Genomic DNA, 50,957 nt, shown 5'->3' on the forward strand with positions numbered 1-50,957 from the left:
TGGGCCTGGATGACAAGTGGGCATACAACATCATCAAGACCATCGGCAACTACGGCGAGAGCTTTGAACGCAACCTGGGCCCCAGCAGCCCGCTGAAGCTGTCGCGCGGCCTGAACGCCTCTTACCGCGACGGCGGCCTGATGTACGGCTGGCCGGTGCGGTAAGCGAGCGGCGCGCGCAACGGCCCAAGTGGCCGATTGACGGGCGGAACACCTAGGAATACCTGTTCCCACTTGTATTGAAGGGATACGTAATAGTCATCAGCGGACTCACGGGCGCAGGTTACCCTAGCGGTCACAGCGCCCGTCCGCTGAATGCGTTACTCTCCCCCTCCCCTTATCAAGTCAGCTAGGAGCCCTACATGGCACAAGCCTCCGCCCGTCACATCCTCGTCTCCACCGAAGCCAAGGCTAACGAACTCAAGACCGCCATCGAAAACGGCGCCGACTTCGCCCAGCTGGCCAAGGAAAACTCCAGCTGCCCGTCCAGCCGCGACGGCGGCAACCTGGGCACGTTCGGCCCGGGCCAGATGGTCAAGGAATTCGACACCGTGGTGTTCAGCGCCCCGGTCGGCGTGGTCCAGGGCCCGGTGAAGACCCAGTTCGGTTACCACCTGGTCGAAGTGACCAACCGCCAGGACTAAACCTCCTCGCGATACGCAAAAAAAGGCCGCCGCCGGGCATTCCCCGGCGGCGGCCTTTTCATGGCGGAAATGAGGGCCCGGCGGCCTTATTCCTTGCCCGTCATGACCATATGCGCCAACGCGTCGGCATCCAGCCCGGCCACGTCGCGCTCGATCACCTTCACGCCGCTCTTCAGGACCGCCACGCGGTCGGCCAGGGCGACCACGTCCGCCATGTTGTGGCTGATGAGGATGACGGTACGGCCTTCGTCGCGCAACTTGCGCACCAGGTTCAGCACCAGGGCCGTTTCCTTGACGCCGAGCGCGGCGGTGGGTTCGTCCATGATGACGACGCGCGCGTCCCAGCGCAGCGCGCGGGCGATGGCGACGGCCTGGCGCTGCCCGCCGGACATGCGCTCGACGGGGCGCTCCATATCGTCGATGGGCACGGACAGCCGCTGCAGGTAGCCGCGCGCATCCTGCGCCATGCGGCGCTTGTCCAGCAGGCTGAACACCGCCACGCGGCGCACCAGCTCGGCGCCCATGAAGATGTTTTCCCAGATGGACAGGCGCGGCGCCAGCGCCAGGTCCTGGTAGATGGTGGCGATGCCCTGCGCCAGCGCGTCGTGGGGCGAGGCGAACACCACCTTCTTGCCGTTCAGGCTGAGTTCGCCGCCGCTGGGCGCCTGCGCGCCGGAGATGATGCGGATCAGCGTGGACTTGCCCGCGCCGTTGTCGCCGCAGATGGCCATGACCTTGCCTTGCGGCACGTCCAGGTCTATGCCTTTCAGGGCCTCGACGGCGCCATACGATTTCTTGATCTGGCGTAGCGACAACGCGGCGGTCATGGCTGCTGGCTCTTACTTGGCGGGTTGCAGGAATTTCTGGACGTTGCTGGCGTCGACCAATACCGAGTCCATGAAGAGATAAGGGCCGGCAACGACGGTTTCCTTGGGCTCCTTCTTGACGACGATGCGGTCGATGGAGTCGATGGCCTTGGCGCCCATCTGCTCGAAGGGAATCATCATGGTGGCAGTGACGAGGCTGTCGGGATCGGCGATGCGGCGGTACGTTTCCGGACTGCCGTCGACGGACACCAGCGTGATGTCGCCCTTCTTCATGCCCTGGGCCTGGAGCAGGTCATCGATGACGTAGGCCTGGCCGTCGAACGAGGCCCAGACGCCCGTGAACTGGCCCTGGTGGCGCAGGAACAGGGCTTGCATGCCATTGCGCACGTCGTCGCGCCAGCTCTGCGTGCGAGCCATGCTGAATTTGGCCAGGTCCTTGACGGCGGTATTCTCGGTCAGCACGGCGTCCAGCATCTTGCCGCGGATGCGGGTGCCGGAATTGCCGTCGAAGCGGGCGGAAAGGATGTTGCCCTGGTAGCCCATCTTGCCGAGCAGGTACAGCACCGACTGCGCGCCCGTGGCGTATTCGTTGACTTCGACATCGAACAGCATGTGGGGGCTGGCGCCGGACATCACGCCCACCACGGGGATGCCCTTCTCCTTGGCGCCCTGGAGTTGGGCGTCGGTCTCTACCGGCTTGCCCATGGCGATGACGATGGCGTCGACCTTCTTGTTGACCAGCGTGTCCAGCTGTTCGGCCAGCTTGGGCAGCGACCCTTCGGCGTTCAGCTGGGTGACGGTCCAGCCCTTCTCGCGGGCGGCGCCGGCAGCGGCATTGGCCACGCGGGCGTGGGTCTCCGAAGACATCTGGAACGCAACGATACCCACGTCGAAGGCATGGGCGGCGGTGCTGGCCGCCAGCGCCTGCGCCGTGAACGCGGCAAGCGCCAGGGTGCGCGTCAAGGATTTACGCATGGTGGTTTCCCCTTTCGGTCAGAATTTGAAGGCCGCTTTCTTCAGCACGGCCGATGACACCGCGACGGACGCGATGATGATGAAGCCCAGCACGATGTCCTGCACGTAGTACGGTGCGCCCATCAACACCAGGCCGTTGCCCAGCACCTTCAGGATCAGCGCCGCGACGAGCGTGCCCGGGATATTGGCGTGGCCGGGATTGAACATGGTCATGCCCAGCAGGACGGCGGCGATCGCATACAGGAAGTAGTCGCCGGCCATGTTGGGCGCGGCGGACGACAAGCTGGACGTGAGCAGCACGGCGGCCAGCCCCGCGCAGACGCCGGACAGGGCCAGGCCGATACTTTTCATGGCGCGAATGTCGATGCCGGCCAGGCGGGCGGACTCGCCGGCTTCGCCGGTGGCTGTCATGCGGGCGCCGGTGCGGGTCCATTTGACGAGGAAGAAGGCGAAGAGCACTGCGCCGAGCATCCACAGCACCAGGGCGGGGATGCCGAAAGGCTTGCCGCGGGCGAGGTCGGTGAACGCCGCGGGCCAGCGGCCCACGTAGGACACGCCGTCGGTCAGCATGAAGGCGAAGCCGCGCGCCATGGCGGCCATGCCCAGCGTGGCGATCAGCGAGGGAACCCGCAGCCGGGTGACGGCGATCCCGTTGACCAGGCCGCAGAGCAGCCCCACGCCAAGCCCCGCGCCGACCGCAAGCAGCACGGGCTGGCCGGTGTGGACCAGCGCGCCGGTCACGACGGCGGCCAGGCTGGCCACGTCGGCCACCGACAGGTCCAGCTCGGCCGTGACCAGCGCAAGGGTGAAGCCCAGCGCGATGATGGCGAGGAAACTGGTTTCCTTGGCGATGTTCAAAAGGTTGTTGGGCGCCGCGAAATTCGGCGCGGCCAATGCGAAGAAACCGACCAGAACCAGTCCCGCTATCGCCGTGCCGTACTTTTCCAGGATGCCGCGCATCGACTCAACCCTTGCTGCGTTTGATTATTGTGCGGATGCCGTCGCCGGCATGCGGATGCACGGGCCCATGGCCCGTGCTGATGGCGTCGTAGTTTATACCCCGGTGCGCCGGGCCGGGGCCGCCCGCACTACATGCTGATGCCGGCAAGCGCCCGCGACACCGGCGCCAGCGCGGCTTCGGCCGCGCGGAACTGCGCATACATGCGGCGATAGGCGCGCGACCGGTCGGCCTGGGGCTCGTAGCGCTGCGCCACGCGCACCAGCCGCTCCTGCGCGGCCGCAAAGCTGTCGTAACGCCCCACTCCCGTCCAGGCGGCCACCGCCGCGCCCAGCACGCCGGGCTGTTCGGCCTGCCCGATGACGAGGGCGCGTTCGCAGATGTCCGCCTTGACCTGGCACCACTGCGCGTTGGACGCCGCCCCACCGCCGAAACGGATTTCTCCGACCGGGCCGCCCAGGGCCGCCTCGGCGCGTTCCAGCACGATGCGGTTCAGGAAGGCCACGCCCTCCAGCACGGCCCAGGCCAGGTCGCCCGGGCCATGGCGCCGGTTCAATCCCAGGAAGGCCCCGCGCAAGTGCGGATCCCAATACGGCACGCGCTCGCCCTGCAGGTAGGGCAGGAACAGCGCCGGCTGCGGATCGCGCGGCGCGTCCAGCAAGGCGTCCATGGCCTCGCCGACGCCGGCCATGCCTTCGTCGCCCAGGCGGCCCAGCAAGGGCAGCAACCAGGCGACCGTGTCTGCGCCGTTCTGGCCCGGCCCGCCGATCTGGTGATGTCCGCCGCCCCAGTCCACCGTCATCAGGCCTTGCGCCTGCACCGGCTCGGCGCCGACCGCGCCGAACACCTCGGTGGTGCCCGAGATGTTGTAGGCGTAGCCCGGCCGCAAGGCGCCCAGGCCCGCTACCGCCGCCCAGGTATCGTTGGCGCAGGCCACGACGGGGCGCCCCGCCAGCCGGGCCAGGGAACCCGGCAGACCGGCCTGCACGGGCCCGACGACGGCCAACGGATCCAGCAGGGGCGGCACCCAGGCCGGATCGGCCCCTACGGCGGTCAGCAGGTCCGGCCCCTCTGCGCACGCGGCAGCGGCGGCGGCCAGCCGGGCCATCGACACCGTGTCGCTGGCGGCGCGGCCGGTCAGGCGGAAATTCAGGTAATCCTTGGGTTCCAGCACCACGCGCACGCGGGCCGCGTGCCGCGGCTCGGCGCGCAGCAACCATGCCACGCGGGCCCAGGGATGGAAGGCGTTGATCTGGCCGTGCTCGGGATGGGACGCCGGCATGGACGCCCGCCACGCGCCCACGTCCCCCGCCGCGCGCGTGTCGCGCCAGGTGATCGCGGGCCGTATGGGCGTGCCCTGGGCATCGAGGAATACCTGCGTGCGCGTCACGCCGCAGATCGCAACGGCCTCGACCGCGCCGAACGCGGCGCCCGCCTGGGAGGCCAGCCTATCGGACAGGGAGCGCAGGCCGGTCCACCACGCATTGGGGTCGATCTCGTCCCAGCCCGGCTGGTCCGAGGCGCCCGCCGGGCTGTCGATGAAGCAGGCATGGGCGATGCCTCCGCTGCCGTCCACCAGCGCGGCGCGGAAACGCGTGCCGCCCAGATCCACTGCCAGTACGTAGCTCATGATGGCGTCCTGGCGCGGAAAATCTGGCCGCACGTGGGCGGCATGGCCCGCAAAGCGCGGGGAGTCGGACGATCAGGCATGTGAGGCGCGTTCCGCGTAATCCGGTCAGGTCGTCGAAACCGCGTTTCGACCTTGGAAAGATTGTATTGCAGCCGTGCCGGGCCGGCGGCGCCGATCGGCCGCGGCCGGCCGTTTCTCGCTGCACCGCAGCACCGGAAACCCTATCAATTGATTATTTCTGTTCAGGTGACAGGAGCCGAAGGCCTGCGACAGAATGAGCCACGCCCGGAGGAGACAACCGGGGCCACGAAAACCCATGAACCGCGTGCGCGGCGCGCACGCCCAAGCCCCATGAAAAAATCCAGGAACAAGGTCATCATCACCTGCGCGATCACCGGCTCGGTCCATACGCCGTCGATGTCGCCCCATCTTCCCGTAACGCCCGACGAGATCGCCCAGTCCGCGCTGGATGCCGCGGCGGCGGGCGCGGCCATCGTGCATCTGCATGCACGCAAGCCCGACACCGGGCAGCCCACGCAGGATCCGGCGCTGTACGCGCAATTCCTGCCGCGCATCAAGCAGGCCTCGGATGTGGTGATCAACATCACGACGGGCGGCTCGCCGGTGCTGCCCCTGGCCGACCGCATGGCGCCAGCCCTGCAGTTCAAGCCCGAAGTGGCGTCCCTGAATATGGGCTCCATGAATTTCGGCATGTACGAGCTGCTGGAACGCTTCAAGGAATTCAAGCACGCCTGGGAACGCCCCTATCTCGAAGGCAGCAGCGACCTGATCTTCAAGAACACGTTCAAGGACATCGAGAACATCCTGACCTCGTGCAGCGACAACGGCACGCGCTTCGAGATCGAGTGCTACGACATCGGCCACCTGTACACGGCGGCGCACTTCGTGGACCGCAAGCTGCTTAAGCCGCCTTTCCTGATCCAGTCGGTATTCGGCATACGCGGCGGGATCGGCACGCACCCCGAAGACGTGATGATGATGAAGCGCACGGCGGACCGGCTGTTCGGAGACGACTATATCTGGTCGGTGCTGGCCGCCGGCCGCAAGCAGACGCCGCTGGCGACGATGGCAGCTACCCTGGGCGGCAACGTGCGCGTGGGGCTGGAGGATTCGCTGTGGGACGGCCCGGGCGAGCTGGCGCGGTCGAACGCCGACCAGGTTCGGCGGATACGGCGGATCCTGGAGGACCTGTCGCTGCAGGTCGCCACGCCCGACGACGCGCGCGAAACGCTGCAACTCAAGGGTCGCGACAACGTCGCGTTCTGACGAAAAACATCATCCAGTGGGGAGACCAAACATGAAAAAGACACTATGCGCGACCGCATTGGCCGCTCTGTTCGGAATCGCGGGGCCCGCGCAGGCCGACGACGGCGTCATCCGGATCGGCTTCATCACTGACATGTCGGGGCTGTCGGCGGACGCGGACGGCCCCGGCGGCGCCGAGGCGATCAAGATGGCCGTGGCGGACCTGGGCGGCGTGGTGGCGGGCAAGAAGGTGGAAGTGCTGGTGGCCGACCACCAGAACCGCGCCGACATCGCTTCTTCGCGCGCGCGGGAATGGCTGGACCAGAAAGGCGTGAACATGCTGATCGCCGGCGCGAACTCCGCGGCCGCGCTCGCAATGGCCAAAGTGGCCGAAGAGAAGAAAACGCCGTTCTTCGTCGTCAGCGCCGGTGCCTCCGAGCTGACCAACGCGCAGTGCACGCCGTATACCGTGCATTACGTTTACGACACGGTGTCGCTCGCCCGGGGCACGGCGCGGGCCATGATGAAGGAAGGCAACAAGGACTGGTATTTCCTGACGGTGGACCATGCATTCGGCCACGCGCTGGAGCGCGACGCGTCGGCGGTGGTGCAGGCTGACGGCGGCAATGTGAAGGGCCGGGTCCGGCACCCGCTGAACGCCGCGGATTTCTCCTCGTTCATCCTGCAGGCGCAGGCTTCGGGCGCGTCGGTACTGGGCCTGGCAAATTCCGCCAGCGATACCAGCAACGCGGTGAAGGCGGCCGCCGAGTTCGGCCTGACGCCGGCGATGAAGATCGCGGGCCTGCTGGTGATCATCACGGACGTCCATGCGCTGGGCTTGCAGGCCGCCCAGGACATGTACCTGACGACGGCCTGGTACTGGGACCAGGACGTACCCTCGCGGCAGTGGGCGGCGCGCTTCGAAGAGCGCATGAAGAAAAAGCCGTCGATGCTGCAGGCCGGGGACTATTCCGCAACGTCGACCTACCTGAAGGCGGTCGCGGCCACCAACAGCACCGACGGCGACACGATCATGAAATGGCTCAAGGCCAATCCGGTGAACGACTTCTTCGCCAAGGACGGCAAGATACGCGCCGACGGCCTGATGGTGCACGACATGTTCCTGATGCAGGTCAAGAAGCCGTCGGAATCCAAGGGGCCTTGGGACTACTACAAGCTGGTGGCCCGCGTGCCGGGCGACCAGATCTACACCTCGCCGCAGGAATCGACCTGCGGCCTGATGAAACCCTGATCCGGCAAGACCAGAAGGAATCGGCATGACAATGAAGAGCCATGTCCTGGGCGAAATTTCCGCGCTGCCCGTGGACCTCTCCGGCAAACGCGTGATCGTGACCGCGGGCGCGGCGGGCATCGGCGCGGCGATCGCCGCCGCCTTCGCCGAACGCGGCGCCCGCGTGCATATCTGCGACGTGGACGAACAAGCCCTGGCGGCCAGCCCGCACCCGCGGTCGCGGGCCGACGTGAGCCGGCGCGAGGAAGTCGACCGCTACATGCAGGAAGCGCTGGCGCACCTGGGCGGCCTGGACGTGCTGGTGAACAACGCCGGAATCGCCGGTCCGACCGCGGGCATCGCCGACATCGCGCCGCAGGAGCTGGACGCGACACTGGACATCAACCTCGCCTCGCAGTTCCATACGGTGCGGCACGCGCTGCCGGCGCTGCGCGCGGCCGGCGGCGGCAGCATCATCAATATCAGCTCGGTGGCGGGCCGCATGGGCGTGCCGATGCGCACCCCCTATGCGGCGACCAAATGGGGCGTGGTGGGGCTAACGCGTTCGCTGGCGGTGGAACTGGGCGGCTACGGCATTCGCGTCAACGCGCTGTTGCCGGGCTTGGTGGCGGGCCCTCGGATCGACCGGGTGATCGAAGCCCGAGCGAAGAACATGGGGCTGACGGTCGAGGAAGAGACGCAGCTCGAGCTGTCCGGCGTCAGCCTGCGGCAGTTCGTGCGCGCCGCGGACATCGCCAATATGGCGCTGTTCCTGGCCAGCCCGTTCGGGGCGATGGTCAGCGGCCAGGCGATCAGCATCGACGGCGATCTGCAGTCCCTGCCCTGGCAGCCGCCGGCTGACTGACCCAGGCCCGGCATCAGCCCAGCAACTCAATGGTTTGCGCGTAGACGCCGCTGCGGCGCTCCTCGGCGGTGGCGCGCAAGGCATCCAGCAGCCGCTCGGCCAGATCCTGGTTCTGCGCCTCGCGGCGGGTGATGAGCAGGAAGTCGAACCACTGCCGGGAAGCCAGCGGCCGCACCACCAGGTCGGGATAGGCGGCCGCGATGTCCCACGCGGACAGCGCGTTCACGAGGCTGATGCCTCGCACGGCCCGGACGGTGCCGGGCACGAGCGACATGTGGGCACGCATGCCGGAACGCAATATGAGCGAATCCGCGATATCGCCCTGCGCGACGACGTAGTCCGACCACAGCGGCTTGACGTAGGTTTCGGGCGGAATATCGCCCACGGCGATCACGTCCCGGCCCGCGAGGGGATGGTCTCGGTGCGCGATGGCCATGACGTCGGCGCGCAGGAACGGCGTGAAGTTCAGGCGCGTGCTGTCACGGCTCACGGCGCCCAGGCCGAAGTCCGCCCGCATGGTCTCGACGGCGCTGATCGCCTGGACGGACGATTCGATGTCGATGGAAAACGGCCGCGTGCCGTTCGCATCCAGATAGCGCCGCACGGCATCGGGCGCGTAGCCCAGCGCCAGCGCGGGCGACGAAGCGATCCGCAGGCCGCGGCCGCCGAACTGTTCGATGCTGTGCAGCGCTTCGTCGATGCGGACCAGTTCGTCCAGCACGAACTTCGCCTCGCTATAGAGGTACTGCCCGGCCTCCGTCGGCCGCAAGGTCTTGTGGGATCGATCGAACAGCTGGACGCCGGTGGCGTTCTCAAGGCGCGAGATCGCGTGGCTGATCGCTGGCTGCGTCAGGTGCATGACCTGCGCGGCCTGCCGGGTCGACCCGGTCATGACCACCGTATAGAAAATACGCAGGTCGTGGATATTGAAATTACGCTTCATGCCGCTATCTTGCCACCCGCTTGATCTCCGGCGGCGCCCACTTGCCATTCAGCATGGCGGGCTTCGGCCAGTAGTACCGCGTTGTCACCATGAACGGGCCACGCGGGGCGGGCAGCCAATTGGATTGCCTGGACTTGCCCGGCGACTCCGGCTGGATGTAGATCGTCACCCCGCCGTCCGCGTCCCGCTTCAGCGACGGCAGCATGGAAGAATTGATCAGGTAGCGCTTGATGGAATTCGGCGCCAGCTGCTGATCGGGCAGCCGGTACATCGTCATGGACCAGAACGCCCTGACGGGCGGCAGGCCGCGCGGAGCGAAACGCAAAATGTACTTGTTCCTGCCGTCCAGCATCTGGCCGTTGGCGTCCTTCTCCAGCACGAGGGACAGGGCCTCTTCGCGGCTGTTGCCGCCCAGGCCGGCCTGCGTGCCGGTGGCGCGCGCCAGGTAGTCGTTCTTCAGCGTGCCGCGGTCGCCGTACAGCGCATCGGTCTTGCCGTCGAGCGCCTCGCGGTTCTTATCGATGTCGTTCTGGCCGTCGTGCATGCCTTCCTGCAAGGCGCGGCGCAACGCGGGGTTGATGTTCTCGGTCTGGAAGGGCTCGCCCGGCCGCAGGCCGATGCTGGCGAAGCGTTCGCGCAGCGACCGCTCGGAAGGATGCCCGGGCGCGAACTGCAGCAGGAACGCCAGCTGGTTGTAGAACTCGAGCGAGCTGCGCAGCTGCGCCGGCGGCTCGGCGGGAATCCAGTCCACCTCGGCCGCCGGCGCGGGCGAGCGCTGCTTGCGGAAGGCGGACAGCGTCTGGATCTTGTAGCGCGACTGGATGCGTTTGACGTTGTTCAGGTCGGTCGCGTTGAAGAGCTGGGTCCGGCCCACCATATTCACCAGCTCGGTTTCCGATCTGAATACCTTGGTGATGCCGGAGGGCGTCTTGCCGTTCCAGCGCGGGCCCGCGATGAGGAACCTGCCGCCGCCGTTGCCGGTGTTGCGGCTGCCGATGTAGGCGAAGTTGTATGTGTACAGATCCATCAGCTGCAGCGCGAAGTAGCGCCGCCTCTCCATCGGAGGCACGGTGATGACGACGGGTTCCGCGCGCAAGTCCAGCACCGCGAACGAGTACGGGGTGTCGGAATTGGGGGTGGCCGCGCCGGTGTCCTCGGGCGTGAAAACGCGCGCGACGCTGTTGACGGTATTGAACGGGCCCTTGTATTGCGGGTTCTTCTTGTCGATGCTGAACGCGTACAGGGTTTGGTAGCTGGCGACCATGGGCGTACCGTACAGATACGCTTCGCGGGCGATGCTGCGCGCCTGTTGCGCCGTGACGCCCTGGATTCCGACCGATTGGGAGCCGCTTGCGGCATCGGGCGAATTGAAGCTGCATCCCGCCAGGCCGCCCGCCAGCAGGGCCGCGGCAGCCAGCCGGACACCCCCCGCGAAACGATGGCGACAAGCCGCAAGGAAAAAGCCGGTGCTGATCTGACGGTCGCGCATTCGAGGCTCCAACACTTGAAGTGGACGGCGCCCGAGCGGCGGCGTCCCGTGCACAGCGTGAATTCCCGGGGGATTCTGTCATATTTCCGGAAGATGTAGAAGAATAGACGCCTCGCATACACGAACGGCAATCAGCCCATGGAAACGCAGCACAGCGGCACAAACGACGCGGGCCTTCCGCAGATGAACGTGCGCGCCTCCTCTTATTTCCTGCTACGGGCCGCGCATCCGTGCGCCGCCTGCGACAGATCCACGACGGTGTTCGCCCTGGCCGTTCCCGCGGGCCACGAGTGCACCGAGGCGGATGCCGTGCTGGACGACGAGGACGCGGACAGCCCCGGGATGACCCCTGGCGCGTTCCACGAATGGCTTTACCGCCCGGTGCAGTGGCAGCGGATTCCGGGGCCTGCGCTGGTCTCGCAGGTCCGGCTGTTGGATCCCCCGGTGGCACAGGCGCTGCAAGCGCTGGCACCCCATTACCGGCCGGATGCCGAACGCGACCGGCAATGGACGAATTTTTGCGAACATTGCGGCAAGGCCATCAGGGAAGGAACGCTATACGCCTCGGCGGGCCAGACGTTCAGCCCGAAGGACGCCCAGGCCGCCGCCGCGATCCAGGTACGCGAACAGCACGCTCCCTTCGAAGCGTTCTGCGCCATGTTCTGGACGGACAGCTACCGCAACAAGTGGCCGCTGTTCGCGCGGATGGGCTACGAATGCAGCGAGGCTGACTGACCGGACGCCACCAGGCGGCGCCGCTGGAATGCGGCCCCTAAGCCGCCTGGACCATGCCTTCCAGCCGCTGCACGGGGATGGACTCGATCGCGCTTTCGCTGGCGGCGGCGTCCGTGCTCAGGTGCTGGATCAGGTCCAGCGTAGTCGAGCGGCGGGTCAGCATCAGGCAGGTGACTTCCGCCCCGGCGACCCGCGTGGCGTGCCAGCACCCCGGCCGCATGCAGACGCCTTGCCCCTGCGGCACCCGGAAGGCCGCCAGGGTGGACAGGTCGGGGCTGCCGTCCGCCGCGCTGCGCGCCACGACCTGGATGATCTCGCCCGTCAGCGGAACGATGGCCTGCTGGGTCAGCAAGTGCTTTTCGAGGCTGGCGATTTCCACGGACTGGCTGCGGTAATTGACCCACAGCAGTTCGGCATCGCCGCCCGCGCCGGTATTGAACAGGTGTTCCTGCCAAAAATCGGTGGCCGGGTTGGAGAACAGCGGCACGCCGTTGCCGTCCGGCATAGGTTTGCCCAGCATCCAGCCGTAGGTCCGGAAGGCCTCGGGCGTCAGGTCATTGATTTCCAGCTGTTCGTTGCTCGTCATGCGGAACCCTGTGATGGCTTGGCCGCGCGGCCGCGCTTCGGAAATTCGGCATCGTAATCGAACTCGCCCCGCGCGATGGCCTCGAGGATGGCGGCCCGCCGTTCGGCGGCGCGCTTGAGATTGGCGGCGGTGGGTTTGGCCCGGATGCGTTCGACGCAATGCCGGCCGTCATGGAAGAAGCCGATCTCGATGGAAGACTCGGACGCGGGCCTGACCCCGTCGAATCCCTGGCTCATCGCCCTCTCCTTTCTTTGCCGATGACCGACATGATATCGCTTTACACTGGCCCGACGCCCCTCACCCAAGGAAGCGCGCCATGCCGACCGATCTGTCATCGCACTATGTCCTGCTGGACGCCTCGGGCGCCAGCGCCACCGTGGAAGGCGGGGATGCATTCTGGTCGCAGCCGCCCGGCGAACTCGACCGGTTCGGACGCGGCTGGCTGCTGTCCGAGTACACATTCGCCTCCGACTGGCCACAATGGGAAATGCACCCCGAGGCCGATGAAGTGGTACGCCTGATGTCGGGCGCAGCCGAACTGCAGCTGGAAGGGCCCGCCGGCATCCAGGCCATCGCGCTGCGGGCCGGCGACGCCTACGTGATACCCAAGGGCGCGTGGCATACGGTCACGGTCCTGGCGCCCTGCCGCATGCTGCACGTCACCATGGGCGCGGGCACGCAGCACCGGCCGCGCTAGGGCCGACTCACACCTACTGGAACCTTGCGCAGGCCCTAGCCCAACGCGCCGGCCGGCCGGATGCGCCGGATCTCGCGGTCGTCGATCGGCCAGTGCAGCGCGGCCGACAGCACGCCCAGCGCCATCGCGCCAAGCCAGATCAGGTCGTAGGACCGCGTCGCCTCGAACACGATGCCGCCCAGCCAGACGCCCAGGAAGGATCCCAGCTGGTGGCCGAAGAACACGAAACCGAACAGGGTCGTGATGTAGCGCACGCCGAACACCTGCGAGATCAGGCCGTTGGTCAGCGGCACCGTGCCCAGCCAGATAAAGCCCATGACGGCCGCGAAAACGTACACGGTCCACGTCGACAGCGGCAACAGCACGAACAGCGCGATGGCCCCCGCGCGGATCAGGTAGATGCCCGCCAGCAGGTACTTGCGGCGGTGGCGCCCGCCCAGCAGGCCGCAAACGTAGGTGCCCATGACGTTGGCCAGGGCGATGATGGCCAGCGCGGCCACCCCGTCGGCCGCGCGCAGGCCCTTGTCCATCAGGTAGGCCGGCAGGTGCGTGCCGATGAAGGCGAGCTGGAAGCCGCAGGCCAGGAAGCCCAGGTTCAGCAGCCAGAATCCGGGCTGGGAGAAGGCCTCGCGGATAGCCGCGGACAGCGGCTGGCCGGCGTCCGGCGCGGCCGCGCCCCGCGGCGGGCTGCCAGGCTCCCTCAGCAGGAACGCCAGGGGCAGCAGCATGGCGCTGGCCACCGCAAACGTCAGCAAGGCCGCGACCCAGCCCCAGCCGCCGATGAGCCATTGCGCGGCCGGCACCAGGGTGAACTGGCCCAGTCCGCCCACCGCCCCCGCCACGCCCAGCGCCCAGCTGCGGCGCTCCGGCGCCACCAGGCGGCTCAGCGCGCCGTAAATCACGGCGAACGCCGTGCCCGACAGCGCAACGCCGATGCATACGCCCGCCGTCCACAGAAACGCCGCGGGCGTCGCGGCATAGGCCATGCCGGCCAGCCCGAGCGCATAGCAGACCAGCCCGCCCACGACGACCTTGGCGGATCCGTACCGGTCCGCAATCATGCCGGTGAAGGGCTGGGCAACGCCCCAAGCGAGATTCTGCACCGCCAGCGCCATGGCGAAGGTTTCGCGGCTCCAGCCCCGCTCCATCGTGATGGGCAGCAGGAACAGGCCCTGTACGTGGCGCACGCCCAGGGCGAGGCCCATGACGACGCCGCCGGCCACGACCAGCAGCCAGAGTTGAGGGGCATCCAGGGAAGACTTGCGTAGGGCGGACATGGCGGACCTCTGCGTAGGACTTCGCCCCCGTTCAGGCGGGCTCCGTGCCTATTACAGGAGGGCCGCGCCTTCGGTTCAACCGATTATTTTTTGTCCGCTGCATGCCCTGCGGGAATGTCAGCGTCCAGGGCGGCCGGCGCCCGGATCGAGAACACGGAGCCGCGCCCCGGCCTGGACCGCAGCGTGGCCTCGTAGCCCAGCAATCCCGACAGGCGGCGCACGATCGCCAGCCCCAGGCCCAGCCCCTGGCCGCTGGGCGGCGCATCCGGCGCTCCGGCCCCGCGCGTGAATTCGGCAAACACCGTCTCTTGCGCCTCGGGCGCAATGCCTGCGCCGGTGTCCCACACCTGGATCAGCGCGCCGCCGCGCCGGGGCCGGGCGCAGAGCAGCACCCGGCCCCTGGGCGTGTAGGACAGCGCATTGCCCAACAGGTTGTCCAAAATGCGGCGCAACAGCGCCGGGTCCGTGTCCAATTCGATGGCGGTGGGCAGCACCGTCAGCCTCAGCCCATGCGCCAGCGCCTGCGGTTCGTAGTCCTGCCGCAGGCTTTCGAACAGGTCGTCCAGGCGCACGCGGTGACGCTCCACGCGCAGCAGGTGCGCGTCCATGCGCGAGACATCCAGCAAGCCGTCCAGCAGGCGGTTCAGGCCCTCCAGCACCGTTTGCTGCCGCCGCGCCACATGCAGCGTGTCCTGCGGGCTGACGTGACCCTGCTCGGCCCGGCTGGCCAGGATATCCGTGAACAGGCCCAGCGCATGGACGGGCTGGCGCAGGTCATGCCCGGCGGCGGCCAGGAAGCGGGTCTTGGCGCGGTCCGCCGCAGCGGCGCGATCGCGTTCGCGCTCCAGGTTGCAGATCAGGGCCACGTTCTCGAAACGCAGCGCTACGGTGGTCTTGAGGCTGCGGTAGGTAATGGCGCTGAAATAGAGGTTGACGCCGAACAGGCACACGGCAAAGGCGGCGTAGACCAGGTGCGTGCCGTCGCCGGCGGCAAGACAGGCCACGGTGAAGGGCGCCAGCATGGCCAGCGCCGAGCCGGCGTAGGCCGGCGGATAGGCCGACAGCGACGGCACGGCGCCGCTGCACATGCCGGCCAGCATGACGCAGCCGAACGCCAGCATCATGCCGTCCTGGGAGAGCACGGCGGCCAGTCCCGCCAGGCCCCACAGGAAGCCCGACAGCCAGGACAGCACGCTGAAGCCGCCGACCCAGCGGCCGATCGCCTCGGGCGGGACCTGCCGGCGCAGAAATCCCCGGTTGACCACCACTCTCAACGCCGTAAGCACATAGATGGCGCCGGCCCACGCCAGCAGCAGCCAGCCCGGCACGCTGGCGCGCATCACGTAGGCGACGGGGATCACCACCGCGAAGTTGGCGAACAGCACGCCATAGGACTGCCGGTAGAGCAGGCCCGCCAGCGCAGCCGCCGTGGAGGCGGCCTCCGTCGCCAGGGACCGGAGCGGCGCCTGACCGGGGCTGGAACGCGGGGAATCGGGGGCCGGAGACGGCGCGGCGGAGGCGGCGGAGGAAGTCATGGGCCTGGCAGGGATGGGTCCCTATAATGACGCATCATTCTGACACAATACGTAGCCGATCCCCCCTCCTGCCCTGATGAGCTTCCCTGTTCCTCGCGCGCCCCTGCGCGTCCTGCTGGCAGACGACCACGGGATCGTGCTCGAAGGCCTGAAGATGGTGCTGACCGGCATGCCGGCCGCCATCGGCGCCATCGACGAGGCCGCGACCGGCGAACAGGCGCTGGCCCTGCTGGCGGCGCACGGCGCGGACCTGCTGGTGCTGGACCTGGGCATGCCCGGCGTCTCGGGGTCGAACTGGGTGCGCGCCCTGCGCGCGAGCTACCCGGCGCTGCGCATCATCGTGCTGACCGCGAATACCGACGAGCGCACGCGCGCGGCGGTGCTGGAAGCCGGCGCGGACGACTACCTGGCGAAGACAGGCAATTCCCAGGCGCTGCTCGCGGCCATCGCGCGGCAGGCCGCCGCGCCAGCCCGCGCCCGCACCCCGCAAGCCGCGTTGCCGGAAGTTCCCGCGGAAACGCTGACGCCGCGCGAGCAACAGGTGCTGGCGCTGGCGGCCCTGGGCGCCACCGCCGCCCAGATCGCGCAAGACCTGCACATCAGTCCCTTCACGGCGCGCAAGCATCGCGAGAACCTGATGCGCAAACTGGCCTTGCACAACACCGCGGAACTGGTCGCCTACGCGATGCGCCTGGGCCTGCCCACGGCCTGAAGCCCGCTCATTCCGGGGCGAAAAAATACGGCATGCGCCGTATTTGCTACCGAATCTTCCAACACTAGACTGGCTCCGCAGCGCCACGCCATCCCTTCCGAAAGGGCCACGGGGGATCGCGGGCCTGCACCGGAATCCCCCTGCCTCCAAGCCTTTCCGCGCGCCGTCGCGTCCGCGGGCCGGGATGGTTTGCGCCCGCGCCTGGCGCCCGCCGCCACCCGCCTCGAGCAACCCGTCCATGAACAGCAGCACCGTCGCCATGCACCCTGCTCCTACCGCCGCTTCCCATCACGCCTCCCCGCCTGCCTCGCCGCGCCGGGCGCCTCCCGACCTCATCGGACAGCTGGTGCGCGAACAGGGCGCCCCGTTGCGGCGCTTTGTCGGCCGGCATATAGGCAACCACACCGAGGCGGACGACATCACGCAACAGGCGTTCGTGGAAATGTCGCTGTCGTATGGGCATTTCCGCGGCGACAGCAAGCTGTCGACCTGGCTGTACGGCATTGCGCTGAACCTGATCCGCAACCACCTGGCCCGCGCGCCGGAACGGCGCTACACCTTCGTGGACGAAAGCCAACTCGAACCCGAAGCCTGCCCGCGCCCGGACCCATTGGCGCAGGCGGAATTGCGGCAGACGATCGGCCTGCTGGACCGCTCCATGGGAGAGATCCCCCAGGACTCGCGCCAGGTGCTGCGGCTGATCTGCGTGGAAGACCTGTCCTATGAAGACGCCGCCGCGCGGCTGGGCGTGCCCATCGGCACGGTGCGCAGCCGCCTTTCGCGCGCCCGCGCCTTGCTGCGGGTGCGCATGCGGGCGCATGGCGTGCGGCTGGACGACTGAATTCGAGATGCCATTTCCGCCGTTTCCTGGAGCATTTTCGGGATAGCGGAGCACCTCGCTAACGCTTCGTTTTCTATAGTTACATTTATCGAGCCATTGCTTGCTACGGGTGGTTACAGTGCTGCCTTCCCTTCATTTCTGGCAGACCTATGACCATGTGGCACGCCCCGCTCGGCCTCTTTGCTTTCGCGGTTCAATCCCGCCCCGCTGCACGATGAAGGCCCCGCTCATTCTCAAGCCGCTGGCGCTCGTCCTGGCGCTGGGCGGCCTGACTCTCGCTCAGGGCACAGCGCAGGCGCAATCCGACTGGATCAGCCGCTGCAGCGCCGGATTCTACGAACAGGGCTCCCGCCCTGACTGCCAGTTGCCGTATCGGGAAGGCCTGGCAGCGGTGCTGACCGGATCGGCCAGCGACAACGCGGGCATCTGGGGCTACATCGATAAGCAAGGCCGCATGGCAATCGCGCCCGCCTACACGGAGGCCGAGTCGTTCCAGAACGGGCTGGCCGCGGTGAGTCAGGGCGATCGCTGGGGTTACATCGACCGCTCGGGCAAATGGGCCATCGAACCCCGCTACGCCCGCGCCACCGGCTTCAATGCCGAAGGCACCGCGCTGGCCGAGGAGGACGGTCGCGACGTGCTGATCGACCGCCAGGGCAAGGTGATCAAGGCCTTCCCGCTGGGCACGCGCACCAGGGGCTTCCAGCCGGGACAGAAATTGGCGTCGATGGAAATGCCGCAGCCGCCGCGGCTGTTCAACGCCGCGACCGGCAAGGCGGTCACACTGCCCGCCGGCGTGATGAGGCTGGCCGCGCCCACAGGCGGCTACCTGCCCGCCCAATTGCGCGACACGCGCTACAGCGGCTGGTGGGGCCTGCTGAACACGGACGGCGGCTGGGCGATCGAACCGCACACGCTGCGGTCCGAGGAAACGCCGATGCGCGATGGCGACGTGGTGGCCGTCAGGCGCGACGGGCGCTGGCAATTCGTGGACGCGCGCGGCCAGGAACTCGCCCCCGAACGCTACACGCACCTGCGATTCGTGGCGTCCGGCCTGTGGCTGGCCAAGCCCGGCGACCGGGACAAGGCGCTCTTGTTGAACGGCAAGCGGGAGGTGCTGCATCGCTTCGCCTCGGACTACGCAAGGGAACAAGAAAAAGACGGCTGGCATTTCGTGATCGACGACGAGGCGGTGCTGCTGGTCGATCCCGCCGGCAAGCTCCGGAATATCGAGGTCGGCCAGGGCCACGTGGACGTGCGAGACGGGCAGGCCTGGGTTTACGGCAACCTGCCCGGCAACGCCGCGCAGGCGGAGGCGCCGGGCTCTGGGGCTGAAGCCACCGAGGAAGAGAGCGCGGAAGCCGGCTCGGAGACGCCGGGCGAAGCGGTGGACGCCGCGATGCCGGCCGAAGCCGTGGCGCAGGCCGGGGCCGAAGCCGAAATGGCAGTGACGAACCAAGCGCTTACGGCGGATGCCGGCACGGACGCCGCAGCCGACGCCGCCGTAGCCCCGCCCGGCGTGCCGTCGCCGCCCATGGTGGCGGTCGCGCCCGCGCCTCCTGCCCCCCCTGCCGCCGCGGCAGCGGCAGCAGCAGCGGCAGCGGCGGCCAGCGGCGCCGAAGTCAGCGACGGCGGCCTGGTGCAGATCTATACGCGCGAAGGCAAGCCGCTGCTGGACGCCGCCACGCTCGCGCAGCTCCGTGCCTATCGGGTCCGCACTTTGGACCCCAGCGACCGCGCGCGTGGCGACAGCGCCCGCGCCAAGCTGCCCCTGGCGCTGCTGAACCCGCTCGACTATTCGCTGCCCATGGGCATCCTGACCCCTACGGGCAGAATCGTCACGAACGCGGAGTGGGAAGATATCTCGGCCTATGACGCCGCCATGCCCCTGCCCGTCCGCACCCACGACAACAAGACCGGCGCAATCGACGCCGAAGGCAACTGGACGATTCCGCCCCGCTTCCTCGATATCCGCTCCTTCCGCGGCCCTTACACCTGGGCCCGCCCTCCGGAGATGGCGAAACGGCGCGACAGCGTGCTGATCGACGCGCGCGGCAAGACCGCGGCCGTTCCCGCCGCGATCCTGGACGGCGCCGCGGAATTCGATGGCGAGCTGATCCACTATCGCGAACCGGACGAGAACCGCGAGCGCCGCTGGGGTGTCTGGAGCGTGCGCGACGGCGCGCCGGTGCTCAAGCCGGTGTACGAACAGATCGAAAGGTTCGAGGATGACTGGGCCAAGGTCCAGGACCAGCGCCGCTGGGGCGTCGTCAACCGCAAGGGCCAGTGGGTGCTGCCCGCCGCCTACGACAGCGCCTATGAGCTGGAATACCTGGGCAACGGTCTCATGCTGGTCCGCGACACCGAATCCAAGCCGCGCCGCAGCGGCTATTCCGACCGCTCCTACCGGCTGGTCAACCTGCGCAACGGCAAGTCCAGCGAATTGCTGACGGAGAAGCCGGAGAAGCTGAAGGGCGGACGCTACCTCGGCAAGCTGGCGGACGCCGGCACCATGCTGTTCGATGCACATGGCGACGCCCAGCGTCTCTCCGACGGTCCGCCCGCGCGCCGGGAGCAATACGGGGACTGGATCTACATCGAAAACGAGGAGCGCGAAGGCGCCATCGACGCCAAGGGCGAATTGAAAGTGCCGGCCCTCTACGGTGAATTCAATCCCTTCTTCGTGCAGCCCGAAGGCCTCGCGCGCGCCTATGACGGATCGCGCTACCGTGTGATCGCCCAGGACGGCAAGACGGTCCTGGCGAATCGGGGAGACGGGACGCCGCTGGCCACCATGAAGCGCATCGTCTTCGAAGATGACGAGACGTCCAGCAGCGTCATCACGGACCTGCAGGGCACCGAAATCACGCGTGTCCCGGGCACCTACAGCGTGGAGGAGCGGAGCGCGAGCGAAGGCGTCGTGCCCTATCGCGGCGACGGCGGCAATGGCAAATACGGCTTCCTCGATGCGAGCGGCAAACGGGTGGTGGGACCGCACTTCGATTCGCTGGGTCCGCTGAAGAACGGACTCGCCACGGCGCAGCGCAAGCAGCGCACGGGCAAGTTCTACGGTTACATCGACCTGACCGGCCGCTATGCGATCCCGCCTCTGTTCACCTGGGCGGCGGACTTCCAGGAAGAACGCGCGCTAGTGCGCCAGGACGGCTTCATGCAGTTCATCGATACCAAGGGAGAGCCCCTCGCGACGTTTGTCGTGGTGTGCGACACGGTGACGATACTGGACAACGCCGGCCGCATCACCTGGCCGCAAAAGAAGATGAGCTGCCCCACGGCCGACAAGCTCGAACTCGCCCCCGTCAACGCCAAAGCGGAACAATCATGAAGTCACGCGCATTACGCATCACCCGCCTTGCCTGCGCCCTGGGCGCGCTGGGCGTGTCCCTGTCCGCCCAGGCGCAATACGGCGGGGACGCCGCCTGCCTGGAAAATGCTCCCTACGACAACTATGCCGCGCTGGACTCGGGCTTGGGCAGCCCCTATATCAACGGCTGCATCCGCGCGCTGTCCGACCAACGCGCGGCGGTGCTGCTGCCGTCCGCCTTGGAAGGCGCCGGCCGGGTGCCTGGCGACGGCTCGCTGCGCCGCCACGCCTGGGGCTTCCTGGACCAGAATGGCCGGCTGGCGATCCCGCCGATCTTCGAAGCGGTACGCGATTTCCGCCACGGCCTGGCCGCCGTTAAATGGCAAGGCCTGTGGGGCTTCATCGATAGCCGCGGCCGGATGGCCGTGCGGCCGCAATTCCACGCGGTGCAGGACTTTGCGGAAATCGGCCTGGCCGTGGCCACGCTGGACGGCCGCCAGGAACTGATCGACCGCCAGGGCAATCGCGTGGGCGAACCGCTGGACGAGAGCGTGGCGTCCCTCAATCTGCAGGACGGCATACCCGCCCTCGCCACGGTGGACTACAAGCTGGAGTACCGCTCCAATACCGGCGAGCGCCGCTACGGCGATTCCCGCATCCAGCTGACCGGGGCCTTCGGAAAGGGCTTGTACGTCGCGATGTCGGACGAGGGCCGGTATGGGCTGGTGGACCAACAGTGGAACTGGGTGCTGGAACCCGTCTACCAGGACATCTCCGTCTCGCGCGACGAAGGCGTGCTGGCCACCGCCTACGGCCCGCGCGGCGCGGTGCTGCTGGACGCGGAAGGCAAGCCGGTCGGCGAGGACCAGAACTATCAAGACCTGGCGCCCCTGGGCAAGGCCTTCTGGAGCGCGGAACTGAGCCGCGGCAGCTACGTCATCCTGAATGCCGCGGGCGCGCCCGTGGCCAAACTGAAATCGGACGAGGCCTACGGATCCAAGCGCTACGGCGATATCCTCCTCTACCCGTCCGGCGGCAAGCTCATGGCGCTGGCGCCGGGCCGCAGCGAACCCTTGGCGCTGGGCGCGGACCTGTCCGTCGCCGCTGACGATGAAGGCTACGTGCTGTTCACGAACGCGGAGCGCGTGCCCGTCGGCCTGCTGACCCCCACGGGCGCCTGGCTCCATGGCGACACGGCGCCCGCGGGGCTGGACGAGGTCGGCCGGATGGAAGTGCAGCAAGGCAAGCTGTGGCTCTTCAAGGAGGCCGGGCTGCTCAACGTGCTGGATGGCGAAGGCCGCGTGCTGCTCAAGCCCGAGGCCGTCGCGGCCGCGCAGGAAATGGCGCTGAAGCAATTGCCGCTGGACGTCCCCGGCGGCGCGCTCGGCCTGCTGGCCCAAGGCTATTGCCATTGCAGCAGCGAGACGGGCGCGGGCCTGGTGCTGGCCGACGGCAGCATCGCGGCGGATCCCTCCTGGACGGCGGTGATCCCGCTGGACGGCGCCGACGGCTACGACGACTACATGGCCCCGGCGCAAAGCGACCTCAAGGCGGAGCAACTGCGCTATGCCGCGGAAACGGCCGACGGCATGCGGCTGCTCGATGCCGCCGGCAAGCCGATGGACTTGCCCGTCCAACAACATATCGGGGCGTTCCGCCACGGCTATGCGCTGACCTACGCCGGCGGCGTGAACCGCATGATCGACCGCAACGGCAAAACCTACGCGCTGCCCGATTATTTCGAGACGGAAGTTGTCGCGCCCGGCGTGGTCCGCTTCCTGAAAACGGCGGCCGAGGACGCACGCTGGGGCCTGTACGACTTCGTCGCCGGCAAGGAGCTGTTGCCGCCCCGCTACCAGACCATCGGCGACTTCCAGGATGGCCAGGCCATCGCGTCGCTCGGGCCGGATCGCGTGGGGATCGTCGACCGGCAAGGCCAATGGATCGTGCCGGCGAGCCACCATGCCGCGGAACGCGTCAACGCGCAGCTGTGGAAGGTGCAGCAGGCCGGCCCGCAGCAGGATGAGTACAAGCGCCCCACGGCCCTGTTCAATGCCCAGGGCCGTGCGCTGACCGCCTTCCTGCCCGGACTGCAGGCGGGCGCAGACGAAGACGGCGCCGTCACGGCCGGCGACGCCACGCACCGCTGGATCGTCTCTCCCGATGGCTCCGCCGCGCTGGACATGGAGGACGCCAACTACACTCGCCTCGGAGACTGGATGGCGATCCGCCGCGCCCAGCGCAGCGGCTACCTGAACGCCCAGGGCGAGTGGCAGATCGCGCCCGGCTCCGCCGTCGCCGGCACGTTCCGCGGCTCGCCCGCCCGCGCGCTGCTGACGGGCAACGACGGCGCCCGCGTGATCGACGCGCAAGGCAAGACCGTCACCGCGCTGCCTGCCGGGGAATGGAGCTGGCCCATCGGTTCCCCTTCGCTGCTGCGGCGCTACTACGCCAACGACCGGCAGAAGACGGACTATACGGGGCTCGACGGCAAGGCCCGTCTCACCGTCAACGGAAACGCATCCGGCTTTTCGGAAGGGTTCGCGGTGGCGCACCTGTCGAGCAACGCCATGCGCGCGATCGACGGCAAGGGCGCGTTGACCGGCCCTGCGTTCGATTCGCTGGGGCCGCTGCGCGAAGGCCTGGCGCCCGTCTACACGGACAGCGCCTACGGCTACGCGAACAACGAAGGCCAGTTGGCCATCCTGCCCGCGTACGATGCCGTGTCGCTCTTCCAGGACCAGCGCGCCGTCGTGTCCACCATGGAGATGTCGATGATCATCGACCCGACCGGCAGGCAGGTCGCGCGCGTGGAAATGGAATGCGGCGTGCGCACGCTCTACGGCTCGCACAACCAGCGGCTGTGGCCGCTGACCCTGCCCAAGCGCTGCCGCAAGTAACGCCCGGCCGGCGCTGGACGCCTATTGCGTGTCCAGCGCCAGGTAGCGGCGGGTCTGCACGATTTCCTCGCGCTCCTTGAAGCTGGTCAGCCGGTCGGCCAGCGCGCTGCTGTCTCCGGTCTGCCGGATGGCGACCAGCGTGGCCTGCATGGCATGGATGGCCGCGCGCTGCAGATCCGACGGAATGATGACCAGGCGGTACCCCATGGCCGCCAGGTCGGGCAGAGGCACCAGCGGCGTCTTGCCGCCATAGAACATATTGATGAGCTTCAGGCCCGGCAGGCGCTCGGCAATGACGCGGATCTGCTCCGGCGTCTCGGGCGCTTCCACGAAGAGCATGTCCGCCCCCGCCTTCAGATAGCGTTCCGCGCGGGACAGCGCGGCGTCGAAGCCTTCGACGGCGATCGCATCGGTGCGAGCGATGACCAGCGCATCGGCATCGCTCAACGTCTGCCGGGCGATGTGCACCTTGCGGCACATTTCGTCGGCGTCGATCAGGCTTTTGTCGTCCAGGTGGCCGCAGCGCTTGGGGAAGGACTGGTCTTCGATGTGGAAGGCCGCCACGCCGGCGCGCTCCATGATGCGCACGGTGCGTTCCACGTTGGCCGACCCGCCGAAGCCGGTATCGGCGTCCGCCACTACCGGCAGGCCGCTGGCGTCCACGATCTTCTCTACCCGGTCCATCACTTCGGTAAAGCTCAGCAGGCCGATGTCGGGATAGCCGGCCGCCCGCGCAATGGCGCCGCCGCTGGCGTAGACGGCCGGAAAGCCCGCCGCGGCCACCAGCCGCGCCGACATGCCGTCATACGCGCCGGGCGCCACGACGATGTCCTCGGCCAGGCGCTGGCGCAACAGGGTGCTGGGTTTGGGGGAGACGTTCATGCGGCTTCCTTGGGGGAGTGGATCGATGCAGCCATGATCGGCCCGCCGGAATAGAATGTCCAATATATGAAAAATTGATAATTAGTATTTTTTAAGTACTGATATGGAACTTCGCCATCTACGCTACTTCGTCGCCACCGCCGAGGCCCAGCACTTCACGCGGGCGGCGGAACAGCTGGGCATGGCGCAACCGCCCCTGTCCCAGCAGATCCGTCAGCTGGAACAGGAAGTCGGCACGCCGCTCTTCGACCGCACCGGCCGGGGCGTGGCCCTGAACGATGCGGGCCGCGCCTTCCTCGCCTGCGCGCAGGACATCCTGCAGCGCGCGCAGGCCGCCGTCCTGGCGGCGCAGCGCGCGGCGCGCGGCGAGGTCGGCGAGCTGACCCTGGGCTTCACCGAATCCGCATCGTTCAACGGGGTGGTGACCGAGCTGATCCGGCAGTACCGGCTGCAGTATCCGGACGTGGAGATGACGCTATCGCAAGGCGACAGCGAAACGCTGGTGGCGCAGTTGCGCAGCGGTGCGATCGACGCGGCCTTCGTGCGGCCGCCCTTTGCCCTGGACGGCGGGCTGGCGTTCATACCGCTGGCGCAGGAACCCCTGGTAGTGGCGCTGCCGCTGGGCCACCCGCTGGCGCGGCGCAAGCGGCTGGCGCCCGCCGACCTGGAGCGGGAACGCTTCATCCTGTATTCGCGCAAGTCCGGCTACGGACTGAGCGCGGACATCATGGCGGCCTGCCGGCAACATGGCCTGAGCCCGCTGATCGGGCAGCGCGCGCCGCAATTGTCTTCCGCGGTGAATCTGGTGGCGGCGGGCATGGGCGTGGCGATCGTGCCTGCCTCTCTGCGCCACCTGCGCCCCGACGGCGTGGTGTACCGCCCTTTCGCGCTGGAGTGGCCGCGCGCGGTGCTGGGGCTGGCGGTGCGCGAGCCAGGCGCGGGCGGACGCGTGCGGAACCTGCTGGCGCTGGCGCGGGGGTAGTGGTTCAAGGGGTGTCAGACACTGACGGGCGCCAGGTGCGCATGTCAGTGTCTGACACCCGACGAGACGCCCGCACGCGTGCAGTCAGTGCCTCACGGGTGTCTGACACCCACCGAAAGCCCCGCTCCGCCTCACCCCTCGTGCGACTCATGCACCGCCGCCGCTCCCCGCTTCCAGTAGCTGGCGGCGCGGATACGGGTCTTGTCGATGCCATGCCCCGCCACCATGATTTCCCGTAGCGCCTTGGCCACGGCCGACTCCGCCGCCACCCACACATAGCCTTCGCCAGGCGGCAGGCGCAGGTCGCGCGCGGCCTCCAGCAACAGGACGCTATGGCCCGGCGCGGTGCCGTTGCGGTGCAGCCAGCGGATCGACGCCTGGGCGGCGGTGGGCAGCGGGATCTCGTTCGATTCGGCCGGCACTTCGATCAGCACCAGCGCCTGCGCGGCGGTGGGCAGCTCTTCCAGGCGGCGGGCGATGGCGGGCAAGGCGGTTTCGTCGCCGATCAGCACGTGCCAGTCGAAGCCCTTGGGCACCACGAAAGAGCCGCGCGGCCCGCCGATGCCGAGTTGCTGCCCAGGCGCGGCCTGCTCGGCCCAGGTCGAGGCGGGGCCGTCGCCGTGTATCACGAAATCGATGACAAGCTCTTTGCGCGCCGTGTCGTAGCGGCGCGGCGTGTAGTCGCGCGCGACGGGCTTGGGCGCGCCCTCGGGGAACTTGACGCCGTCCGGCCCGACGGTGGGCAGCGCCGGCGGCTGCGACGGGTCGGCGGGCAAGAACAGCTTCACGTGGTCGTCGAACGAGGCGGACACGAAGTCGTGCAGATCGTCGCCAGTAAAGGTGACGCGGGCCAGCAGGCCGGCAATGCGCTCGACGCTTGCCACGGTCAGCACGCGCATCTTCAGGTCGTGGCGGACGCGTTCGACGTTCAGGTCGGTACGGGTCATGAATACTCCAGGAATGAGGTCTGAAATCAGGAACAGGGGCCTGTGATTTCTTCTGTTGCGCGCGCCAGGATGGCGGCGATGCGGCGCTGCTCCTTGGGAGTGGCGTCGGTGCGTTCCAGCAGCGCGCGCTTGAGCGCCTGGCGGGCCTCCACGAACTCCGGCAGCCATCCGGTTGCGGTGTCCTCGCCTTCGGGGCCGGTGCTGCGCGGCTGGCCGCTCCAGGCCTGGCGCATCCAGTCCATCTTGCGCGCGACGTGCTTGAACTTGTTGAACATCAGGGACAGGCGCTCGCGATTGCCGTCCAGGTGCGCCCGGCCCGGCTCCGCCAGGTGGTAGCGCTTTTTCGCGCCGGCCTGCTCGACCGTGGCGTAGCCCAGTTCTTCCAGGTAGGTCAGCGCGGGATAGACCATGCCGGGGCTGGGCGTGTAGAAGCCGTTGCTGAGCGCGCCCAGCGCTTTGATGAGTTCATACCCGTGGCTGGGGTTCTGCTCCAGCAGGCCCAGCAGCATGAGTTGCAGGTCGTCGCCGCTGACCTTGCGGCCGCGCGCCCAGCCGCGCCCGTCGCCGCCGAAGCCGTCCGCGTCTCCGCGGCCGTCGGGCGAGCCCGAGAACCAGTCGCCCCCCGCGCTGGCATGGCGCTGGTGATGGGCATGGCGGCCATCGTGATCGTGTTGCGGGGCGTGGCCGTGAGCCTTGCTCTGCGTGCGGCGCGGGCCGCGCGGGAATGCGGTCAGGAATTGGGGATGGCGCATGGGAACCTCCTTGCTTTGTATCTTACGACATATATCTTACGATATATCTGAGATACTCCATACGTCAAGCCCGGCGTTCGATCACCCCCGCCGCGATGCCGCCCACGATCAGCGCCATGCCTGCCAGCAGCGAGGTGCTCACAGGTTCATGCAGGACCACGGCCGAACAGAGCAGGCCGAACACCGGCACGCCCAGCAAGCCGATCGACGTGACGCCCGCGGGCAAGGCCCGGTTGACGGTCACCGCCGCCCAGTACGCCACCGCAATGCCGAATATGCCGCCATAGCCCAGCAGCCAGGCCAGGTCCGCGTTCCACGCCACCACGGGCGCGCCCTCGGCCGCGAACGCCACGGCCGATAGCACCGCCGACGCCAGCAAGGCCTGCCAGAACGCGAGCTCGAATGGCGGCGTGGCCCAGCGATGGGCGCGAACGTAGACGATGTTGGCCGCCCAGCACAGCGCCGCCAGCAGGATCAGGCCGTTGCCGGCAAGCGCCTCGCGGTCGCGCCAGTCGAAGGTGAACGGATTGAAAATGACGATCAGCCCCAGCATGCCCAGCGCCAGCCCGGCCTGCCTGCCGCGTCCGATGGATTCGCCCAGGAACAGCCAGGCTGCCGGAATCACCCAGAGCGGCGTGGTGTACGCCAGCACGACCGAGCGCCCTGCCGGCACGTATCGCAGCCCCAGGCTGACCAGGGCCGCGAACGCGCCCATGTGCAGCAGCCCCACGCTGAGGATGACCGGGATGTCGGCCTTCACGGGCCAGGCCACGCGCCGCAAGGCGAGCCCAAGCACGAGTAGCGCTGCGGTGCCCGCGATGCTGCGCGCGGCGGCGGCCCAGATCGGCGTCATGTGTTGCAGCAGCAGCTTGTTGACGACCCAGGTGAACCCCCACGCCAGCACTACGACGCCCAGGAGCAGGAGGGCGTTGCGGCGGGAAAGCACGGCTTCGGACATGATCGGCGGCGGAATTCCGCGGGAAGATCGGAACGGGAAGACCGACTATAGGAGCCGTCCGTGGCCGGCCCGTAGACCCACGGCGCGCCTATTCTCTGGAGCCACGCACGCGCGGCGCGCCGGAACCGGAATCCTGCACCCAGCGCGCGAAGTCCGCTGCCCGGGGTTCCCCGGGCGCAGGCGCGTAGACCACCAGGCGCAAGTGCCGGCTCTCGTCGACCGACAGGGTCGCGTGCTCGAACGCCAGTTCGCCCAAGGGCTCTACCCTCAGGCTGCGCAGCCCGATGCATGCGCCGTGCACATCGTGTTCGCGCCACCAGGCCTTGAAGTCCGGCGACACGCGCTCCAGTTCATCCACCAGCTCGGCGACATCGGGCTCGCCCGCGGCGCTGACGAAATCGCGCCGGAAGGTGGAAAGCATCGCGGGCGCCTGCGCGGGCCAGTCCACGAACAGCTGCCGGATCGCAGGAACCGCGAACAGCATCCACAGCAGGTTGCGGCGGCCCGGCGCCTGGGCGGAAAAGCCGAACACGCGGTCGGCGGCCGCGTTCCATGCCACCACGTCCCAGCGCAGGTTCAGGATGTAGGCGGGGCGCGCGGGCAGGTCGTCCATCAGGCGGCGCACCTGCGCCGGCACGGTGCACCAGGTGCGGCCCGGTTCGGACGGGGGACGCTGGTGCGCCAGCAGGTAGAGGTGCCGGCGCTCGGCGGCGTCCAGCTTCAGCACGCGCGCCAGGTTTTCAAGAAAGCCAGCCGACACGCTGATGTTGCGGCCCTGTTCGAACCACGTGCACCAGGCCAGCCCCACGCCGGCCAGCGCCGCCACTTCCTCGCGCCGCAGCCCGGGCGTACGCCGGCGCCCGCCCGCCGGCAGGCCGAGTTCGGCGGGACGAAGGCGTTCGCGGCGCAAGCGCAGGAATTCCGACAGGTCGGCGCGGGTGCGTTCCAGGCGCCGGGGCGCGGCTATCTCGTTCATGGTCGTATTGCAGCTAGTAATAGCATAAACAGCTAAATTGTATAAGGCTGAAAGCCTCACCAGAATAGCGCTCATCTTCATCCGATGGCGCTTTCCATGACTTCCACCACGCTTTCCCGCCCGCCTGCCGCCACGGCCGCTCCGGCCGCCATGGGCCGCCTGGGCCTGGCCGTCCTGCTCTCGGGCGGCTTCATCACGATCTTCGACCTGTTCGTGGTCAACGTCGCCATCCCCAGCATGCAGGCCACCCTGGCCGCGAGCTTCGCGCAGGTCGGCTTCATCATCGCCGCCTACGAGCTGGCCTACGGCGTGCTGCTGATCGCGGGCAGCCGCCTGGGCGACCGCCACGGAAGGCGGCGCGTCTTCATGCTGGGCATGGCGGGCTTCGCGCTCGCCTCCGCGTTGTGCGGCGTGGCGCCCACCGCCGGCACGCTGATCGCTGCGCGCATCCTGCAAGGCATGGCAGCGGCCATGCTCTTTCCGCAGGTGTATGCGCTGATCCGCGTCAGTTACGGCGGGTACGCGCGGCGGCGCGCCTTCGGGCTGCTAGGCATGACGCTGGGGCTGGCCGCCATTGCCGGACAGGTGCTGGGCGGCTGGATCGTGCACGCCGATCTCTTCGGCCTCGCCTGGCGCAGCATCTTCCTGATCAATGTGCCGCTGGGCATCCTCGCCTGGAGGCTGGCCCGTCACATTCCCGAATCCCGCGAACCGTCCGGCGCGGACATGGACTGGCCCGGCGCGGCGCTGGTGGGCGCGGGCCTAGCCCTGCTGCTGCTGGCGCTGATCGAAGGCCCGCAGCGCAACTGGCCCGCCTGGACCGTGGTTTGCTGTGCCGCGTCCGCCGCCGCGCTGGTGTTGTTCGCGCGCATGCAGCGCCACATCGGCATCCGCGGCGGCGCGCCGCTGGTCGACCTGGACCTGTTGACCCAACCCCGTTTTGCGGCAGGCTGCCTGCTGGTCATGCTGGTGTTCTCCACCGCCAGCGCCCTGTTCCTCTGCTATGCCCTGCTGGTGCAGACGGGATTCGGGCTGGACGCCCTGACGGCCGGCCTGATCTTCGCGCCGGCCAGCGCGGGCTTCGTGGCCGGATCGATGGCGGCGCCACGACTCGTCGCCCGCTTCGGCATTCCGGCCATCGCGCTGGCCGCCCTGCTGTACGGGGCGGCGACGGCGGCGCTGATGCTGCGCGTGGGCGCCGCCGGGGCCGGCCTGGATCCGTGGTCGCTGCTGCCGCTCCTGGTGTGGCTGGGCGCGGCGCAAGGCGCGGTCAACACGCCTCTGGTGAACCTGGCGCTGGGTTTCGTCGACGATCGCCAGGCCGGCATGGCGGCGGGCATCGTATCGACGCTGCAGCAGATCGGGGCGGCCCTCGGGGTATCCGCGGTAGGCATGCTGTTCGGCGGTACGCTGCAGACCTGCGGCGGCGCCGGCGCGGCCGAGTGCCACGCACAGGCATTCGCCAGCGCCTTGCAATTCAACGTTGCGGCGATCGCGGCGGCCACGGCCCTACTGTGGTGGCTGGGCCGCCGCGCCCGCCGGACTCAAGGCCTGTGACCGGTCTCAACCGGCCGACAATTCGCGCGCCCGCTGTTCGGCCCGATGCACGCCCCGGACGATCGCGTCGGCCACGCCCGCTTCCCGCATGAGCGACAACGCCGCATAGGTGGTGCCGCCTTTCGAGGTGACGCGGTCCTGCAATTCGGTCAGCGCGACGTCTTCGCTGGCAGCCAGCGCGGCCGCGCCGCGGAACGCCGATACCGCGAGCCGGCGCGCATCGGCCGGCGCGAAGCCGAGTTCGGCCGCGCCTTTTTCCAGCGCCGCCATGAAATGGAACACGTAGCCCGGCCCGCTGCCGGTCACCGCGGTAACCGCGTCGATCATGGCTTCGCTGTCAGTCCAGATGCGTTCGCCCACGGCGGCGAATAACGCATCGACCCGCTCGCGCTCCGCCGGACCGCAGGCCTGCGTGGCGTACAGGCCGGTCATGCCCAGGCCCACCTTGGCCGGCGTGTTCGGCATGGCGCGCACGATGCGCGCATGGCCGCCCAGCCAATCGGACAGAGAGGCCAATTCCACCCCCGCCGCGATGCTGACCACGGTGGCGTCGGCCGGCAGATGCCGCCGGACCTGCCCGCAGGCCTCCCGCAGGACCTGCGGCTTGGTGGCCAGCACGCACAGCGTGGCGTCATCCAGGCCGGGGCCGGCGGCTTCGACGCAGGCCAGGCCGCGAGCGGCAAGGGCCTCGCGTGTGGGCGCATAGGGATCGACCACCAGGAATCCGGCCGGCTGCCGGCCCTGGCCGAGCAAGCCGTCGATGATGGCGCAGGCCATATTGCCGCCGCCGATGAAAGCGATTTTTTCGCGCATAGTGTTCCGATGAGGTTTGCGTTGCGGATCAGCGCCGGCGCACCGCGGCCGCGTCCAGCGCGCCGATGCGGTTGCGGCCCAGCAGCCTGAGCGTGTTTTCGAGTTCGGCGCGCAGGATGGCCAATACCTCGTCTGCGCCGGCCGGGCCCCGGCCCGCCAGGCCGTACAGGGGCGCTCGGCCCAGCAGCACGGCGCGCGCGCCCAGCGCCGCCGCCTTGGCGATATCGCTGCCGCGGCGCACGCCGCCGTCCACCAGGATCTCCAGCGACTGCCCCAGCTCCGCCGCCACTTCCGGCAGGACTTCCAGCGGGCACGGCGCGCTTTCCAGCTGGCGGCCGCCGTGGTTGGACAGGACGATGCCGTCAACACCGTGCGAATGCGCGCGCCGCGCGTCGGCCAGCCCCTGGATGCCCTTGATGACGATGCGTCCGCGCCAGGCGCGGCGCAACCACGCGACATCGTCCCACGTAAGGGCCAGGTCCATCTGGCGACTGAGGGCCGAGGCCTGTTCCGTAATGTTTTCGCGCGCGTTGGAGCTGACGGCCAGGTTCTTCAGTTGCGGCCCGCCATGGCGCAGCATGCGCCAGCACCAGCCGGGATGCGCGGCCAGATCCAACAGCAGGCGACGCGACGGCCGCAAGGGCAGCTTGAAGCCGTTGCGCTTGTCGTGATCGCGGTTGCCATGCACCGGCACGTCCACGGTCAGGAAGAGCACGGTGTAGCCGCTCTGCCAGGCGCGGTCCATCAGGTGTTCCGCGATGCGGCGGTCGCGCTGCACGTATAGCTGCAGCCAGAGCTCGCCGGAGGTCGCGGCGCGCACGTCTTCCAGCAGGGACGTAGACGCGGTCGACAGCACGAACGGCAACCCGGCCTTGTGCGCCGCGCGCGCCAGATGGATGTCGGCCTCGGGCCAGAACAGGCCGTTCAGGCCGGTGGGCCCCACCACGGCGGGCATGGCTGCCGTCGCGCCCAGCACGGGCGCCTCCAGCCGGCACTCGGACACGTCCACCAGCACGTCGGGACGGAACTCGAGATCCGCGTACGCCGACGCGTTGCGCGCCATCGCGATGCCATTCTCGGCCCCGCCTTCGAGGTAATCGAACGCCAGTCGGGGCAGGCGCTTCTGCGCGCGCCGCCGGTAATCCATCACGCTGGGCAGCATTTCCCTTCCTTGTTCCCCATGGATTTTCGATCTTTCATAAATTGCATACAGAACGATATGATTGTATTTCGATCATTTTAAAAATCGCAATACGGATATGCCTGGAATCCGTATGCCCCATGCCTGGGGCGCGGCGCGCGTGAAAGCCGCGTCTTCTGAGCCCTAGGACATACCCTAAATTCAATCGTATTGAGATTATTTAAATCGAAAAGCAATTTAAGTAATCGTATGCTGTGCCCGAATGCACTTGGAATTCCCTCGATTCCGAGCGCCATCCGGGACCACAGACATGACCAACGGCATCACCCTGCTCGACGCGCTGACCCAGGCCCTGGGCGCAGACGCCATCCTCCATTCCGAGGCCGACCTGGCCGGCTACACCGAAGATTGGCGGGGCCGGTACAAGAGCCCAGCCCTGTGCGTCGCGCTGCCTGGCGATACGCAGCAGGTCTCGGAAATCGTGCGCCTCTGCCATGCGCATGGCACGCCCGTGCTGCCCCAGGGCGGCAACACCAGCCTGTGCGGCGGCGCGGTGCCGGCCGATGCGGGCCGGCCGCCGGTCATCGTGAACCTGTCGCGCATGCGCCGTATCCGCCGCGTGGACGCGGCCAACAACTCCATGGAGGTCGAGGCCGGCTGCGTCCTGGCCTCAGTGCAGGAAGCGGCCGCCGCCGAAGGCCGGCTGTACCCGATCAGCCTGGGCGCGGAAGGCTCGTGCCAGATCGGCGGCACCATCGCCACCAATGCCGGCGGCACCGGCGTGCTGCGCTACGGCAACACGCGCGACAACGTCCTGGGCCTGGAAGTGGTGCTGCCCGACGGCACGGTCTGGAACGGCCTGACCGCCCTGCGCAAGAACAACACCGGCTACGACCTCAAGCATCTGTTCATCGGAGCCGAAGGCACGATGGGCATCGTCACGGCCGCCGTGCTCAAACTACACCCCTTGCCCACCGCGCATGCCGTGGCCTGGCTGGCGCCCGAGAGCCCGCAAGCCGCGTTGGACATCCTGGGCCTGTTCCAGCGCGCCTGCGGCTCGCGCCTGTCGGCCTTCGAAATGATCGACAGCAACCAGCTGGACGTGGTGATGACGCATGTGCCCGGCCGCAAGAATCCGCTGGCCGGCGCGCACCCTTGGCACGTGCTGGTGGAACTGTCCGACACGGGCGGCGACGCCGAACTCCAGGACCTGTTGCAGGAGATCCTGGAGCAGGCATCCGGGCTAGGCCTGCTGCATGACGCCGCCGTCGCGAGCAATGGCGCCCAGCGCGCCGCGCTCTGGGAAGTGCGCCACAGCGTGTCGGAAGGCAACAAGAAGGCTGGCGTGGGCCTTACCACCGACACCGCGGTGCCCGTGTCCGCCGTGCCGCGCTTCATCGACGAGGCCACGCAGGCCGTGCGCGGGCTGGTGCCCGGCCTGCCCGTGCTGATCGTCGCGCACCTGGGCGACGGCAATGTGCACTTCATTCCTTTCTTCACCTTCGATGCCTGGAACGCCCTGCGCGACCGCGACGCCACGGCCGCCGCGATCCGCCGCGCGGTCAACGACGTGGCCGCCGCGCTGGGCGGCACCTTCAGCGCGGAACACGGCGTGGGCCGCAGCTCCCTCGCCGAAATGGAGCACTACAAATCGCCGGTCGAGCTGGCGATGATGCGCGCCGTGAAACAGGCTTTCGATCCCGCCCATCTTTTCAACCCCGGCCGCTTGTTGCCTTGAGCCGTCGTTCTCGATCCGCAGGAGTCCTCCATGAAACCGACCTCCCATAACGCCTCGCGCCGCAACGCGCTCAAAACCGTGGCCGCCGGCGCCGCCGCCCTGGCCATGCCCATGATCTGGACGCCGTCGCGCGCGGCCTCCAAGCGCATCGTCGTGCGTGACGACGGCGGTATCTACAGCAAGGCCTACGGGGCCGTGTTCTACAAGCCGTTCTCCGAGGCCACCGGCATCCAGGTGGTCGGCGTGCAGGCCAACGCCGAGCCCACCGCGCAGATCCGCAGCATGGTGGACACCGGCAACTACACCTGGGACATGGCCAAGATCAGCCAGCCCGCCATCCTGATGCTGACCGAAGGCGGCAAGGTGTACCTGGAAAAGCATGGCCTGGAGTCCGATCCCGTCGTGGCCACCATCCCCAAGCAGTACATGTCGCCCTACGGCGTCGGCAACAACGTGTACTCCACGGTGCTGGCCTACCGCACGGACGCCTTCAAGGGCCGGCGCGCGCCCGCCTCCTGGGCCGACTTCTGGGACGTGAAGAACATCCCCGGCCGCCGCGGCCTGCGCAAGCATCCGTTCGACACCATCGAGGAAGCGCTGATGGCCGACGGCGTGCCGGCCGACAAGGTCTACCCCTGCGACATCGACCGCGCGCTGGCGAGCCTGGACAAGATCAAGCCAGCGGTCGACGTGTGGTGGAACACCGGCGCGCAGGTCGAACAGATGCTGGGATCGGGCGAAGTCGACATGATCGCCACCTGGGTGTCGCGCGCGCAATCCGCGATCGCCAACGGCGCGCCCGTGCAGATCGTGTGGGACCAGAACATCTGGGGCTGCGACAACTGGTCCATCCTCAAGGGCACCCCGAACGCCGACGCCTGCCGCGAATTCATCAAGTTCGCGTCCGACCCGAAGCGCCAGGCGGCGCTGGTCGAGTACTTCGCCGCCGGCGTCACCCAGCCCGCCGCCTTCGACTACATCAAGCCCGAAGTAGCCCGCAATTGCCCGACCCATCCCGACAACATCAAGACGGGCCTGCACATCAACGCCGCCCACTGGCTGGAAAAGCAGCGCGACGTGCTCGAGCGCTTCAACGGCTGGGTCCTGAAGTAATCCTTATCTAGTTGAACACCATGTCTTCCTCCAATCTGCAAATCTCGGGCCTGGGCAAACGCTACGGAGACTTCGTCGCCCTGGCGCCCACGCACCTGGACGTCGCCCGCGGCGAGTTCCTGACGCTGCTTGGCCCCTCCGGCTCGGGCAAGACCACCCTGTTGAGCCTGATCGCCGGGCTGGCCCAGCCCGATGAGGGCCAGGTGCTGATCGACGGCGCCGACGTGACCTACGGCGCGCCCTACGAACGCGACATCGGCATGGTGTTCCAGAACTACGCGCTGTTCCCGCACATGAGCATCGAGGAAAACATCGCGTTCCCGCTGAAGATGCGCAAGGTGCCGGCGGCCGAGGCCCGCCGCCGCGCAATGGAAGCGCTGGAAATGGTGCGCCTGCCCCACGTGGCGGCGCGCCTGCCCCGCGAGCTGTCCGGCGGCCAGCAGCAGCGCATCGCGCTGGCCCGCTGCATGGTCTACCGCCCGGCGATCATCCTGATGGACGAACCGCTGGGCGCCCTGGACAAGAAGCTGCGCGACCAGATGCAGCTGGAGATCAAGCGCATCCACCGCGAACTGGGCACGACCATCGTCTACGTGACGCACGACCAGGAAGAGGCCATGACCATGTCCGACCGCATCTGCCTGATGAACGGCGGAGCGATCGAACAGCTGGGTACGCCGGCGGACCTGTATTTCCGCCCGCGGACCCTGTTCGTGGCCGACTTCCTGGGCGAATCCAATCTGCTGCGGGGCATCGTCGATTCGATCGACGGCGACACCCTGTCGGTCAAGCTGGAGCGCCAGGGCGTGACCGGCCTGGCGCTGTCCAACGGCGCGCCCGTGCGCGCGGGCCAGCAGGTCACCTTGATGCTGCGCCCGCAGAACCTGCGCATAAGCGCGGCGGGCGCGGGCGGCGGCCCGTCCCTGACGGGCAGACTGCTGGACGTCATGGTCACCGGCAGCCTGACCAAGCTCTACCTGGATCCCGGCATCGCGGACGCCGAGCCCATCGTGGTGGCCTACCCCACGCAGCGCCAGGCCGAGCACTACGCCATCGGCCAGTCCCTGTCGGTCAGCTGGCAGGCCGCCGACGCGGTCGCCATCCCGGAGTAAGCGCATGACGACCCTTGCCACTCCCCGCAAGCGCATGAGCCAGGGGCGCCGCCACTTCCTGATGGCGGCGCCCCTGGTCGTGCTGCTGCTGGTGCTGCTCATCTATCCCGTGGGGCAATTGCTGCTGCTGAGCGTGTTCGGCGACGAGGGCTTCTCGCTGGCGCAGTACCACCGGCTGTTCGAATCGTCCGTGTATGTGAACGTGCTGCTGATTACGCTGAAGATCTCGCTGTGGACGACGTTCTTCTCCGTGGTGGCCGGCTATCCCGTGGCCTACCTGATCTCCAGCCTGTCGGCCCGGCGCAAGACCTCGCTCCTGTTCTGGGTGCTGTTGTCTTTCTGGACCAGCTTCCTGGTGCGCACGTTCGCCTGGGTCGTGCTGCTGGGCCGCAATGGCGTGGTGAACCAGCTGCTCCAGGCGCTGGGCGTCCTGGACGCGCCGGCCAACTTGCTCTACAACTTCGGCAGCGTGCTGGTAGGCATGGTGCACGCGCTGATGCCGCTGGCCGTGCTGACGATGCTGTCGGTCATGGAGAACATCGACCGCAACCTGCCCCGCGCCGCCTCCACGCTGGGCGCCCGTCCCGGCACGGCGTTCTGGAAGATTTATTTCCCGCTGTCGATGCCAGGCGTGGCCGCCGCCGCCATCATGGTGTTCGTGACCGCGATCGGCTTCTTCATCACGCCCGCCCTGCTCGGCGGACGCAAGGAAACGATGATCACGCAGATCATCATCGATCAGGTCCAGCAGACCATGAACTGGGAATTCGCTGGCGCGGTGTCGGTGCTGCTGCTGGTGGTGGTGCTGGTGGTGTTCGCCATCTACGACAAGGTGCTGGGACTCTCCACGATGACGGGCGCGGCCTCTACCCGCGTGCGCGCGTCGGGCAAGGAAAGCCTGAGCCGCCGTGCCGGCGACGCCGTGCTGACGGTGCTGGCCAACATCTCGGACTGGCTTTTCGCCTTGCTGCCCAAGCGCCTGCGGCGCTCGGTGTCGGGCACCGGGCAGTCCCGCACGTTGTGGTGGATCGTATTGCTGGTGCTGGCCTTCCTGTCCGCCCCCGCCTTCCTGATGATCCCGCTGTCGTTCGATTCCGGCTCGGGCCTGACCTGGCCGCCCAAGGGCTTCTCGCTGCAATGGTACGAGCAGATGTTCACATCGCCCGTGTGGATGCAGGCGATCACGCGCTCGCTCGTCGTCGGCGTGGGCACGGGCCTGCTGGCGATGCTGATCGGCACGCCGGCGGCCTTCCTCCTGGTGCGCGCCAACATGCGGGGCAAGTCGGCCATGCTGGCCTTCGTGCTGTCGCCCATCGTGGTGCCGCGCATGATCATCGCCGTGGGCATGTTCTATTTCTTCGCCCGGGTCGGCCTGGTCGGCTCGTCCATCGGCCTGATCCTGGCGCACACGGTGGTGGCGGTGCCTTACGTGGTGATCACCATGATGGCGGTACTACGCAACTACGACACGCGGCTGGACCTGGCGGCGCAAAGCCTGGGCGCGGGCCCCTGGGCCACCCTGCGCTTCGTGACCTTCCCGATCCTGGGCGCCGGGCTGATGTCGTCGTTCCTGTTCGCGTTCGCCACGTCCTTCGACGAACTGACCATCGCGCTGTTTGCCTCGGGCGGTTTGAACGCCACCTTGCCCAAACAGTTCTGGGACGAGGTGACCCTGCAGATCTCTCCGGTGATCGCCGCCGTCTCGACCTGCCTTTTCATCTTCATTGCCGCGCTGATCTGGCTGGCTGACAGGCTGCGCCGCCGCAGCCTGGCCGGCTGATCCGCGCCCGTTTCACCTCATAGGATACGTTTCATGTTGAATGCAACCCGACTGCGCGGTGTCTTCCCCGCCATCCCCACCCCCGTCAACGCCGACGACAGCATCAATGTCCCGGCCGCGCAGGCCCTGATCGCCTACCTGCTCAAACAGGGCATCGACGGCATCGTGCCGCTGGGCGGCACCGGCGAATACGGGGCGCTGGCTCGCGCCGAGCGTATCCGCATGTGCAAGCTGACGGTGGACGCCGTGCAGGGCAGCGTGCCGGTGATCCCCGGCGTGCTGGACCCCGGATTCCACGACGCCTTGCAGGCCGGCCAGGAATTCGCCGACGCAGGCGCCGACGCGCTGATGGTGCTGACGCCCTACTACACGACGCCCACGCAGGCCGGTATCCGCGAGTACTTCCTGCGCTACGCCGACGCCTCGCCGCTGCCCGTGATGATCTACGAGATCCCCTACCGCACCCGCATCGCGATCGCGCCGGAGATCCTGCACGAGCTCTCGCGCCACGAGAACATCATCGGCATGAAGGCCTGCAACACGGACATGTACCATTTCCTGCGCACCGTGGCGGGCGTGGACGAGTCCTTCGCGGTGTTCAGCGGTGAAGACACGCTGCTGCCCGTGCACCTGGCCGCCGGCGCGCGAGGCGGCATCGTGGTGACGGCCAGCCTGCTGCCCACGGCCTGGCGCAAGGTCTACCAGCTGGCGGCCGAAGGACGCACGCGGGAGTCCATGGAACTGCATCGCCGCCTGATCCCCATGATGAACCTGGCGTTCGCCGAAACGAATCCCGGGCCGATGAAGTCGGTGATGGATCTGATCGGCGTGGATGCACCGGAAGTGCTCGATCCGCTGGTGGCGCCCGCCGACGGGCTGCAGGCCGCGTTGCGGGAGGAGGTGATTCCTTTGCTTCGGGAGTTTGAAGGGGTTGCTTGAGGGGCGGGTTGTTTTTCGGGTGGTTGACGTGGCAGGTTCTTGAGACGCACGGCACGCGGGCACCTGGGGGTGGGCGGGTCAACGATCGCGGTCCGGAGCCTTCGCTCCGGACTGCCCCGTCGTCATCTTCGTCACCGCCTACGGCGGTTCCTTCAGATTCCCTCGGGCTTATCGACTCCCCGCCCACCCCCAGGCGCCCGCGCACCGCGCTCGCGCAATAGCAACTTGACCTCAGCCGGGACGTCCGGCGTGCTTGGCATTCTCGCAACCGGCGGGGATATGGCGGTAGATCTTGCGATGCCCGCCCCCGGCCGGCCGCGCGGGCGGCCTCTGGGGGCTTACGCGATGTCTTGCGTCGTTGCGATGACGCTTCGCGTGTGGGGGCGTTACGCTCTTGCCTGTGCCTGTGTCCGTGTCAGTGTCTGACACCCTGGGGAGATGACGGTCAACTTGCCCGGATCCCACAGAGGGTGTCTGACACTCTCCGTGTTGAAGGATTTTCCCGCTGGTATGTTGGTGTCAGACACCCGGGAAATATCGCCGTCGACCTGTGCGGGTATCTCGTAAGGGTGTCAGACACCTGGCAGGGAAGTATCTCTCTCCAATGTCGGTGGCTGCTTCCCCGCACGCGCGTAGCGGCCAACGCCCGACGATCGCCACGGCGTATGTCGCTTTCGGCCGCCCGGGCGGCCGGAAGCGGCGGGCATCGCAAGACTCGTCAATGAACCCGGCTCTAGCGGCGCAACAGGCCAAGACACCGGCAGCCCGTCGGCGCGAGCGCCGTGGACGCGAGCAACCTCGATGCGCCCGAGGGAATCCGAAGGAGCCGCCGCAGGCGGGGACGAGGATGACGAAGGGGAAGTCCGGCGCCCGCGCGCCGGACCGCAATCGTGGGCGCGAGCGGCCACGGCGCCCGCGACGACGGACGACCTACGAAGACATAAGGCGCCTACGAAGCCTACAAAGCACAGCCCCGAAAAAAACCTACCTCGAATACGCCGAGAACTTGGACTTCGAAATCGACGTCGCCGCCACCTGTACATGCGGCGCCAGTTCGGCCTCGACTCTGGCGACCGTCCATCGCGTCGTCGGCACGGCGATATTGATCGCCGCCACCGCCAGCCCCCGATGATCGATGACCGGCGCCGCCACCGAGATGTCTCCCAGCACCGTCTCGTTCACGATGATCGCGTAGCCCTTCTCCGCCACGCGCCGCACCCGTTCCAGGAGTTTTTCCGGGTTGATTTCGGTGTAGGGCGTGATCGCCTCCAGCCGCGTCTGCGCCAGGATCTCGCGGCGCTGTTCGTCGGACAGGCGCGACAGGATCGCCGTGCCCGAGGCCGTGAAATAGGCGGGCAGCCGGCTGCCCACGGCGATGTCCACGTTGACCAGGTGATGGCCGGGAAAGCGCGCCACGAACACGATTTCGTGGCCGTCCAGTTCCTGCAGGTTGGTGGTTTCGCCAAGCGTGCGGCTGATGTCCAGCAGATACGGCGAGGCCTTGTCGATGAGTTCGTTGGCGCGCACGTAGTTGTACGAAAACTGCAGCACCTTGGGCGTCAGCCCGTAATTGCGGGTGTCGGGAATGCGGCGCAGGTAGCCCAGAGTTTCCAGCGTGTAGACCAGACGCTGCGTGGCGCTGCGGTCCAGGCCCGAGGCGCGGGCGATGTCGGCCAGGGTCATGTGGCGCTTGGGACCATCGAACGCGTGCAGGACCTGGAAGGCCTTTTCGGTGGAGCCTACGAAGAGCGAAGACCGGGTCTCGGTCGCCGCCTGCGTTTTTTCCGTGTCGGCGAGGGGTGGATTGCGCACAGGAAACAGCCTATTCGAGTTCTAGGGATGCGGCGCAGAAAACTGCGCATGACGGAATGAATCGGGCTGGTCATGCGCAGTGCGCTACTATTAATTGTAATTCAATTACTAATAGCAGATTCCAATCGATTTAAGCGCTATGCGGCTGCCGTCTCCAGCGGCACGCCCGGCTGCGACGCGGAACGCGTCCCCGGCACGGGATGGCAGGACTGCGGGTAATAGGTATGCACGACCGACAATTTCACGCGGTCGCTGCGGTTGCCCTGGGCCGCGTGCAAGGTGCGGCAATGGAAGAACACCAAGTCTCCCGCCTGCAATTCGGGGCAGACTGCGCGGGCGATCCACTCGGCGTTGCGGGGCTCGTCGCCGCGGAAGAATTTCCGTTCATCGAATTGCTCGGGCGCGTAAGCGGCCGCGTGCGACCCCGGGATGAACGACAGCCCGCCGTTGGCGCGCGTTTCGGGCCCCAGCGCCAGCCAACTGGACACCAGGTCCGTGTCGGAAAACGACCAATAGCGGATGTCCTGGTGCCAGCCCGTCAGGCTGCCATAGGCGGGGTGCTTGGTCATCACGCAGTTGTGGTGCACCGTAGACAGCACCGGCGCTTCGCCGAAGTAGCGCGCCAGCCACTGCCCGATGCGCGGATTGGCGGCCCATTGCGCGAACAGCGGATCACGGGCGTAGGCGCTGAGCAGGCGCCTGACGGTCAGCCCGCCTTCGGCGGCGCGGGACTCGGGCGCGCCCGGATAGCGCAGGTCGGCTTCGTATTCAATCGGCGCCACGTGGTCGCGCAAATGGCGTTCGGCCACGGCGCGCAGCCCCGCCACCTGTTCGGGGCTGGCGAATTGGCGCAGCACCACGAACCCCTGCTCGCGCAGTACGGCTATCTGATCATCAAGCAGTAACCCGGACATCTCGATCCTCACACCCCGCGGCGTAAGCTGCAAAGCGTCTGCATGCGGCGCAGGCGCGCGCCGGCCAGGCGCCGGCATACGCGGGGATGGCTAGATTACCAAAACCGCGGGCCGGGCCGGCATCAGGCCGGCGGCGGATTCACCCGGGCCGCGTCACGCTCCTGGACTTCATGGTGCACCCATTCGCGCCACACGGCCACCAGCAGGGCCATCAGCACCGGGCCGACGAACAGGCCGACGATGCCCATCGTCTTTACGCCGCCCACCAGCCCGAAGAAGGTCGGCAGGAACGGCAGCTTGACGGGGCCGCCCACCAGCCGCGGGCGCAGGGTTTTGTCGACGATGAAGAGCTCCACGCTGCCCCAGACCATCAGGGCGATGCCCGCCACCAGATGGCCCGACCCGACCAGGTATAGCGACACCAGGGTGAACGACAGCGGCGCGCCGCCCGGGACCAAAGCCATGAAACCGGTAACCACGCCCAGCAGCACCGGCGACGGCACGCCCGCCACCCAATAGGCAATGCCCAGGACCACGCCTTCGCCCAGCGCGATCAGCCCCATGCCGGTGACGGTGGAGTTGATGGTGGCCGGCACCACCCGCGAGAAGCGCAGCCAGCGCGCGGGCAGGATGCGCTCGCCCAGCACGTCCAGCTGGGCCACCATGCGGGTTCCGTCCTTGTAGACGAAGAACAGCGTGATCAGCATGAACAACACGGTCAGCAGCAGCTGGAACACATTGCCCGTGGCGGCCAGGACCATGCGGTAGATATTGCCCAGGTGTTCGCCGCTGACGGCCTCGACCAGCGCGCCCAGCGCATGCGGCTCCCCGATATAGGACTCCCAGTACTGGCCCAGCCGTTCCCCCAGGACGGGCATCGACGTGATCCAGGCGGGCACGTCCACGCCGTGGCGATTGGCCGCGATGGCCCAGGCGAAAAAGGTGCTGGCTTCCTTGATGGCGTAGGACAGCGCCAGGGACATCGGCACGATCAGCACGACCACGACCACCAGCAGCGCCAACGAAGCGGCGAGCGCGGTGCGGCCCCCGCAGCGCGCGACCAGGCGTTGATACAGAGGCCAGCTGGCCAGGCCGATGATGAGCGCAGCCAGGGCGGGAACCAGGAAGCCGCTAAGGAAATACACCCCCGCCAACAACACGAGCAACAAAAGCCAACGGGCGATCAGGTAGGCGGGTAGAACAGGCTGCATAGAGCGGATCGACAGTAAGTGCGTTGTAAGGCTTTGACTGTCGGACTATACAGACGTTTCGCCCAATACGAGGGACACAAGGCCTGTATTTACTACGGAGTTTCCCGTGTTTCCCAGGGCGGCCGGCCTTCGCCCGCCGCCCCGTGCCTCTTACAAAGCGTACTCGGCGGCCTCTTCGCGGGCGCTGCGGCGGCGTTGCGGAACGACGGGCAGCGCGGGGCTCTGCATAGTGGCCGCCACCGTGGCGGGCTGTGCGCCCTGGCTGCGCGCGTAGACGCCGCAGTGCGCCGCGGCCGGGTCGGTCTCGTCGCGGCCGCTGAGCAGCGGGCAGCCCGCGAACAGTTCGGCTACCCAATCCGTGAAAGCCCGCACCTTGGGCGACAGTTGCCGGCTCTGCGGGTACAGCACCGAAATCGCGGTGGGGCTGGGCTTCCATTGCGGCAGCACTTCGATCAGCTCGCCCGATTGCAAGTGCGGCAACGCCATGTAGCGCGGCACCTGGATCAGGCCGAAGCCCTTGAGCCCGCAATCCAGGTAGGCGCCGGCTTCGTTCACCGCCACCGTGCCCTTCATGTCCGCTTCCTGGTGCTTGCCGTCCACATTGAAATCCCAGGCGCAGTTGCGCCCGGTGCGGCTGGAGAAGTAATGCACCGCGTAATGATCCCGCAGTGCTTCGATGGTCTGCGGCATGCCGTGGCGCGCCACGTAGGTGGGCGAAGCGCAGGTCACGGTCTGCAGGGTGCCGATGCGGCGCGCCACCAGACTGGAATCTTCCAGGTCGCCGGCACGGATCACGCAGTCCACGGCCTCCTGCACCATGTCCACCGGACGGTCGCCCAGGCCCAGCACCAGTTCCACGTCGGGGTATTTGTCGTGGAAATCACACAATGCGGGAATAAGGATCAGCCGCCCGATGCTGGTGGGCACGTCGATGCGCAGCCGGCCCTTCAGGCGCAGGGCCGCTTCCTGGAAGCAGGCCTCGGTTTCCTCTACGTCGGCCAGGATCCGCACGCAATGCTGGTAGTACCCGGCGCCGTCGGGCGTCAGGCCGATACGGCGCGTGGTGCGGTTGAGCAGGCGCACGCCCAGGAGGCGTTCGAGATTCTGGATGATGGTGGTGACGGTGGTGCGCGGAAGCGAGAGGCTGTCGGCCGCCCGGGTGAAGCTATTGGCGTCCACGACGCGCACAAACACCTGCATAGCCTGAAAACGGTCCATGGCGACGGTGTCCTTGAGACAAATAAGTCGGGGTGGAAGGAGCATAACCCGATTTCGCCGCCGATTAGTCGTTTTCATCGACTAGTGTTGCCGAAATGTACGGGTTTATCCCCCCCCGCAAAACACTCAAAATGCAAACCATCTTGAAGTGCCCTTGCCGCCCGGCGACCCGAAAAGGGCATGTCAACCCTCAGATTCCGGCCACCGCAAAGACCCGCCCCGCCAAGGCGCCCTTGCCTGGAATACGCGACAGCGTTTCATGCTGCGCCGCAGCATGCCGACCGGATCCTCAGGACTGACATACCCGGATCGCCGTAGCCGCCTTCCGCCCCAGGCCCCCGGGCAAGCGCGCTTCCGTCCCGACATTTCTCAAGGAAACATCATGGTTTCGCGTCATCGTATTGCTGTGCTCGCCGTTTTCGCAGCCGTCATCGCGGCCGGCGGCGGCTACGCCCTTTTGCGCGCCCCCGCCGGGGCCAACGCCGCCCAGGCGCAGAGCGCCCCCGCGGCGGCGTCGGTAGAGGTAGCCGAGGTCGTGAACAAGACCATCGTGGACTGGCAGCGCTATTCCGGCCGCCTGGAAGCCATCGACCGCGTCGATATCCGCCCCCTGGTGTCCGGCACCCTGACCGCCGTGCACTTCCAGGACGGCAGCATCGTCAAGAAGGGCGACGTGCTCTTCACCATCGATCCGCGCCCCTACGCGGCCGAAGTGGACCGCGCCGCCGCCGCCCTGACCGCCGCGAAGGCCCGCGCCTCCTATACCGCCAGCGAACTGGCGCGCGGCCAGCGCCTGCTGGCCGACAACGCCATCGCCCGCCGCGACTTCGAGGAAAAGCAGAACGCCGCCCGCGAGGCTGCCGCCAATCTGCAGGGCGCGCAGGCCGCGCTGGACTACGCCAAGCTGAACCTGGGCTACACGCGCATCGAAGCGCCGGTCGCCGGCCGCGTCTCGCGCGCCGAAGTCACGGTGGGCAATGTGGTGGCGGCCGGCGCCGCGTCGGTGCCGCTGACCACCTTGGTCTCGGTGTCCAAGATGTACGCCTCGTTCGACGTGGACGAGCAGACTTTCCTGCGCTACGTGAACCCGGCGCGCAACGGCCGCGACGCGGCCGTGCCGGTGGAACTGGGCCTGGCGAACGAAGACGGCTATTCCCGCAGCGGCGTCGTGCATTCGGTGGACAACCGCCTGGACGCCACCTCCGGCACCATCCGCGTGCGCGCCGAGTTCGACAACGCCGATGGCTCGCTGCTGCCCGGCCTGTACGCCCGCGTCCGCCTGGGCGGCAGCGATCCGCGCGAAGCCGTGCTGATCGACGAACGCGCCATCGGCACCGACCAGGACAAGCGCTACGTGCTGGTGCTGGACGACAAGAACCACGCCACGTACCGCCAGGTCAAGCTGGGCGCCAACCAGGACGGCCTGCGCGTGATCGACTCGGGCCTAACCGCAGGCGAGCGCATCGTCATCAACGGCCTGCAGCGCATCCGCCCGGGCGACGCCGTCACCCCCACCGTCGTCCCGATGATCGCCGCCCAGCGCAAGCCCGTCGCTACCGCCTCGGCCGCCCAGAACTGAGTCGGCCCGAACCCTACAAGGCGCAACGAGAACGTCCATGAATATCTCGAAATTCTTTATCGACCGGCCGATCTTCGCCGGCGTGCTATCCGTGCTGGTGCTGCTGGCGGGCATCCTGGCCATGTTCCAGCTGCCCATCTCCGAGTACCCGGAAGTGGTGCCGCCGTCCGTGGTCGTGCGCGCGCAATACCCCGGCGCCAACCCCAAGGTCATTGCCGAGACCGTCGCCTCGCCGCTGGAGGAATCCATCAACGGCGTCGAAGACATGCTGTACATGCAGTCGCAGGCCAACAGCGACGGCAACCTGACCCTGACGGTGAACTTCAAGCTGGGCGTGGATCCGGACAAGGCGCAGCAGCTGGTGCAGAACCGCGTGTCGCAGGCACTGCCGCGGCTGCCGCCCGACGTCCAGCGCCTGGGCGTCACGACGGCGAAGAGCTCGCCCACGCTGACGCTGGTGGTGCACCTGATCTCGCCCAACGACCGCTACGACATCACCTACCTGCGCAACTACGCGATCCTGAACGTCAAGGACCGCCTGGCCCGCATTTCGGGCGTGGGCGAAGTGACGGTATGGGGTTCGGGCAACTATTCCATGCGCGTCTGGCTGGACCCGCAGAAAGTGGCGCAGCGCGGCATGACCGCGGGCGAAGTGGTGGCCGCCATCCGCGAACAGAACGTGCAAGTGGCCGCCGGCGTGATCGGCGCGTCCCCGACGCTGGGCGACGTGCCGCTGCAGCTGAACGTGAACGCGCGCGGCCGCCTGCAGACCGAGGAAGAGTTCCGCGACATCATCCTGAAGACCTCGCCGGACGGCGCCGTGACGTATCTGTCCGACGTCGCCCGCGTGGAGCTGGACGCCCAGGAATACGGTTTGCGTTCGCTGCTGGACAACAAGCAGGCGGTGGGCATGGGCATCATGCAATCGCCGGGCGCCAACGCGCTTGACGTTTCCACCAAAGTGCGCGCCGCCATGGCCGAGCTGTCCCAGGACTTCCCCCCGGGCGTGGAATACCGCATCGAGTACGACCCCACGCAGTTCGTCAGCGCCAGTATCGAGGCCGTGGTGCACACGCTGCTGGAAGCGATCGCACTGGTGGTGCTGGTGGTGATCCTGTTCCTGCAGACCTGGCGCGCGTCCATCATTCCGCTGCTGGCCGTGCCGGTCTCCATCGTCGGCACCTTCGCGCTGCTGCTGATCTTCGGCTACTCCATCAATGCGCTATCGCTGTTCGGCATGGTGCTGGCCATCGGCATCGTGGTGGACGACGCCATCGTCGTGGTGGAAAACGTCGAGCGCAACATCGCCGCCGGGCTGAGTCCGCGCGACGCAACCTACCGCGCCATGCGGGAAGTCAGCGGCCCCATCATCGCCATCGCGCTGACGCTGTGCGCGGTGTTCGTGCCGCTGGCCTTCATGACCGGCCTGACGGGCCAGTTCTACAAACAGTTCGCCATGACCATCGCCATCTCGACGGTGATCTCGGCCTTCAACTCGCTGACCCTGTCGCCCGCGCTGTCGGCCATCCTGCTCAAGGGCCATCACGACAAGCCCGACTGGCTGACCCGCGGCATGAATCGCGTGTTCGGCCGCTTCTTCGACTGGTTCAACCGCATGTTCGGCCGTGCCTCGGAATCCTACGGCACGGGCGTGTCGGGCGTGATCCGCCGCAAGGCCGGCGCGATGGGCGTGTACGCCGTGCTGGTGGCCGCCACCATCGGCATCTCGTACATGGTGCCGGGCGGCTTCGTGCCGGCCCAGGACAAGCAGTACCTGATCGGCTTCACGCAGCTTCCCAACGGCGCCTCGCTGGACCGCACCGAAGCGGTGATCCGCCGCATGAGCGAAATCGCCTTGAAGGAACCCGGCGTGCAAAGCGCCATCGCCTTCCCGGGCCTGTCCATCAACGGCTTCACCAACAGCTCCAGCGCGGGCATCGTGTTCGTCACGCTCAAACCCTTCGACGAACGCAAGAGCGCCGCGCTGTCGGGCAACGCCATTTCGGCCTCGCTGAACCAGAAGTTCGCGGCGATCCAGGACTCGTTCATCGCCGTTTTCCCGCCCCCGCCCGTGATGGGCCTGGGCACGCTGGGCGGTTTCAAGTTCCAGATCGAGGACCGCGGGGCCGCCGGCTATGCCGAACTGGACAAGGCGAAGGCGGCCTTCCTGGCCAAGGCTCGCCAGACGCCCGAACTCGGTCCGTCCTTTTCCAGCTACGAGATCAACGTGCCGCAACTGGACGTGGACCTGGACCGTGTGAAGGCCAAGCAGCTGGGCGTGCCGGTGACGGAAGTCTTCGACACCATGCAGATCTACCTGGGCTCCATGTACGTGAACGACTTCAACCGCTTCGGCCGCGTCTTCCAGGTTCGCGCGCAGGCCGATGCGCCATTCCGCGCGCATGCCGACGACATCCTGCAGCTCAAGACCCGCAACGCCGCCGGCGACATGGTGCCGCTGTCGTCGCTGGTGACCGTCAAGCAGACCTTCGGGCCGGAAATGGTGGTGCGCTACAACGGCTACACCGCCGCCGACATCAACGGCGGCCCGGCGCCCGGCTATTCGTCCGACCAGGCCCAGGCCGCGGCCGAACGGATCGCCGCCGAAACCCTGCCGCGCGGCATGAAGATGGAATGGACCGACCTGACGTACCAACAGATCCTGGCGGGCAACGCCGGCCTGTGGGTGTTCCCGATCAGCGTGCTGCTGGTGTTCCTGGTGCTGGCCGCGCTGTATGAAAGCCTGACCCTGCCGCTGGCCGTGATCCTGATCGTGCCGATGAGCATTCTCGCCGCGCTGACGGGCGTCTACCTGACCGGCAACGACAACAACATCTTCACCCAGATCGGTTTGATGGTGCTGGTGGGGCTGTCGGCGAAGAACGCGATCCTGATCGTGGAATTCGCCCGCGAGCTGGAAATGAACGGCCGCACGCCGCTGGAGGCCGCCATCGAGGCCAGCCGCCTGCGCCTGCGCCCGATCCTGATGACGTCCATCGCGTTCATCATGGGCGTGGTGCCGCTGGTGCTGTCCTCGGGCGCAGGCTCGGAAATGCGCCATGCCATGGGGGTCGCCGTGTTCTTCGGCATGCTGGGCGTGACGCTGTTCGGCCTGTTCCTGACGCCGGTGTTCTATGTGCTGCTGCGTTCGCTGGGCGGCAAGAAGCTGCACGCCGCCGCGCCGCATGAGGCCCCGGTCTGCGTGCCGCACCTGGACCCGAACGCGCCGCCCGCCCCGCAACACCACGCCTGAGCCGGCAGACTACGAGCATAGCCAGCGCGTCTCGCCCCGGCGGCGGGACGCGCCCCAAAGAGAATAGCCATCATGATCCAAAGACTGACCCGCGGTTCCGCCCTGCTTGCCGTCCTGCTCGCGCTGGCCGGCTGCGCGGTGGGCCCCACCTATGAACGGCCCTCGGCCGCGGTGCCCGCGGCCTACAAGGAAGCCGCCCTGCCCGCGTCGGAAGCCGGCACCTGGAAACCCGCCGAACCGTCGGAAGAGGCATTGCGGGGCGCCTGGTGGAAGGTATTCAACGACGAAGGCCTGAACCAGCTCGAGGACGAGGCCCTGCAGGCCAACCAGAATCTGCAGGCCGCCGCCGCGCGCCTGACCCAGGCGCGCGCGCTGCAGCGCGAAGCCCGCTCCGGCTTTTTCCCCACCCTGGACGCGGCCTTCGGCCCCAACCGCCAGCGCCCCTCGGCCGTGTCGCAAGGCCTGCCGGACGGCACGTCCACCAGCCCCGTCACCACCTGGCGCGCCCAGGGCATGGTGTCGTACGAAGCCGACCTGTTCGGACGCGTGGCCTCGACCTATGATGCCGCCAGCGCCGACGCTCAGCAAAGCGAAGCGCTGTACCGTTCGGTGCTGCTGGCGCTGCAGGCCGACGTCGCCACGACCTACTTCCTGGTCCGCGAACAGGATGCCGAATCCCAGCTCTACCGCCAGACGGTCAAGCTGCGCATGGACACGCTGCAGCTGATACAGCGCCGCTACGACGCCGGCGACATCAGCGAGCTGGACCTGGCCCGCGCCAAGACGGAACTGGCCAGCGCCCAGTCGGAAGCGCTGGGCATCGACCGCCGCCGCGCCGCGTCCGAGCATGCCCTGGCGGTGCTGCTGGGCCGCGCGCCGTCGGAGTTCTCGATGCCGCCGCTGCCGATCGAGAAGGTAGCGCTGTCGATTCCGGCCGGCCTGCCGTCCGCCCTGCTGGAACGCCGCCCGGACATCGCCGCCGCCGAACGGGCGATGGCGGCTGCCAACGCGCGCGTCGGCGCGGCCAAGTCCGCGTTCTTCCCGCGCCTGGACATCACCGGCGCCTTCGGCTACGAATCATCGGACCTGGGCAATCTGTTCCAGTGGTCGAGCCGCACCTTCCTGCTGGGCCCGCTGGTGGGCGCCGCCCTGTCCATGCCCATCTTCGACGGCGGCCGCCGCCAGGCCGGCCTGGACCGGGCCCGCGCCGTCTACGAGGAAGACGTCGCCTCCTACCGCCAGACCGTGCTGAACGCCTTCCGCGAAGTGGAAGACAACCTGGCCAACCTGCGCATCCTGGCCGACCAGACACGCGCGCAGGACGCCGCCGTCGAATCGGCCGCCCGCGCCGCCAAGCTGTCGCACACGCAATACCGGGAAGGATCCATCAGCTACCTGGACGTGATCGAAGCCGACCGCAGCGTGCTCCTGCAGCAGCGCGTGGCCGTGCAGCTAAGCGGCGAGCAGGCGCGCTCGGCGGTCGGCCTGATCCGCGCGATCGGCGGCGGCTGGGAAAATCCCGTGCCGCCGGAAAAGGTCGCGACGAAGTAATGCATAGTGTCTGACACCCTTACGGCAGAGCGCGGCAAACTTGAAGCCACCGCCCCCGGATGTCTGACACCGAGAAGGATGCCATTGCCGCAAATGCGTGTCAGACACCCGAGAGGCACCGCTCTGGTTCGCATCGGCATCCCGTAAGGGTGTCAGACACTGGGCCATGCACAGTGTCTGACACCCTTACGGCAGAGCGCGACGAACTTGAAGCCACCGCCCCGGGTGTCTGACACCGAGAAGGATGCCATTGCCGCAGATGCGTGTCAGACACCCGGGAAGCACCGCTCTGGTTCG

42 protein-coding genes (1 of these 42 cut by a window edge) are annotated in these 50,957 nt (G+C 67.8%); 21 read left to right on the forward strand and 21 right to left on the reverse strand.

Annotated features, from left to right (window positions below):
- Together AGI3411_RS08700 and AGI3411_RS08705 are read left to right on the forward strand one after the other, a co-directional pair.
- Positions 1–164, forward strand: partial view of an amino acid ABC transporter substrate-binding protein gene (locus AGI3411_RS08700; protein ID WP_129526966.1) — the final stretch only. The gene continues 853 nt to the left of window position 1, outside the view; 164 of the gene's 1,017 nt are visible here — the last part of the coding sequence; the start codon falls outside the window, past its left edge; the stop codon is at positions 162–164.
- A 197-nt stretch (positions 165–361) separates the two neighbouring features.
- Entirely contained in the window at positions 362–643 is a 282-nt protein-coding gene (locus AGI3411_RS08705; protein ID WP_129526967.1) for a peptidylprolyl isomerase, read from the forward strand.
- Between the two features lie 86 nt (positions 644–729).
- On the opposite strand, the gene AGI3411_RS08710 is transcribed toward AGI3411_RS08705, so the two are convergent.
- The 4 genes from AGI3411_RS08710 to AGI3411_RS08725 form a co-directional block, all read right to left on the reverse strand.
- Positions 730–1,470, reverse strand: coding sequence for an ATP-binding cassette domain-containing protein (locus tag AGI3411_RS08710; protein WP_129526968.1), 741 nt, complete (start codon positions 1,468–1,470; stop codon positions 730–732).
- A gap of 12 nt (positions 1,471–1,482) precedes the next feature.
- Complete coding sequence (locus tag AGI3411_RS08715; RefSeq protein ID WP_129526969.1) at positions 1,483–2,445, reverse strand: sugar ABC transporter substrate-binding protein; 963 nt, start codon at positions 2,443–2,445, stop codon at positions 1,483–1,485.
- Between the two features lie 18 nt (positions 2,446–2,463).
- Positions 2,464–3,405: an ABC transporter permease gene (locus tag AGI3411_RS08720; protein WP_129526970.1), complete on the reverse strand. Its 942-nt coding sequence runs from the start codon at positions 3,403–3,405 to the stop codon at positions 2,464–2,466.
- A gap of 128 nt (positions 3,406–3,533) precedes the next feature.
- Positions 3,534–5,033, reverse strand: a complete 1,500-nt coding sequence (locus AGI3411_RS08725) for a xylulokinase (RefSeq protein ID WP_129526971.1) — start codon at positions 5,031–5,033, stop codon at positions 3,534–3,536.
- Positions 5,034–5,384: 351 nt separating this feature from the next.
- Between AGI3411_RS08725 and kce the strand changes: the two genes are divergently transcribed.
- Genes kce through AGI3411_RS08740 form a run of 3 tightly spaced genes read left to right on the forward strand, consistent with a single transcriptional unit; the run spans position 5,385 to position 8,395 of the window.
- Positions 5,385–6,320 carry a 3,5-dioxohexanoate:acetyl-CoA acetone transferase gene (kce, locus tag AGI3411_RS08730; RefSeq protein ID WP_129526972.1) on the forward strand — a complete coding sequence of 312 codons (936 nt, stop codon included), beginning with the start codon at positions 5,385–5,387 and terminating at the stop codon, positions 6,318–6,320.
- 31 nt (positions 6,321–6,351) lie between these two features.
- A complete protein-coding gene (locus AGI3411_RS08735) occupies positions 6,352–7,551 on the forward strand; it encodes an ABC transporter substrate-binding protein (protein WP_129526973.1) in 1,200 nt (399 codons plus the stop codon).
- A 25-nt stretch (positions 7,552–7,576) separates the two neighbouring features.
- Positions 7,577–8,395 (forward strand): SDR family oxidoreductase, encoded by an 819-nt coding sequence (locus AGI3411_RS08740; protein WP_129526974.1) that lies wholly within the window; start codon positions 7,577–7,579, stop codon positions 8,393–8,395.
- A 13-nt stretch (positions 8,396–8,408) separates the two neighbouring features.
- Here the strand turns inward: AGI3411_RS08740 and AGI3411_RS08745 are convergent, their stop codons facing one another.
- Positions 8,409–9,338, reverse strand: coding sequence for a LysR family transcriptional regulator (locus tag AGI3411_RS08745; protein WP_129526975.1), 930 nt, complete (start codon positions 9,336–9,338; stop codon positions 8,409–8,411).
- Between the two features lie 4 nt (positions 9,339–9,342).
- The gene (locus AGI3411_RS08750) at positions 9,343–10,827 is read right to left on the reverse strand and encodes a DUF1254 domain-containing protein (protein WP_129526976.1); all 1,485 of its coding nucleotides are present in this window, start codon (positions 10,825–10,827) and stop codon (positions 9,343–9,345) included.
- Positions 10,828–10,965: 138 nt separating this feature from the next.
- On the opposite strand from AGI3411_RS08750, the gene AGI3411_RS08755 reads away from it, so the two are divergent.
- Entirely contained in the window at positions 10,966–11,562 is a 597-nt protein-coding gene (locus AGI3411_RS08755) for a hypothetical protein (protein WP_129526977.1), read from the forward strand.
- A gap of 37 nt (positions 11,563–11,599) precedes the next feature.
- Here AGI3411_RS08755 and AGI3411_RS08760 read toward each other — a convergent pair whose 3' ends face one another.
- Both AGI3411_RS08760 and AGI3411_RS08765 read right to left on the reverse strand, forming a co-directional pair.
- Positions 11,600–12,148, reverse strand: coding sequence for an ureidoglycolate lyase (locus AGI3411_RS08760; protein WP_129526978.1), 549 nt, complete (start codon positions 12,146–12,148; stop codon positions 11,600–11,602).
- Positions 12,145–12,384 carry an Arm DNA-binding domain-containing protein gene (locus AGI3411_RS08765; protein ID WP_129526979.1) on the reverse strand — a complete coding sequence of 80 codons (240 nt, stop codon included), beginning with the start codon at positions 12,382–12,384 and terminating at the stop codon, positions 12,145–12,147. Before AGI3411_RS08765 ends, AGI3411_RS08760 begins: the two co-directional genes overlap by 4 nt.
- An 80-nt stretch (positions 12,385–12,464) precedes the next feature.
- On the opposite strand from AGI3411_RS08765, the gene AGI3411_RS08770 reads away from it, so the two are divergent.
- Positions 12,465–12,845 carry a cupin domain-containing protein gene (locus AGI3411_RS08770; RefSeq protein WP_129526980.1) on the forward strand — a complete coding sequence of 127 codons (381 nt, stop codon included), beginning with the start codon at positions 12,465–12,467 and terminating at the stop codon, positions 12,843–12,845.
- Positions 12,846–12,880: 35 nt separating this feature from the next.
- Here AGI3411_RS08770 and AGI3411_RS08775 read toward each other — a convergent pair whose 3' ends face one another.
- Together AGI3411_RS08775 and AGI3411_RS08780 are read right to left on the reverse strand one after the other, a co-directional pair.
- Positions 12,881–14,122: an MFS transporter gene (locus AGI3411_RS08775; protein ID WP_129526981.1), complete on the reverse strand. Its 1,242-nt coding sequence runs from the start codon at positions 14,120–14,122 to the stop codon at positions 12,881–12,883.
- An 83-nt stretch (positions 14,123–14,205) separates the two neighbouring features.
- Positions 14,206–15,657 carry a sensor histidine kinase gene (locus AGI3411_RS08780; protein WP_129526982.1) on the reverse strand — a complete coding sequence of 484 codons (1,452 nt, stop codon included), beginning with the start codon at positions 15,655–15,657 and terminating at the stop codon, positions 14,206–14,208.
- A 76-nt stretch (positions 15,658–15,733) separates the two neighbouring features.
- On the opposite strand from AGI3411_RS08780, the gene AGI3411_RS08785 reads away from it, so the two are divergent.
- The 4 genes from AGI3411_RS08785 to AGI3411_RS08800 all read left to right on the forward strand — a co-directional run bounded on the left by AGI3411_RS08785 (position 15,734) and on the right by AGI3411_RS08800 (position 23,432).
- Positions 15,734–16,369 carry a response regulator gene (locus tag AGI3411_RS08785; protein WP_129526983.1) on the forward strand — a complete coding sequence of 212 codons (636 nt, stop codon included), beginning with the start codon at positions 15,734–15,736 and terminating at the stop codon, positions 16,367–16,369.
- A 238-nt stretch (positions 16,370–16,607) separates the two neighbouring features.
- On the forward strand, positions 16,608–17,210 hold the full coding sequence (locus AGI3411_RS08790) for an RNA polymerase sigma factor (RefSeq protein ID WP_244240293.1): 603 nt from the start codon (positions 16,608–16,610) through the stop codon (positions 17,208–17,210).
- Between the two features lie 214 nt (positions 17,211–17,424).
- Positions 17,425–20,553, forward strand: coding sequence for a WG repeat-containing protein (locus AGI3411_RS08795; RefSeq protein WP_129526984.1), 3,129 nt, complete (start codon positions 17,425–17,427; stop codon positions 20,551–20,553).
- Entirely contained in the window at positions 20,550–23,432 is a 2,883-nt protein-coding gene (locus AGI3411_RS08800) for a WG repeat-containing protein (RefSeq protein ID WP_129526985.1), read from the forward strand. The genes AGI3411_RS08795 and AGI3411_RS08800 overlap by 4 nt, the downstream gene beginning before the upstream one ends.
- Before the next feature lie 21 nt (positions 23,433–23,453).
- Here the strand turns inward: AGI3411_RS08800 and AGI3411_RS08805 are convergent, their stop codons facing one another.
- Positions 23,454–24,314, reverse strand: coding sequence for an isocitrate lyase/PEP mutase family protein (locus AGI3411_RS08805; protein WP_129526986.1), 861 nt, complete (start codon positions 24,312–24,314; stop codon positions 23,454–23,456).
- A gap of 103 nt (positions 24,315–24,417) precedes the next feature.
- Here AGI3411_RS08805 and AGI3411_RS08810 point away from each other — a divergent pair, with 103 nt between their 5' ends.
- The gene (locus tag AGI3411_RS08810) at positions 24,418–25,296 is read left to right on the forward strand and encodes a LysR family transcriptional regulator (RefSeq protein WP_129526987.1); all 879 of its coding nucleotides are present in this window, start codon (positions 24,418–24,420) and stop codon (positions 25,294–25,296) included.
- A gap of 131 nt (positions 25,297–25,427) precedes the next feature.
- Here the strand turns inward: AGI3411_RS08810 and AGI3411_RS08815 are convergent, their stop codons facing one another.
- From AGI3411_RS08815 to AGI3411_RS08830, 4 genes are all read right to left on the reverse strand, one after another.
- The gene (locus AGI3411_RS08815; protein WP_129526988.1) at positions 25,428–26,243 is read right to left on the reverse strand and encodes a siderophore-interacting protein; all 816 of its coding nucleotides are present in this window, start codon (positions 26,241–26,243) and stop codon (positions 25,428–25,430) included.
- 26 nt (positions 26,244–26,269) lie between these two features.
- Positions 26,270–26,995, reverse strand: a complete 726-nt coding sequence (locus AGI3411_RS08820) for a PadR family transcriptional regulator (protein ID WP_244240294.1) — start codon at positions 26,993–26,995, stop codon at positions 26,270–26,272.
- Positions 26,996–27,059: 64 nt separating this feature from the next.
- Complete coding sequence (locus tag AGI3411_RS08825) at positions 27,060–27,953, reverse strand: DMT family transporter (RefSeq protein ID WP_129526989.1); 894 nt, start codon at positions 27,951–27,953, stop codon at positions 27,060–27,062.
- 88 nt (positions 27,954–28,041) lie between these two features.
- Positions 28,042–28,929, reverse strand: a complete 888-nt coding sequence (locus tag AGI3411_RS08830; protein ID WP_208748047.1) for a helix-turn-helix transcriptional regulator — start codon at positions 28,927–28,929, stop codon at positions 28,042–28,044.
- Positions 28,930–29,025: 96 nt separating this feature from the next.
- On the opposite strand from AGI3411_RS08830, the gene AGI3411_RS08835 reads away from it, so the two are divergent.
- On the forward strand, positions 29,026–30,486 hold the full coding sequence (locus tag AGI3411_RS08835) for an MFS transporter (protein WP_165359111.1): 1,461 nt from the start codon (positions 29,026–29,028) through the stop codon (positions 30,484–30,486).
- 6 nt (positions 30,487–30,492) lie between these two features.
- Here AGI3411_RS08835 and proC read toward each other — a convergent pair whose 3' ends face one another.
- A complete protein-coding gene (gene proC, locus AGI3411_RS08840) occupies positions 30,493–31,299 on the reverse strand; it encodes a pyrroline-5-carboxylate reductase (RefSeq protein ID WP_129526990.1) in 807 nt (268 codons plus the stop codon).
- Positions 31,300–31,327: 28 nt separating this feature from the next.
- The gene (locus AGI3411_RS08845; protein ID WP_129526991.1) at positions 31,328–32,461 is read right to left on the reverse strand and encodes an alpha-hydroxy acid oxidase; all 1,134 of its coding nucleotides are present in this window, start codon (positions 32,459–32,461) and stop codon (positions 31,328–31,330) included.
- 289 nt (positions 32,462–32,750) lie between these two features.
- On the opposite strand from AGI3411_RS08845, the gene AGI3411_RS08850 reads away from it, so the two are divergent.
- The 5 genes from AGI3411_RS08850 to dapA are packed head-to-tail and all read left to right on the forward strand — an operon-like array spanning position 32,751 to position 39,122.
- Positions 32,751–34,178 carry an FAD-binding oxidoreductase gene (locus AGI3411_RS08850; RefSeq protein WP_129526992.1) on the forward strand — a complete coding sequence of 476 codons (1,428 nt, stop codon included), beginning with the start codon at positions 32,751–32,753 and terminating at the stop codon, positions 34,176–34,178.
- Between the two features lie 30 nt (positions 34,179–34,208).
- Positions 34,209–35,291 carry an ABC transporter substrate-binding protein gene (locus AGI3411_RS08855; protein ID WP_129526993.1) on the forward strand — a complete coding sequence of 361 codons (1,083 nt, stop codon included), beginning with the start codon at positions 34,209–34,211 and terminating at the stop codon, positions 35,289–35,291.
- A 20-nt stretch (positions 35,292–35,311) separates the two neighbouring features.
- Positions 35,312–36,403: an ABC transporter ATP-binding protein gene (locus AGI3411_RS08860; protein ID WP_129526994.1), complete on the forward strand. Its 1,092-nt coding sequence runs from the start codon at positions 35,312–35,314 to the stop codon at positions 36,401–36,403.
- A gap of 4 nt (positions 36,404–36,407) precedes the next feature.
- Complete coding sequence (locus AGI3411_RS08865; protein WP_129526995.1) at positions 36,408–38,183, forward strand: ABC transporter permease subunit; 1,776 nt, start codon at positions 36,408–36,410, stop codon at positions 38,181–38,183.
- A gap of 33 nt (positions 38,184–38,216) precedes the next feature.
- Positions 38,217–39,122: a 4-hydroxy-tetrahydrodipicolinate synthase gene (dapA, locus tag AGI3411_RS08870; RefSeq protein WP_129526996.1), complete on the forward strand. Its 906-nt coding sequence runs from the start codon at positions 38,217–38,219 to the stop codon at positions 39,120–39,122.
- Between the two features lie 984 nt (positions 39,123–40,106).
- Here the strand turns inward: dapA and AGI3411_RS08875 are convergent.
- The 4 genes from AGI3411_RS08875 to AGI3411_RS08890 all read right to left on the reverse strand — a co-directional run bounded on the left by AGI3411_RS08875 (position 40,107) and on the right by AGI3411_RS08890 (position 44,277).
- Positions 40,107–40,934, reverse strand: a complete 828-nt coding sequence (locus tag AGI3411_RS08875; RefSeq protein WP_129526997.1) for an IclR family transcriptional regulator — start codon at positions 40,932–40,934, stop codon at positions 40,107–40,109.
- A gap of 137 nt (positions 40,935–41,071) precedes the next feature.
- A complete protein-coding gene (locus AGI3411_RS08880; RefSeq protein WP_129526998.1) occupies positions 41,072–41,848 on the reverse strand; it encodes a phytanoyl-CoA dioxygenase family protein in 777 nt (258 codons plus the stop codon).
- A gap of 122 nt (positions 41,849–41,970) precedes the next feature.
- Positions 41,971–43,059 carry an AI-2E family transporter gene (locus AGI3411_RS08885; protein ID WP_129526999.1) on the reverse strand — a complete coding sequence of 363 codons (1,089 nt, stop codon included), beginning with the start codon at positions 43,057–43,059 and terminating at the stop codon, positions 41,971–41,973.
- Positions 43,060–43,209: 150 nt separating this feature from the next.
- Positions 43,210–44,277: a LysR family transcriptional regulator gene (locus tag AGI3411_RS08890; RefSeq protein ID WP_129527000.1), complete on the reverse strand. Its 1,068-nt coding sequence runs from the start codon at positions 44,275–44,277 to the stop codon at positions 43,210–43,212.
- 382 nt (positions 44,278–44,659) lie between these two features.
- Here AGI3411_RS08890 and AGI3411_RS08895 point away from each other — a divergent pair, with 382 nt between their 5' ends.
- The 3 genes from AGI3411_RS08895 to AGI3411_RS08905 all read left to right on the forward strand — a co-directional run bounded on the left by AGI3411_RS08895 (position 44,660) and on the right by AGI3411_RS08905 (position 50,660).
- Complete coding sequence (locus AGI3411_RS08895) at positions 44,660–45,856, forward strand: efflux RND transporter periplasmic adaptor subunit (RefSeq protein WP_208748049.1); 1,197 nt, start codon at positions 44,660–44,662, stop codon at positions 45,854–45,856.
- Positions 45,857–45,893: 37 nt separating this feature from the next.
- Complete coding sequence (locus AGI3411_RS08900) at positions 45,894–49,109, forward strand: efflux RND transporter permease subunit (protein WP_129527001.1); 3,216 nt, start codon at positions 45,894–45,896, stop codon at positions 49,107–49,109.
- Between the two features lie 72 nt (positions 49,110–49,181).
- Positions 49,182–50,660 (forward strand): efflux transporter outer membrane subunit, encoded by a 1,479-nt coding sequence (locus AGI3411_RS08905; protein WP_129527002.1) that lies wholly within the window; start codon positions 49,182–49,184, stop codon positions 50,658–50,660.
- The last annotated feature ends 297 nt before the right edge of the window (positions 50,661–50,957 follow it).

Origin of the sequence: Achromobacter agilis, from assembly GCF_900496965.1 — a bacterium.
GTDB lineage: Bacteria > Pseudomonadota > Gammaproteobacteria > Burkholderiales > Burkholderiaceae_B > Achromobacter > Achromobacter agilis.

What these genes read in the sequence shown, in the direction of transcription:
- dapA (WP_129526996.1), top strand. Translation starts at nt 38,217, where the DNA reads ATGTTGAATGCAACCCGACTGCGCGGTGTCTTCCCCGCCATCCCCACC.
- AGI3411_RS08845 (WP_129526991.1), bottom strand. Translation starts at nt 32,461, where the DNA reads ATGCTGCCCAGCGTGATGGATTACCGGCGGCGCGCGCAGAAGCGCCTG.
- AGI3411_RS08785 (WP_129526983.1), top strand. Translation starts at nt 15,734, where the DNA reads ATGAGCTTCCCTGTTCCTCGCGCGCCCCTGCGCGTCCTGCTGGCAGAC.
- AGI3411_RS08795 (WP_129526984.1), top strand. Translation starts at nt 17,425, where the DNA reads ATGAAGGCCCCGCTCATTCTCAAGCCGCTGGCGCTCGTCCTGGCGCTG.
- AGI3411_RS08810 (WP_129526987.1), top strand. Translation starts at nt 24,418, where the DNA reads ATGGAACTTCGCCATCTACGCTACTTCGTCGCCACCGCCGAGGCCCAG.
- AGI3411_RS08740 (WP_129526974.1), top strand. Translation starts at nt 7,577, where the DNA reads ATGACAATGAAGAGCCATGTCCTGGGCGAAATTTCCGCGCTGCCCGTG.
- AGI3411_RS08880 (WP_129526998.1), bottom strand. Translation starts at nt 41,848, where the DNA reads ATGTCCGGGTTACTGCTTGATGATCAGATAGCCGTACTGCGCGAGCAG.
- AGI3411_RS08710 (WP_129526968.1), bottom strand. Translation starts at nt 1,470, where the DNA reads ATGACCGCCGCGTTGTCGCTACGCCAGATCAAGAAATCGTATGGCGCC.
- AGI3411_RS08745 (WP_129526975.1), bottom strand. Translation starts at nt 9,338, where the DNA reads ATGAAGCGTAATTTCAATATCCACGACCTGCGTATTTTCTATACGGTG.
- AGI3411_RS08825 (WP_129526989.1), bottom strand. Translation starts at nt 27,953, where the DNA reads ATGTCCGAAGCCGTGCTTTCCCGCCGCAACGCCCTCCTGCTCCTGGGC.
- AGI3411_RS08805 (WP_129526986.1), bottom strand. Translation starts at nt 24,314, where the DNA reads ATGAACGTCTCCCCCAAACCCAGCACCCTGTTGCGCCAGCGCCTGGCC.
- AGI3411_RS08850 (WP_129526992.1), top strand. Translation starts at nt 32,751, where the DNA reads ATGACCAACGGCATCACCCTGCTCGACGCGCTGACCCAGGCCCTGGGC.
- AGI3411_RS08720 (WP_129526970.1), bottom strand. Translation starts at nt 3,405, where the DNA reads ATGCGCGGCATCCTGGAAAAGTACGGCACGGCGATAGCGGGACTGGTT.
- AGI3411_RS08855 (WP_129526993.1), top strand. Translation starts at nt 34,209, where the DNA reads ATGAAACCGACCTCCCATAACGCCTCGCGCCGCAACGCGCTCAAAACC.
- AGI3411_RS08800 (WP_129526985.1), top strand. Translation starts at nt 20,550, where the DNA reads ATGAAGTCACGCGCATTACGCATCACCCGCCTTGCCTGCGCCCTGGGC.
- AGI3411_RS08715 (WP_129526969.1), bottom strand. Translation starts at nt 2,445, where the DNA reads ATGCGTAAATCCTTGACGCGCACCCTGGCGCTTGCCGCGTTCACGGCG.
- AGI3411_RS08760 (WP_129526978.1), bottom strand. Translation starts at nt 12,148, where the DNA reads ATGACGAGCAACGAACAGCTGGAAATCAATGACCTGACGCCCGAGGCC.
- AGI3411_RS08750 (WP_129526976.1), bottom strand. Translation starts at nt 10,827, where the DNA reads ATGCGCGACCGTCAGATCAGCACCGGCTTTTTCCTTGCGGCTTGTCGC.
- AGI3411_RS08865 (WP_129526995.1), top strand. Translation starts at nt 36,408, where the DNA reads ATGACGACCCTTGCCACTCCCCGCAAGCGCATGAGCCAGGGGCGCCGC.
- AGI3411_RS08780 (WP_129526982.1), bottom strand. Translation starts at nt 15,657, where the DNA reads ATGACTTCCTCCGCCGCCTCCGCCGCGCCGTCTCCGGCCCCCGATTCC.
- AGI3411_RS08885 (WP_129526999.1), bottom strand. Translation starts at nt 43,059, where the DNA reads ATGCAGCCTGTTCTACCCGCCTACCTGATCGCCCGTTGGCTTTTGTTG.
- AGI3411_RS08860 (WP_129526994.1), top strand. Translation starts at nt 35,312, where the DNA reads ATGTCTTCCTCCAATCTGCAAATCTCGGGCCTGGGCAAACGCTACGGA.
- AGI3411_RS08815 (WP_129526988.1), bottom strand. Translation starts at nt 26,243, where the DNA reads ATGACCCGTACCGACCTGAACGTCGAACGCGTCCGCCACGACCTGAAG.
- kce (WP_129526972.1), top strand. Translation starts at nt 5,385, where the DNA reads ATGAAAAAATCCAGGAACAAGGTCATCATCACCTGCGCGATCACCGGC.
- AGI3411_RS08790 (WP_244240293.1), top strand. Translation starts at nt 16,608, where the DNA reads ATGAACAGCAGCACCGTCGCCATGCACCCTGCTCCTACCGCCGCTTCC.
- AGI3411_RS08735 (WP_129526973.1), top strand. Translation starts at nt 6,352, where the DNA reads ATGAAAAAGACACTATGCGCGACCGCATTGGCCGCTCTGTTCGGAATC.
- AGI3411_RS08755 (WP_129526977.1), top strand. Translation starts at nt 10,966, where the DNA reads ATGGAAACGCAGCACAGCGGCACAAACGACGCGGGCCTTCCGCAGATG.
- AGI3411_RS08765 (WP_129526979.1), bottom strand. Translation starts at nt 12,384, where the DNA reads ATGAGCCAGGGATTCGACGGGGTCAGGCCCGCGTCCGAGTCTTCCATC.
- AGI3411_RS08890 (WP_129527000.1), bottom strand. Translation starts at nt 44,277, where the DNA reads ATGGACCGTTTTCAGGCTATGCAGGTGTTTGTGCGCGTCGTGGACGCC.
- AGI3411_RS08705 (WP_129526967.1), top strand. Translation starts at nt 362, where the DNA reads ATGGCACAAGCCTCCGCCCGTCACATCCTCGTCTCCACCGAAGCCAAG.
- AGI3411_RS08830 (WP_208748047.1), bottom strand. Translation starts at nt 28,929, where the DNA reads ATGAACGAGATAGCCGCGCCCCGGCGCCTGGAACGCACCCGCGCCGAC.
- AGI3411_RS08835 (WP_165359111.1), top strand. Translation starts at nt 29,026, where the DNA reads ATGACTTCCACCACGCTTTCCCGCCCGCCTGCCGCCACGGCCGCTCCG.
- AGI3411_RS08895 (WP_208748049.1), top strand. Translation starts at nt 44,660, where the DNA reads ATGGTTTCGCGTCATCGTATTGCTGTGCTCGCCGTTTTCGCAGCCGTC.
- AGI3411_RS08775 (WP_129526981.1), bottom strand. Translation starts at nt 14,122, where the DNA reads ATGTCCGCCCTACGCAAGTCTTCCCTGGATGCCCCTCAACTCTGGCTG.
- AGI3411_RS08770 (WP_129526980.1), top strand. Translation starts at nt 12,465, where the DNA reads ATGCCGACCGATCTGTCATCGCACTATGTCCTGCTGGACGCCTCGGGC.
- AGI3411_RS08725 (WP_129526971.1), bottom strand. Translation starts at nt 5,033, where the DNA reads ATGAGCTACGTACTGGCAGTGGATCTGGGCGGCACGCGTTTCCGCGCC.
- proC (WP_129526990.1), bottom strand. Translation starts at nt 31,299, where the DNA reads ATGCGCGAAAAAATCGCTTTCATCGGCGGCGGCAATATGGCCTGCGCC.
- AGI3411_RS08820 (WP_244240294.1), bottom strand. Translation starts at nt 26,995, where the DNA reads ATGCGCCATCCCCAATTCCTGACCGCATTCCCGCGCGGCCCGCGCCGC.
- AGI3411_RS08905 (WP_129527002.1), top strand. Translation starts at nt 49,182, where the DNA reads ATGATCCAAAGACTGACCCGCGGTTCCGCCCTGCTTGCCGTCCTGCTC.
- AGI3411_RS08900 (WP_129527001.1), top strand. Translation starts at nt 45,894, where the DNA reads ATGAATATCTCGAAATTCTTTATCGACCGGCCGATCTTCGCCGGCGTG.